This window comes from Bacillus sp. M13(2017) (genome assembly GCF_002218325.1).
Lineage (GTDB): Bacteria > Bacillota > Bacilli > Bacillales > Bacillaceae_G > Bacillus_A > Bacillus_A thuringiensis_K.
On sequence record NZ_KZ268506.1, the window covers coordinates 229,966 to 287,636 of the forward strand.

Consider the following 57,671-nt stretch of genomic DNA (forward strand, 5'->3'; position numbering starts at 1 on the left):
TTATCTTTAATGCCAGAAAATGCTAGATATAAATTAAAAGAAACGCTAGAAAGAATTATTAATGAAGGATCTGGCGGATTAATTGCGATTATACTATAATAAAAAATCCCTCTCATTGTAGAGGGATTTTTTATTTTTTTTGATTGTAAAATAGAAAAATAAACAGTCATTATCTAATACATTGTTGTAAATTGTCAAGTTTCATCAGATTTTCACATTTTCAGAGTAACAATTTCCTTAAAAATATTGAATTATAAAGGAGAATCGTATAATATAGGCGTTGATAATGATTTATCTACATCTTTGTAGTATAGAATTTGCAAAAATTGCCTACAAATGAAAGTAAGACTCATTTTATGATCATTATACAGTCTTATCTTTGGGAGGAGGTGAATGGCATGAACAAGACAGATTTAATCAATGCTGTTGCAGAAGCAAGTTCCCTTTCTAAAAAGGACGCAACAAAAGCAGTAGACGCTGTTTTTGATTCTATCTTAGAAGCTTTAAAACAAGGTGATAAAGTACAACTGATCGGATTCGGTAACTTCGAAGTTCGTGAGCGTGCGGCTCGTAAAGGTCGTAACCCACAAACAGGTGAGGAGATTGAAATCGCTGCAAGTAAAGTACCTGCATTCAAACCTGGTAAAGCGTTAAAAGATGCGGTTAAATAATCCTTACATATTAACAGGGAAGAAGAGTTTCCTTTTTGGGAACTCTTCTTTTTGCTTTTAAAAACATAAATATGCTAGAATGTGTTCGTATCACTTTTAGGTTTTCGGGAGGGCTAGCGGATGGCAAAAGTTAATTTAGAACAAATTGAACATGCAGTACGCCTTATTTTAGAGGCGATTGGGGATGACCCAAATCGTGAGGGAGTACTTGATACACCAAAGCGTGTTGCAAAAATGTACGCAGAAGTGTTCTCAGGTATGCATGAAGATCCGAAAGAGCATTTGCATAAAGTATTCGGAGAAGATCACGAAGAGCTTGTACTAGTAAAAGATATACCATTTTATTCGATGTGTGAGCATCATTTAGTTCCATTCTATGGAGTTGCTCACGTTGCATATATTCCGCAAGGTGGAAAGGTGACAGGGTTAAGTAAATTAGCTCGTACTGTAGATACAATTGCACGTCGTCCACAACTGCAAGAACGTATTACATCAACAGTAGCGAACTCTATTATGGAAGTACTAGAGCCTCATGGTGTAATGGTAGTAGTAGAAGCAGAACATATGTGTATGACGATGCGTGGTGTGAAAAAACCAGGTGCGAAAACAGTAACGACAGCAGTACGTGGTGTGCTTGAAAATGATGCTGCAGCACGCAGTGAAATTTTATCGTTTATTAAAACGAAGTAAAGAAAAGCGGGAAACTGCTTTTCTTTTTTTTTTTAGTAAATAAATGATATAGTTTTAACTAGACAGAGTGAGATTAGAAAGATTGCTTACATGAATGGTAGGTGTAGCCAAGTTTTGGTTATAGAAAATAGAGTGTATGTGTTATAATAAGTTTTATGAATTAGAAAACAAGGGTGATTTTTTGTGTGTGACATCTACGGAGGGTATGCGGGTATAAAAGAAAAATTGATGGAGAAATTACGCCATCCTTATTTTATAAACTATATTGAAGAACCATTTATTGATGAAGAAAAGATAGCATTGTTATATGGTGCTTTAAAGAGTGCAAACTTACATATAGAACAAATTGAGCATTACGTAGTAACAATTATGCTTGTACAAATTGCGCTTGATACACATGAAAGGGTATCAAATAAAGTAGGCGAGGAAGAAATTGAATCGCATAAATGTCGTCAATTAACAGTACTTGCAGGCGATTACTATAGTGGACTATATTATTATTTATTGTCTATGAACCGTGATATTGTTTTAATTCGTGCACTTGCTGAAGGAATTAAAGAGATAAATGAACACAAAATTATGTTATACCAAAAAGCGCATGAAACGATGAATGACATAATGAAAAGCATAGTAACGATTGAGTCTGCACTCCTTCAAAAAACATGTGATCATTTTCATTTATCACATTGGAAGCCATTTATCACATACGTATTAGGTGGAAATCGCCTTCAAAAAGAAATTCAATTGTATGCTGATAAACAACATTCACCTGTTTTTCAAGCTATGCAAGATGCTTTAGGGGATAAAGCAGAAGTAGTGATTAATGGTTGGATGAAGGACTTGAGAAAGAAAGAAAAACAATTTTTAGAAAATCACACAGATATAAATAAAATAAATTCTGTGTTAAGGAATAAATAGAAGACATAAGCAATTTTACATTGGAAGAAGGTACGAGCATGCAACAATCAAAAGAAGAAAGAGTACATGACGTATTTGAAAAGATTTCTGATAAATACGATGTGATGAATTCTGTAATTAGTTTTCAAAGACATAAAGCGTGGCGTAAAGAAACGATGCGAATTATGGATGTACAACCAGGCAGTCAAGCGCTTGATGTATGCTGTGGAACCGCGGATTGGACAATTGCGCTAGCTGGAGCCGTAGGTGAACAAGGAAAGGTTGTTGGCTTAGACTTCAGTGAAAATATGTTATCTGTCGGTAAGCAAAAGGTAGAGGCGTTACAATTAAAACAAGTAGAACTTCTACATGGGAATGCAATGGAACTTCCGTTTGAAGATAATACGTTTGATTATGTGACGATTGGGTTTGGTTTACGTAACGTGCCGGATTATATGCACGTATTAAAAGAAATGACGCGTGTAGTAAAACCAGGTGGAAAAGTAATCTGTTTAGAAACATCTCAACCAACAATGATTGGTTTTCGACAAGGGTATATTTTATACTTTAAATATATCATGCCGTTATTTGGAAAGATGTTTGCGAAAAGTTATAAAGAATATTCATGGCTTCAAGAATCTGCTAGTACGTTCCCAGGAATGAAAGAATTGGCTCAAATGTTTGAGCAAGCTGGACTTGAACGTGTGCAAGTGAAACCATTTACTTTTGGGGTAGCAGCGATGCATTTAGGTATTAAACCAGAATCAAAATAGAAAAAAGAAGTTTTAGGTTAAGGTGAACAATATGAAGTTACAACTTATGTACTCTTTTTTACGATCGGATATTAATGTGATAGAAAAAGAATTAAAAAAGACAGTCGCTTCTGAACAGCCATTAGTAGAAGAGGCAGCATTACAGCTTATTGAAGCTGGTGGGAAACGAATTCGTCCTGTATTTGTGTTGCTTGCAGGGAAATTTGGAGATTATAAGTTAGATGCGATTAAGCATGTTGCTGTTGCGTTAGAACTTATTCATATGGCTTCTCTTGTTCACGATGATGTTATTGATGCTGCATTTTTACGACGCGGCAGTGCGACTGTGAATGCGAAATGGGGAGATCGTATTGCGATGTATACAGGGGACTATCTGTTCGCTAAGTCTCTTGAATGTATAACAAATATCGAAATTCCAGAGGCGCATCAAGCGTTATCACATACTATTTTAGAAGTCTGTAAAGGTGAAATTGAACAAATTAAAGATAAATACAATTATGACCAAAATTTAAGAACGTATTTAAGAAGAATAAAGCGAAAAACAGCATTATTAATTGCCGCGAGTTGTCAATTGGGAGCGATTGCTGCTGGTGCTAATCGTGATACGGTAAATCGTCTATTTTGGTATGGGTATTTTGTAGGGATGTCTTATCAAATTATTGATGACATTTTAGACTTCGTTTCCACAGAAGAGAAACTTGGAAAACCTGCTGGCGGAGATTTACTACAAGGGAATATTACACTTCCTGCTTTATATGCGATGGAAGATCCAGTACTTCGTCAGAAAATCACATCTGTACATGAAAATTCAACAGCAAGTGAAATGCAAGAAATTATTGATGCTGTAAAAAATAGTACAGCAATTGATCAAGCATTTGCGTTTAGTGAACGTTATTTACATAAAGCTTTAGAAATAATAAAACCACTTCCACGTGGAAAAGCAAAGTACGCATTACAAAATGTTGCAAAGTATATTGGAAAACGAAAATTTTAATGTTTATTCTAAAAAATAAAATAATCTCTCTATTTCAAAACTATTGCACAATTGTGATAAGGGTGATAATATGTGTGTGGGGATATACAATTACATACATAATTCAGAAGTGGAGAGATTTTTTATGGAAAAAACATTTCTAATGGTAAAACCAGACGGTGTACAACGTGCCTTCATTGGGGAAATTGTAGCTCGTTTTGAGAAAAAAGGCTTTCAATTAGTTGGTGCAAAATTAATGCAAGTCACTCCGGAAATTGCTGGACAACACTACGCTGAGCATAAGGAAAAACCTTTCTTTGGTGAGTTAGTAGAGTTTATTACATCTGGACCTGTATTCGCAATGGTATGGCAAGGTGAAGGTGTAGTAGATACAGCGCGTAACATGATGGGGAAAACAAGACCACATGAAGCAGCTCCTGGAACAATTCGTGGAGATTTCGGTGTAACTGTTGCGAAAAACATTATCCATGGTTCTGATTCTTTAGAAAGCGCAGAGCGCGAGATTGCTATTTTCTTTAAAGAAGAAGAATTAGTTGACTACTCAAAATTAATGAATGAATGGATTTACTAATTATTTTGAAATAATTTGTAAACGCTTTAATCACTGTGATAATAGTAAAAAGTGCAAGGAGAATAGGGGTATTCTTCTTGCACTTTTTTTATTTTCAGTTAGTTACGAAGTTTGAGCTGTTATGATATGTTGATATTTAAATTAGGCCTATCGGAAATATAGAATAAGAAAATGGTCGATTTATGATATAATTTCTTTAATATTTTTAGAATGATAAAAGTTAATATAGTGAGATAAATACATATACGAAAAGAGGAATAACGTATGCGATATATTACAGCTGGTGAATCTCATGGTCCACAACTTACAACGATTATAGAAGGTGTTCCGGCAGGATTGTCTTTAGTAGCAGATGATATAAACGAAGAGTTAGCTAGAAGGCAAAAGGGATATGGGCGCGGTAGACGCATGCAAATTGAAACGGATCAAGTGCAAATTTTAAGTGGTGTTAGACATGGAGAAACATTAGGTTCCCCTATTGCACTTGTTGTTGAAAATCGTGATTTTGCACACTGGACAAAAATTATGGGGGCGGAGCCTTTAACTGAGCAAGAAGAAAAAGAGATGAAAAGGAAAGTGACAAAACCAAGGCCTGGGCATGCTGATTTAAATGGTGCGATTAAATATGGTCATAGAGATATGAGGAATGTACTGGAACGCTCGTCAGCGCGCGAAACGACGGTACGTGTTGCTGCTGGTGCGGTTGCTAAAAAGGTGTTAGCAGAACTTGGTATTAAAGTGGCGGGCCATGTAATTGAAATTGGCGGTGTACAAGCTAAGGAGATTACGTATAGTTCAATTGAAGAATTAAAGAGTATTACAGAAGCATCTTCTGTACGTTGCTTAGATGAAGAAGCTGGTAACCAAATGATGAAAGCGATTGATGATGCGAAAGCAAATGGTGATTCAATTGGTGGAATCGTTGAAGTAATTGTGGAAGGGATGCCAATTGGAGTAGGTAGCTACGTGCATTATGATCGAAAACTGGATGCGAAATTAGCAGCTGCAATTATGAGTATTAATGCTTTTAAAGGTATCGAGATTGGAATTGGTTTTGAAGCAGCGCATAGACCAGGAAGTGAAGTTCATGATGAAATTCTGTGGGATGAGGAGCATGGATATACACGAAGAACAAATAATGCAGGTGGACTAGAAGGCGGTATGACGACTGGAATGCCAATTGTTGTGCGCGGTGTGATGAAACCGATACCTACACTTTATAAACCTCTTCAAAGTGTAGATATTGATACGAAAGAGCCTTTTACAGCGAGTATTGAACGTTCAGATAGTTGTGCAGTGCCAGCAGCTAGTGTCGTTGCAGAAGCGGTTGTGGCTTGGGAATTAGCGACAGCTTTAATAGAACAATTCGGATTAGATCGTATGGAACTAATTCGTGAAAATATTGAGAAACATAATGAATATGCGAGGGGATTTTAATGGGAAACATACATATTCAAACGAAATCAAAAGAATATGATGTACATGTTGGTAAAGAAGCGTTGTCAAACTTAACAATGATCGTTCAAAATATGCAGCCAGCGGTATCTAACGTAATGATCATTTCAGATGAAGCTGTTGCATCACTACATTTACAGACAGTTATCGATGCATTACAAGTAGAGCAGCACGTGTTTTCGTTTGTTGTACCAAGTGGCGAAAAAGAGAAGTCTTTCGAAAATTTCTATGCGGCTCATACGTCAGCTCTTGAAAATAAATTAGATAGAAATTCTTTAATTCTTGCACTTGGAGGCGGAATGATTGGAGATTTAGCTGGTTTTGTTGCTGCATCGTTTATGCGTGGTATTCGCTTTGTGCAGGTTCCGACAACTTTATTAGCGCACGATAGCGCAGTGGGTGGGAAAGTAGCGATTAACCATCCGTTAGGTAAAAATATGATTGGTGCATTCCATCAGCCAGAAGCAGTTGTATATCATACACCGTTTTTACAGTCTCTTCCTGAAAAAGAGTGGCGTTCAGGTTATGCAGAGGTGATAAAGCATGCTCTTATCGGTGATGTGGAGCTATACCATTGGTTAAAAGAAGAAGTGCAAACATTAGCGGATCTTCATGATGAGAAGTTAATCCATATATTAACGAAGGCGATTCCTGTAAAGGCAAATGTTGTGTCACAAGATGAAACAGAGAAGGGTATACGTGCTCATTTGAACTTTGGACATACGTTAGGACATGCTCTTGAAAAAGAGCTAGGGTATGGAAATATTACTCACGGTGACGGTGTAGCGGTTGGAATGTTATTCGCCATATTTTTAAGTGAGCAAGTGTACAAGGTTGATCTTGCTTATGAAGATATGAAGCAGTGGTTCTTGAAATACGGCTATCCAAAAATGCCAAGAGATTTGAATGTAGAGCGCCTCGTTCAATTGATGAAACAAGATAAGAAAGCAAATGCAGGAGCAATTCATATGGTGCTTATGCAGGAATATGGGGTAGTGAATGTCGTATCTATTTCAGATGAGACTGTTCATATTGCGTTAGAGGCATTTCAAAAAGATATGGTTTAAAATGATAGCGAAGTGCTGTGAAGTGCTCATTTAGAGGTATTCTCGTAATAGTGACGGTTATGACAAAAGATTACAGTAAGGGGCTATAACCGTATTGTAATCAAATTGAATGAAATGACTGGGGGAAGAAAAATGAGAGTGAAAGAGCAATTGTTAACTTTGAGAGCGTATGTGCCTGGGAAAAACATTGAAGAAGTAAAAAGGGAATATGGTTTATCAAAAATTGTGAAATTAGCATCCAACGAAAATCCATTCGGTTGTTCAGCACGTGTGACAGAAGCATTAACTTCTTTAGCGAGCCAATATGCCCTTTATCCAGATGGATATGCCTTTGAACTTCGGACAAAAGTAGCGGAACATTTAGGTGTAAAAGCAGAACAACTACTATTTGGTAGTGGATTAGATGAAGTCATTCAAATGATTAGCCGAGCGTTACTACATGAAGGAACAAACGTTGTAATGGCGAATCCTACGTTTTCACAATATCATCACCATGCTGTTATTGAAGGAGCAGAAGTTCGTGAAGTATCACTTAAAGATGGTATTCACGATTTAGATGCAATGCTAGAGCAAGTAGATGAGAAAACGAAAATTGTATGGATTTGTAATCCGAATAATCCAACAGGTACATATGTTGAGAAACAAAAATTACTTTCATTTTTAGAATCAGTTCCTAAGTCGGCTCTCGTTATTATGGACGAAGCATATTATGAATACGCGGAAGCAGAAGACTATCCGCAAACATTACCACTTCTTGAAAAGTATGAAAATCTTATGGTTTTACGCACGTTTTCAAAAGCATATGGTTTAGCTGCTTTTCGTATCGGATATGCGATTGGGGATGCGAAGTTAATCGGACAGCTAGAAGTAGCTAGGTTACCATTCAATACATCAACTGTAGCCCAATCTGTAGCACTCGCTGCATTAAAAGATCAAGCCTTTTTACAAGATTGTGTGCAAAAGAATGCTGAAGGTTTAAATCAGTATTATGCATTTTGTAAAGAATATAACGTATTCTATTATCCATCTCAAACAAATTTCATTTTCTTAAAACTTGGTATACCGGGTAATGAAGCTTTCGAACGATTAATGAAAAAAGGATATATCGTTCGTTCTGGTGCTGCATTTGGTATCGATGATGGTATTCGTATTACTGTCGGTTTGAAGGAAGAAAATGATGAAATTATAGAGTTGCTGAAAGAGCTTGTAAATGAGCAAGTACAGAAAGAAGAAACATATTCTTAAGAGATTGTGAAGGCTCCTAGTATAGGAGCCTTTTTTATCGCATTAAAAATAAAGGTTGAAGACTGCTAATTAAGTTGTTCTGTAAACCATAGTTTGTATGGCTCGATAATTAGTGAGAGAAGTTATTTGCACGGTCATAAAAGAAAGCGGTACAATAGAAGATGAGGATAAGGTATCGGTGTCATATTCGAACCGTTTGAACAATTACCTACTCTGTAAGAAGAAGTATAAGAAGATGCATGCTCATTCTAAAGGTTGCGTTCTAACAGTGAGTTGCTTATGATAAAGTGAAACTTTAATCAGTGGGGGGATGTTTATCCCCCGCTGATTATTAGTTGAACCAATCGGGCTTTTACGGGCAGTTGATCCCAAAACTAACTTCTTTGCCTTAGCTGAATTTTGAGGTGGGGGTCTTACTGCCCGTTAATAGCGGGGTAAATGAACAGAAGAGAATATTTTTTAGAATTAAAGGAGACGTTTATGCAAAAGTTTGAACAAGCTGTTTCATATATTGAAAATGGTGAAGCGGAAAAAGGATTACAATTATTAAAAGAACAATTAAAACTTGCGAATGATGAAGAGAAGTATGATATCGCTCGTTACTATCATACGCTTGGATTTACAGATGAGGCATTAGCAATTACTGAAGACTTACGTTTACTGTATCCAGAAGAAAGTGAATTCACTGTATTTTTAGCAGAATTATATATTGATCTAGATAAAGAAGATGAAGCGATTGAAGTGCTTCATGATATTCCAGAAAATGACGATTTATATGTTCAATCGTTATTACTTGTTGCAGATTTATTCCAAATGCAAGGTTTTGATGATGTAGCAGAGCAAAAACTATTAAAGGCGAAAGAAATGATGCCTGATGAACCTGTTATTACGTTTGGGTTAGCAGAATTATATAGTAGTAAAGGTGAAGAACAAAAGGCAATTACTTATTATGAATCGCTATTAGCGGAACATAAAGTAATGGGTGGTGTTGTGATTGCACTTCGCCTCGCAGAAACGTTAAGCGCGATCGGAAACTGGGAAGAAGCGATTTCTTATTATGAAGCAGGCCTAGAGGAACAAAAAGATATTCACTCATTATTTGGATATGCCTTTACATTATACCAAGGTGAAGAATATCAGAGAGCAATTGGTGCTTGGCAAGAACTAAAAGAATTAGACCCTGAGTACGCATCACTGTACATGTATTTAGCGAAAAGCTATGAAAAAGAAGGAATGCTTCAAGAAAGCTATGAAACGCTTCATGAAGGAATTAAAGTAGATGAGCTTTCAGTTCCATTTTATGTAGAGTTAGCGAACATTGCGGCGAAATTAGGAAAAATAGTAGAAGCAGAGGAAGTTCTTCAAAAAGCGCTTGAGTTAGATCCAGGGCATTTAGGTGCAACATTAAAATATGCATATATCTTAAAAGAACAAGAAAAGTACGAAGAGTTAATTGCAATTGTAGAGCGTGCTATTGATAGTGGAGAACCAGATACACAACTACTTTGGGATCTTGCGTATGCAAAAAAACAATTAGAAATGTATTCGGATGCATTAAAACACTATGAAAGTGCATATACTTCTTTTAAGAATCATCCAGACTTCTTAGAAGAGTACGGTTATTTCTTATTGGAAGAAGGAAAACGAAAAGAGGCGAAAGAAGTATTTACCCAGTTATTACAACTAGACCCGACACAAATTCATATTGAAGAGTTGTTATATAATTTAGAGGATTTTTCATAAGTTGGAAGGAAACTGAATGCCGCTTCTTGAATCTAAAAAGAAAAGAGAAAGACAGAGGAGGGACTTAATTGCTATGAATACCCCTGTTTCTGTAAACGAGAAGAAGGATTTTGTAAAATGGTTTTTGAATAATTACCAACTGAAACAGCGTGAATGTGTATGGATTCTGAATTATTTAATGAGTCACGACCAATTGATGCATAAAGTCCACTTCGTAGAGCATGCAAAATATTGTCCGCGTGGCTTAGTAATGTCAGCGAATTGTGTGAAAGACACACCGTTTCACTTTTTTAAACAAAATGTTATGACAACAGATGCTGAAAAATCGTTTCATGATATTCGTTTAAATCGAGATGAGGATATTTATATTCAACTCAACTTTAAATCATCGTTTCAAAATGCGAATTATGTAGCTGTATTAGAAGAAAATCCATATCTACCAAAGCATATTGAAGTAAATGAAAAAGATCGTTTACTTGCAGAAAGATTTTTGGAAGAAAGTGTATTTTCGTTTAGGAGAGAACGCCTTTTGAAACAAATTGATGAAGCGTTAGATAAGCAAGATAAGGAAGCGTTTCATAGATTAACGGCAGAGTTAAAGACTTTATAGAATTTATTTGGATTAATTAATTTTTACAAATTTCAGACTTTTATTAAGAAAAACTACCTATATTGGGTAGTTTTTCTTTTTTTACCTCTTTTAGTGTGGTTTAATATATATAAAGTGAAAGTTCTGTCATTTGTAAGTGAAGGAGGGAAGGGATTTGAAGTGGATTGTAAAAGATGTAGAACAGTTTGAGCAAGCAAGAGAGTATGTTGATACAGGAGTAATACCGCTGTTATCAATTTCAGCAGCAAAAGAAATGAAAATGATTGTAGAACAAGGTGAATTTATCGAATTATTGAGCACGGAATTGGAAAGAGAGTATAAAGGAAGAGTGCTTTTACTGCCTGCGTTTACGTATTTGGTAGAAAGTCAAAAGAATGAAAAAGGTCGTTTGCAAGAATGGACAAATCATTTACGAAGTGAAGGTTTTAAGCATATTGCTTATGTTACAAGTGATTTTTCATGGAAAGAGGATATGCAAGAGTTACAGGGAGATTTATTTTGGTTTCCTTCATTAGCGTTAGAACAATTTAGTGATCAAGCAAAAAGAGAAGTTATTCATGCGCATATAAAAAATATAATGGTGATGTTGGAAGAGAAATGGGGAAACTCGCAATAAACAGAAAGTTCTTATTATTATGAGTGGTATGATATTGACCTGTGCATGAGCGTATTATATCATGATAGTGTCCTAGTTTTTATTTTTTATATAATTTATCACGAGGGGACAATTTCTGATAGAGGGGGGAAATTTTCGTGAGCGACAAAGAACATCGCGTGTCAAGAAGACAATTTTTAAATTACACACTCACAGGGGTAGGAGGCTTTATGGCTGCCGGTATTTTAATGCCGATGACGCGATTTGCGCTTGATCCGGTGTTAAGAAAAGAAGCGGGAACAGATATGGTTGCTGTTGCACAAGTAAAGGATATTACAACAGAGCCGAAGCGTTTCGATTTTAAAGTGAAGCAGGTTGATGGTTGGTACAAGTCTGAAGAACCAAAATCGGCTTGGGTTCATAAAGATGAAAGCGGAGACATTGTTGCGTTCTCTCCAGTATGTAAACATTTAGGATGTACAGTTAACTGGAATTCGGACAAAGCACATCCGAATCAATTCTTTTGCCCATGTCACGGGGGGCGTTATACAAAAGATGGGATTAACATTAAAGGTACGCCACCCCTTGCTCCGCTTGATGTGTACGAGTCTAAAGTGAAAGATGGAACGCTGTATCTAGGAAAAGCGAAGCCAAGAGGGGGTGCAAAGTAGATGTTAAATAAAATTTATGATTGGGTGGATGAAAGATTGGATATTACACCAATATGGCGTGATATCGCTGATCATGAAGTACCTGAACATGTAAACCCGGCACATCACTTTTCTGCATTCGTCTATTGCTTTGGAGGACTTACCTTTTTCGTTACTGTAATTCAAATTTTATCTGGAATGTTTTTGACGATGTATTATGTGCCTGATATTAAAAATGCTTGGGAATCAGTTTACTATTTACAAAATGAAGTTGCTTATGGGCAAATTGTTCGTGGTATGCACCACTGGGGTGCTAGTCTCGTAATTGTAATGATGTTTTTACATACACTCAGAGTTTTCTTCCAAGGTGCGTATAAAAAGCCCCGTGAGTTAAACTGGATTGTTGGTGTTCTTATTTTCTTTGTTATGTTAGGTCTTGGTTTTACCGGATATTTATTGCCGTGGGATATGAAAGCTTTATTTGCTACAAAAGTAGGGATTCAAATTGCAGAGCAAACACCGCTCATTGGTCCTTATATTAAAACATTACTCGCTGGTCATTCCGAAATTGTTGGCGCTCAAACATTAACTCGCTTCTTTGCTATTCACGTCTTCTTCTTACCAGCAGCACTTCTAGGTTTAATGGCCTTCCACTTCATCATGATTCGCAAACAAGGTATTTCCGGTCCACTATAAGAGATTGCTAAATTAAAGGGGAAAGAACTAAAGGAGGGAGATTATGCATCGCGGCAAAGGGATGAAGTTTGTAGGAGATTCTCGGGTACCAGTAGCTCGGAAACCAAATATTCCAAAAGACTATTCTGAATACCCAGGGAAAACAGAAGCATTTTGGCCGAACTTCTTGTTAAAAGAATGGATGGTTGGTGCAGTTTTTTTAATCGGTTATTTATGTTTAACAGTGGCGCATCCGTCGCCGCTTGAGAGAATGGCGGACCCAACTGATGCTGGATATATACCACTTCCAGATTGGTATTTCTTATTCTTGTATCAGTTATTAAAGTATTCTTATGCTTCCGGTTCATTTACTGTAATTGGAGCATTTATTATGCCAGGGATTGCGTTTGGAGCATTACTGTTAGCTCCATTTCTTGATCGAGGTCCAGAAAGACGTCCATTGAAGCGTCCTGTGGCAACTGGATTTATGCTTTTAGCAATTGCATCGATTATTTTTTTAACTTGGGAATCTGTAGCACACCACGACTGGGAAGCTGCAAAAAAACAAGGAGCAATTGTAAAAACAGCGCCAGTTGATAAAAATGATGATGGCTATAAATTAATGCAAAAAAATACTTGTTTAACATGTCATGGTGACAATTTACAGGGCGGGGCAGCAGCACCGGCACTGCAAAACTTAACTTTAAAGCCAGAAGAAATTGCTAAAATTGCGAAAGAGGGAAAAGGTTCAATGCCTAAAGGTGTATTTAAAGGTACGGATGAGGAACTGAAGAAGCTTTCGGAATTCATTGCAAAGTATAATAAAAAATAATAAAAAGCTGACTACAAAATTTGTAGTCAGCTTTTCTATTTAGTTGGATGAAGTTTGTTATAATAGAGTAGGATTTAATGAATGAATTACTTTGCTTGAAAGGTGTTGGACATACGGATTGGTGTACTTGTATGCAATGTTAAGACAACGCTCGGTATTATTATTTTTATTAATTGTTAACATATTAGGTACAATTTACGGATTTATATGGTACGGAAATCAATTGAAAGAAACGTCACCTATATTTTGGCCGTTTGTACCAGATAGTCCTATGGCGAGTCTCTTTTTTGTCTTTGTTTTAATTGCTTTTTTGGCAAAGAGAAACTGGGGATTAATAGAAGCGTTAGCGATTGTAACTTTAATAAAATATGGTATTTGGGCTGTTGTTGTAAACGGGATTATGATTTACGTAAAAGGGCCTATTGGCCTTATGGGCTACATGTTAATGCTTTCGCACTTTGCGATGGCAGTACAAGGATTTTTATATGCCCCATTTTATCGTATAAAAAAATGGCATTTTATAGTAGCAGCTGTGTGGACGTTGCATAACGATGCAATTGATTATTTATTTTGGCAAATGCCGCGATATGGAATTATGCATTTGTTTGTAGAGGAAATTGGTTATTTTACGTTTTGGTTAAGCATTGCTGTATTATGTATTACATATTATTGTTGTTTAAGTGAGCAAAGGAAACAATTTTCTTTATGATGGTTAGAACATTTTAGGGGGGAGAACATGGAGAAAAATAAGAGTGGTACAAAAATATTGGATCGATTGATTACTTTAGTTGTTTCATATAGCATAGCATTTTCTATTTTTGCACTCTCAACAATGGCAGTTGTATATGGAAAATGGCTGTATTATTTTGAAATTGATTTTTTAAATATTCCTGATTTAGCGGATATGACGAAGGATGAAATTAAAAGAAATTACGATGTGCTTATTACATATTTATCCCCGTTTTATGACGGAGCATTACATTTGCCAACATTAGGTATGTCTACAAATGGCCGTATTCATTTTGTAGATGTTAAAAATATTTTAGTAAACATTCAATATGTGATGTATGCGACAATTATGATTGCAGTGATAGGCGGAATTTATTTATTAAAAAAGAAAAATGAAAAGTTTTTACTGCACGGATCGATTTTAACAATCATTTTTCCGATAGCGCTTATGTTACCAATTGCTATTAATTTTGAAAAGAGTTTTGTATTATTCCATAAGCTTTTATTTAGTAATGATTATTGGGTTTTTGATCCTGAAAAGGATCCAATTATATTAATGTTACCAGAAGAGTTCTTTATGCATGCTGCATGTGCTATTTTATTATTCATTTTAGGTGGTAGTATACTTTGTTACAGTTTATATAGATGTTTCGTAAAAAAGAAAAGGATGTCACAGAAAAAATTCTCTGCTTAAAGAGAATTTTTTTCTTTGTAAAATGATAATATATTTTTCGGTCTAGTTCTGTTCTATTCTTGTCCAAATTAACATATTTTGTACTAGTAGTTATAGGGGGGACCGGGATGAAGAGAACATTAATTGGATTGATAGCATTTCTAATTATAATGTTTCCGTTACGTATATATGCTGAAGAGTGGAATGAGCTAACAGGGTTGTTAGACGACTCGTTACAGTTAGTGAAGCGTAATGAAGATGAAAAAGCGGTACAAGTATTACAACATTTCTCGGAGCAATTTTTAATAAAGGGGAATGAAAAGAAGCAGGAAGTAACACCAGATCAAGTTAGAGTTATTTCTTTAGCTTACGATAAGGCGCAACAATCGCTCTCTGAAGAAGGTTTAGGTAAGCAAGCTAAAATTAATAATGTACTGGCATTACAACTTGCTGTTGATGCACAAGTATCGAAATATCAACCACTTTGGATGGAAAGAGAAAGGAAAGTAATGGATGCCTTTTCTCAAATGGAAAAAGCGATGGAAAAAGAAGATGCTGGGCAGTTTCAACAAACGTTAAATACGTTTTTAAATGAATTCAATATTATTTATCCAAGCTTAATGATTGCTTTGCCAGAAAACGAGGTTCAGCGTGTAAATGTTCATTTATCTTATTTAGATGAATTTCGTAACGTTATGTTAAAAACGAAAGGCGGCCAAATGCAATTAGGGATTATTAAAGGGGATTTGCAAAAGATATTTCACACAGTAAAAAAAGATGAAATTGCACCCTCTCTCATTTGGTTTATGACAATTACTGGGGGACTTATTTTATTCACATTAACTTATGTTGGATGGAGAAAGTATAAAGGAGAGAGAGAAAAAAGAAAAAGTAATGTACATTCTAAAAATAGATAATGCAATAAATAAAGATATGGATTGTAAGGTTTATTCATTGACAATAGTGGCAGAAGAAAATAGAATGAGAAGTACTATAATTAAAACTTCAATGGAGGTTCATGATGTTTTATTTAATTTACTTCGCGATCATAATGATCATACCGTTGTATGCACAGTCAAGAGTACGTAGTGCCTATAGCAAGTATTCACAAGTTTATTCAACATCAGGTATGACAGGAGCGGAAGTGGCTCGAAAAATTTTAGATGAAAATGGATTATACAACGTAGCTGTAGAAGAAACACCAGGTCATTTATCAGACCATTATGATCCAACCGCTAAGACGGTTCGATTATCAACAGATAACTATTATGGACATTCAGTTGCTGGTACAGCAGTTGCAGCACACGAAGTAGGACACGCAATTCAAGATGCAAAAGATTATAAATTTATGCGCGTTCGTCATTCGTTAGTGCCAGTTGCAAACTTTGGTTCGAATATGTCTTGGATTTTCGTCCTAATCGGTATATTTGCACAAATGTCTGGTTTGTTGTTATTAGGTATCATTTTAATGGCAGCAGGTGTTGTGTTCCAGCTCGTTACATTGCCAGTTGAGTTTGATGCGTCAAAGCGCGCAATGCAACAAATTGAAGCGCTAGGTATTGTATCAACAGATGAATATGGGCAAGCTCGTAAAGTATTAAATGCGGCAGCATTAACATATGTAGCAGCTGCAGCTGTAGCGGTATTTGAATTATTACGTCTCGTATTAATGTATACTGGTATGCAGCGTAGCGACGACTAAAGACTATCAATTTTGATAGTCTTTTTTTGTTGTATGGATTGAATTATATAATGTATTGCAAATAGAAATAATAGAAGTAATGCGGAAAGGCGGTGGGGGGAAATGAAATATCCAGACCATTTAGTAAAACAAGTGCAAGAGCGCAGTGCTCCTTATCAACTAGAAGGTTTTTTAAGTGGACAAGGTCCTGAAAATCCCAAATTTATGTTATTAGGAGAAGCGCCTGGTGAAACAGAAATTCATAATGGGATTCCGTTTAGCGGGAGGGCGGGGAAACAATTAATGGATTTTTTAGAGCGTATTGATGTTACAAGGGAAGAAGTATATATTACGAGCGCTGTTCGGAGTAGACCTTATAAATGGCGAGAGAAAAAAGAACGAAATGGTGAAGTCATGCAAAAAAAATATAATAGAACGCCAAATCAGGGAGAAATAGTTGCCCATGCGCCTTTGTTAGATTATGAATTAGAGAAAATAAATCCGAAGCTTATCGTCACGCTTGGAAATATCGGTCTTCAACGTTTAACAGGAAAAAATAAAAAAATCACAGATGTACACGGGCAATTATTAAAACAGCCCATTCAAAAATTAAAGGATATGCAAAGTGCAGAGTTTACATGGTCAGAGAAAGAATACGAAGTTTTTCCGACTTTTCATCCAGCTTCCATTTTTTATAATCGGGGTTTATTGGAGCTTATTTATGAGAATTTAGAGAAGCTTAAAAGACTTGTAATAAAAAACTAGAAAAGCTAAGGCGCTTTTCTAGTTACATTTAATTATGTAAAGGGTTTTTATTTTCATCTAACGTAAATCCTTCACCAACTACATCATGTACATCACTTACAGCGACAAAAGCATGAGGATCTACAGAAGTAATGATATTTTTTAATTTCACGATTTCATTTTTAGCAACAACGCAATACAATACGTTACGTTCCACTTTTGTATACGATCCAACAGCTTTTAAAAAGGTTGCTCCGCGCTCCATTTCAGATAAAATTTTGGCAGCAATTTCATCGTTTTTCTCTGAGATAATAGTCGCTCCTTTGGCAGCATAAGCTCCTTCTTGCATAAAATCAATGACTTTAGCACCGATAAAAACAGCAACTAGCGTATACATGCCCTCGCGGTATGATAAATAGGTAAGAATAGAGACGACGATAACGACAGCATCAAACATAAACATTGTTTTCCCCATACTCCAGCCAACATATTTGTGAGCTAGTCGTGCGATAATATCTACACCGCCAGTAGTCCCGCCATATTTAAATATTATTCCAAGGCCGATACCGATAAATGCCCCGGCGAATAAAGCTGCGAGTGTCATATCATTTTGCAAGTTTAAATGTAAGTTGAGTACTTCGTAACGCTGGAAAATCCATAGAAATAAAGATACGCTAAAGGTGCCAATTAATGTATATAAAAATGTCGTTCTGCCAAGTAACCTCCAACCAATAAAAAATATAGGGATATTTAAAATTAAGTTTGAGTAGGAAGGATCAAACTTAAATAAAAAATACAATAATAGTGTAATACCAGTAAACCCACCCTCTGCAAGGTGGTTTTCAATATTAATATTGACAATACCGAAAGAAAATATAGCGGAACCAATTAAAATAAAAACAATATTTCGCATCTTCAATTTTGATGTCATATAGAAATCCCCCTAATTATGTAATGATTGCATTGCTCCGCTGAAACGGTAAAACATAATAATAAGTAATTTCTAGTTGCTAGTGAAAATAGTAAGAACCTGCACCAACGGCTGATAGGAGATGAAGCAAAGAAGAGGGGCAAACCAGCCGTAGGAACCCGATTGGTACGGGCTAATCTTTTGCAAAAAACGCAAAAGAAGTTTCACTTTACCCCGTACCAACGGCTGGTAGGAGATAAAGCTCTGAAGAAAGGCGAACCAGCCGTAGGAACCCGATTGGTACGGGCTAATCTTTTGCAAAAAAACGCAAAAGAAGTTTCACTTTACCCCGTACCAACGGCTGGTAGGAGATAAAGCTCTGAAGAAAGGCGAACCAGCCGTAGGAACCCGATTAGTTCAACTAATCTTTTGCAAAAAAACGCAAAAGAAGTTTCACTTTATTATAGTCTATCCAAAAATGGGTCGCAAATAGGTGTTTGGCGGGGAATAATATTTGTCAAATCGCGATGAATTGGCTAACATGAAAGAGGAAGGATTAGAGGTGAATAGTATGGAAGCAAAAACGATGAAAGATATGCAGAAAGAAGTAGATGCATATATTGGTCAGTTTAAAGAAGGTTATTTCAGTCCGCTTGCAATGATGGCTCGTTTAACGGAAGAAATGGGAGAGCTTGCAAGAGAGGTAAATCATTATTATGGTGAGAAACCGAAGAAAACAACTGAAAAAGAAAGAAGTATTGAAGAAGAGCTTGGAGATGTATTATTTGTTATGATTTGTATGGCAAATAGTTTAAATATTGATTTAGAGACAGCACATAACATTGTAATGAATAAATTTAATACACGTGATAAAGATCGCTGGACACGTATTGATGAGGGAGAGAAAGAATAATGAAAGAAATTAAAGTAATTATCGCCGGACCAAGAGGACGTATGGGACATGAAGCAGTTCTTCTTATGGAAAGAACGGAACATTTTAATTTAGTAGCAGCAGTGGATTATAAGCATGGTGGTGAGAAGATTTCTGATTTACCTGGCATGCCAGCATTACATGCACCGATTTACGCTGATTTACATACTTGTTTAGATGAAGTAGAAGCAGATGTGTTGTTAGATTTAACAACACCAGAAGTGGGGAAACAACACGTTACACTTGCAGTTGAGCGTGGACTTCGTTCGGTTATTGGTACAACTGGATTTACAGAAGAAGAATTGGCACGTTTAACAGAGAATGCAAAAGAAAAAGCAGTAGGAACAATTATTGCTCCAAACTTTGCAATTGGTGCAGTTCTTATGATGAAATTCTCACAAATGGCAGCGAAATATTTCCAAGATGTTGAGGTAATTGAATTACATCATGATCAAAAATTAGACGCACCATCTGGTACAGCTGTAAAAACGGTAGAGTTAATTCGTCAAAATCGTGAATCAAAGCAGCAAGGTCATCCAAATGAAGTAGAGCAACTAGCAGGTGCACGTGGTGCAAATGTAGACGGTATTCACATTCATAGTGTACGTTTGCCAGGGCTTATTGCACACCAAGAAGTAATGTTCGGTGGAGATGGACAAATGTTAACAGTTCGTCATGATTCATTCAATCGTGCATCATTTATGTCAGGTGTAAAACTATCAATTGAGACAGTAATGAACCTTGATCATCTTGTGTACGGTTTAGAAAATATTATCGACTAAAGGGGAGACAACGGATGAAAATTGCCTTAATCGCACATGACAAAAAGAAAAATGATATGGTTTCGTTTGCATACGCATATAAACCAATTTTTGAACAACATGAATTATTTGCAACAGGAACGACAGGGCTTCGTATTATGGAAGCGACTGGATTAGTTGTAACAAGATATCAATCTGGCCCTCTTGGTGGAGATCAAGAAATTGGTGCAATGATTGCAAAGAACGATTTAGATATGGTGATTTTCTTCCGCGATCCATTAACAGCACAGCCGCATGAACCGGATGTGAATGCATTGCTTCGTTTATGTGATGTATATGCGATTCCACTTGCAACGAATATGGCAAGTGCTGAAATGTTAATGCACGCATTAGAGCGAGGAGATTTAGATTATCGTAAGTTAAGAAAATGAGGGGAACAATTATGAGTGGATTACATATATTAGCGTTTGGTGCTCATGCCGATGATGTTGAAATCGGCATGGCTGGTACCATCGCTAAATATACAAAGCAAGGGTATGAAGTAGGTATTTGTGATTTAACAGAAGCTGATCTTTCTTCAAATGGAACGATAGAGTTGAGAAAAGAAGAAGCGAAGGTCGCAGCTCGTATAATGGGAGTAAAAACGAGGCTGAATTTAGCGATGCCAGACCGTGGTTTGTATATGAAAGAAGAGTATATACGTGAAATTGTCAAGGTGATCCGTACATATAAACCAAAACTAGTTTTTGCGCCGTACTATGAAGATCGCCATCCAGATCATGCAAATTGTGCAAAGCTTGTGGAAGAGGCTATTTTTTCAGCAGGAATCCGTAAATATATGCCGGAACTTTCACCACATCGTGTGGAGTCTTTTTATAATTATATGATTAATGGTTTTCATAAACCGAATTTTTGTATAGATATAAGTGAGTACCTCTCTATAAAGGTGGAAGCATTAGAAGCGTATGAAAGTCAGTTTTCAACAGGGAGCGATGGTGTTAAGACACCGTTAACAGAAGGTTACGTTGAAACTGTGATCGCTCGTGAGAAGATGTTTGGAAAAGAAGTTGGAGTCTTGTATGCCGAGGGATTTATGAGTAAGAAACCGGTTTTATTACATGCTGATTTATTAGGGGGATGTAAATGAAATTAAAAATAGGTATTACATGTTATCCTTCTGTAGGTGGTTCTGGAGTTGTTGGAACAGAATTAGGAAAGCAATTGGCGGAACGTGGGCATGAAATTCACTTTATTACATCGGGTTTACCATTCCGGTTAAATAAAGTATATCCAAACATTTATTTTCATGAAGTGACGGTAAATCAATACTCTGTATTTCAATATCCACCATACGATTTAGCGTTAGCAAGTAAAATGGCCGAGGTTGCACAAAGAGAAAACTTAGACATTTTACATGTGCATTACGCAATACCACATGCAATTTGTGCATATTTAGCAAAACAAATGATCGGAGAGCGTATTAAAATTGTTACAACCTTACATGGAACAGATATTACTGTGTTAGGTTCCGACCCTTCGTTAAATAATTTAATTCGTTTTGGTATTGAGCAATCAGATGTTGTCACTGCTGTCTCGCATTCATTAATTAATGAAACACATGAGCTTGTAAAACCAAGTAAAGAAATTCAAACGGTATATAACTTTATAGACGAACGTGTATATTTCAAGCGTAATATGTCTCAATTAAAGAAAGAATATGGTATAAGTGAGAGTGAAAAAGTACTTATTCATATTTCGAATTTCCGTAAAGTGAAACGTGTGCAGGATGTTGTTCAGGCATTTGCTAAAATTGTTAAAGAAGTAGATGCGAAGTTGCTTCTTGTTGGAGACGGACCAGAATTCTGTACGATTTTACAGATAGTGAAAAATTTACATATTGAAGATCGCGTTTTATTCTTAGGGAAGCAAGATAATGTTGCAGAACTACTCGCGATGAGTGATTTAATGTTGCTTCTATCAGAGAAGGAAAGTTTTGGTCTTGTTTTATTAGAAGCAATGGCGTGTGGTGTACCTTGTATCGGAACGCGGGTTGGAGGTATTCCAGAGGTTATTCAACACGGGGAAACAGGATATTTATGTGAAGTTGGCGATACAACAGGAGTGGCAAATCAAGCTATTCAGCTATTAAAGGACGAGGAACTTCACCGTAATATGGGAGAGCGAGCAAGAGAAAGTGTTTATGAGCAATTTCGCTCAGAAAAAATTGTTTCACAATATGAAACGATTTACTATGACGTACTAAGGGATGACAAAAATGGAAAGATTTAAAAAAGCTAGTTCTATTATTGAGACATTAAAGCAACAAGGACATGAGGCTTACTTTGTTGGTGGGAGCGTACGAGATCTTATTATCGATAGGCCGATTGGAGATATTGATATTGCGACATCTGCTCTACCAGAAGAAGTGATGGCTATATTCCCAAGAAATGTTCCTGTTGGTCTTGAGCATGGAACTGTAATTGTTGTAGAAAATGGTGAGCCTTATGAGGTAACTACTTTTCGAACAGAAAGCGAATATGAAGATTTTCGAAGACCTAGTAGTGTTCAATTTGTTCGTTCATTAGAAGAGGATTTAAAACGTCGTGATTTCACGATGAATGCAATTGCTATGACAGAAGAAGGCAAAATGGTTGATTTATTTGCTGGACAGGAAGCCATTCAACAGAGAGAAATTGTGACAGTTGGAAATGCTGCGGATCGTTTTCAAGAAGATGCCCTGCGAATGATGCGTGGTATTCGGTTTGTAAGCACGTTAGGTTTTTCATTAGAAATGAAAACGAAGCAAGCGATTGAAACGCATGGGCATTTGCTAGAACATATAGCAATTGAGCGTATTACAGTAGAGTTTGAGAAACTGTTAACTGGTACATATTGTGTGAAAGGTCTCAAAGAATTAGTAGAGACGAAGCTATTTTCTCATTTGCCATATTTACAAATGTCAGAAGAGAGACTGTTAAAAGCTACGCAGTATAAATGGGATTCTTTCGAAACGGATATTGAGGCGTGGGCATTTTTCTTATATTGTATCGGAGAAGAACATCCATCTGTCTTTTTACGTCAATGGAAGTTTTCGAATAAAAAAATAAAAGATATTGTTGCAGTTTTATTGGCAATTCGTACTAGAAAGGAGAAGGATTGGGATACAGTCCTTCTTTATAAAACGGGAATTCATATCGCTGAAATGGCAGAGAGAGTATATGAAGCGATGATTGAAAGCTATAATCCTACATCTGTTGAACGAGTACAATCAATGTTTCATGCATTGCCAATCCAGGAGCGTCAAGAAATGAATGTGACTGGTAATGATTTATTAAACTGGGCAAACAAAAAGCCTGGTCCGTGGGTTGCTGAAATGCTTCAGAAAATCGAAGAAGCAATCGTACAAGGAAACGTAGTTAATGAGAAAGAGCATATAAGGGAGTGGCTGCAAGGATGCAATCTACTATAAGAAAGCAGTTATTGCAAGTTTTTTCTGAAGCGGATGGCGAGTTTGTATCCGGCCAAACAATTAGTGATAAACTTGGTTGTTCAAGAACTGCTGTGTGGAAACATATGGAGGATCTCCGGAGTGAGGGATATGAACTTGAAGCTGTGCGCCGATTAGGTTACCGAATTGCAAGTAAGCCAGACAAAGTGACTGCTAATGAAATTCAGTTAGGGCTACAAACGAAGCGAATTGGTAGAACAGTGTATTTTGAAGAAACTGTTGAATCAACGCAGCACATTGCAGCAAAACTTGCTTATGAAGGTGCAGAAGAAGGAACTGTCGTTGTAGCAGAAGAACAAACAGCGGGAAGAGGTCGTTTAAGCAGAAAATGGCATTCACCAAAAGGAACAGGGATTTGGATGAGTATTATTTTACGCCCATCAATCCCAGTTCATCATGCACCGCAACTTACTTTGTTAGCGGCTGTTAGTGTTGCACAGGCAATTGAAAAATGTACAGGTGTAAACGTAGGAATAAAATGGCCAAATGATATTTTAATTCAAGGTAAAAAGGCTGTAGGTATATTAACAGAAATGCAAGCGGATCCTGATAAAATTAATGCTGTCATTATGGGTATCGGTATTAATGCGAATCAAAAGCAAGAACATTTTGATGAAGAAATTCAGCACATTGCTACTTCATTAGCGATTGAATCAGGTAAGCCGATTGTTCGTGCAGAACTTATGCAACAAATCTATTTACAACTAGAAAAATTATATGAAGAGTATTTACAAAATGGTTTCTCTGTCATTAAAATTCTTTGGGAAAGTTACGCTGTGAGCATCGGGAAAGAAATTACCGCTCGAACAATGAGAGAGACGATTACGGGTGTAGCAAAAGGAATTACAGAGGATGGTGTATTGCTTCTAGAAGACCATGAAGGAAAAGTACATCATATTCATTCTGCAGATATCGAAATTAAGTAAAAGAAGTTCCTCTTTTGGAACTTCTTTTTATTTCAATAGTTTTGAGGTGAATTTGTAACATGATAATAAATTCTTTTCATCTGCAATTCTCCTTTGTTAAGTGCTTTCTTCAATTAACCTGCATCATTAGTTTAAGGGTTATACTATACAGTTAAATGGATCACAGAAAAAATTAACTTGGACTTTTTTTAACATGCGTTGAAAAACATGTATCTTTTCAGGATTGAATTATCCATAAAAACTGTATAGCATATATACTCTCGTATTAAATTTCATATACCGTAATAAGAATAAAAAATTATTTTTTCAAAAAAATGTAGTAATTCCTTTTTGTAGTTTGCTATAATTAGTTCGAATGTGGGCAGTATCAGAGCGAACTGCACCATGATTCGAAGTCATACGAAAAATAATAACTTGGATTCTGCCTTGATCCAATAACGGACTGGGACAGAGGGATGAATAATGCCGACTAACACACAACCCTTCTGCCCTTTTATGGCCAGAGGGGTTTTTTATATGATTTCGGCCATCTCCTCTCTCCTGCATAAAGGAGGAGTAGTTTTTGAAAACAAAAACAGATTTTTTGAAGATGAAAGAGCAAGGTGAGCCGATTACAATGCTAACGGCGTATGATTATCCATCTGCTAAATTAGCAGAAGAAGCTGAAGTTGATATGATTCTAGTTGGAGATTCTCTTGGAATGGTTGTACTCGGATACGATTCAACAGTACCTGTAACAGTAGAGGATATGATTCATCATACGAAAGCTGTACGCCGTGGAGCGAAAGAGACGTTTATTGTAACTGATATGCCATTTATGTCGTATCACGTATCATTACAAGAAACGATGGTGAATGCACGCCGCATCGTTCAAGAGAGCGGGGCACACGCACTGAAGGTAGAAGGTGCTGGAGAAGTTATATCGACGATTCAATATTTGACGAACGCAGGAATTCCTGTTGTAGCGCATTTAGGTTTAACCCCTCAATCTGTAGGAGTGTTGGGTGGATATAAAGTGCAAGGAAAAGATGCGGAGAGTGCAAAAAAATTAATAGAAGATGCAAAGAAATGTGAAGAAGCTGGTGCAATAGCGCTTGTGTTAGAATGTGTACCAATGCAGCTAGCAGAACTTATTTCAGAGCAACTAACAATACCGACAATTGGGATTGGTGCAGGACAAAAAGTAGATGGGCAAGTGCTTGTTTATCATGATCTTATCTCATACGGCGTAAATCGTGTTCCGAAATTTGTGAAGCAATATACGTCTGTTCAAGAGGAGATTGTACGCGGGATTTCACAATATGTTACTGAAGTAAAGACAAGGAAATTTCCTGAAGAAAAACATTCGTTCACAATGAAAGAGGAAGAATGCTTAGCGTTATACGGAGGAAAACAATAATGAAAATCGTAACTACAGTGCAAGAGATGCAGCAAATTACAAACGAACTTCGTGCAAGTGGAAAGAGTATTGGTTTTGTTCCAACAATGGGTTATTTACATGAAGGCCATGCTACTTTATTACGTAAGGCAAGAGAAGAAAATGAAATTGTAGTTTTAAGTGTATTTGTAAACCCACTACAATTTGGCCCAAATGAAGATTTAGATCGATATCCTCGTGATATTGATAGAGATGAAAATGTAGCAAGAGAAAACGGTGTAGATTATTTATTTTATCCGAGTGTAGAAGAAATGTATCCAGCAGAACAAACGACAACAGTTGAAGTTGTAAAGCGTACCGATGTATTATGTGGCAAACAAAGACCTGGTCATTTTGCTGGTGTTGCAACTGTACTAATGAAACTATTTAATATTACGCTGCCAATGCGTGCTTATTTCGGTATGAAAGATGCTCAACAAGTTGCTGTCATTGAAGGATTTGTAACTGATTTCAATATTCCAGTTACAATCGTACCAGTTGATATTGTAAGGGAAGAAGATGGTTTAGCGAAAAGTTCTCGTAACGTGTACCTATCACAAGATGAACGTGAAGAAGCTCTTCATTTATACCGAAGCCTATGTATAGCGAAAGAAAGAATTGAGGCAGGTGAACGTAATCCGGAAATCATTACAAATCTTGTGAAAGAGTATATTGAGACGCATACGAAAGGCACTGTAGATTATGTGGATTTATATGCATATCCGTCATTAACAATGGTAGAGAAAGTCGAAGGAAGGATCATTTTAGCTATTGCAGTTAAGTTTGAAAATGTAAGATTAATTGACAATATAACAGTAACGGTTAAATAAGGGGGAGCATCTATGTTTCGCACAATGATGAGAGCAAAGTTACATCGTGCAACTGTAACGGAGGCAAATTTAAATTATGTAGGTAGTATTACAATTGATGAAGACTTAATGGATGCGGTAAATATTGTAGAAAACGAAAAAGTCCAAATTGTAAATAATAATAATGGTGCTCGCTTAGAGACATACGTTATTAAAGGGGAACGCGGTAGTGGTGTTGTTTGTTTAAACGGTGCTGCGGCAAGGCTTGTACAACCAGGGGACAAAGTAATTATTATTTGTTATGGGCTAGTTACGGAAGAAGAGATTCATAAACAAGAACCAAAAATTGCAGTACTAGACGATAATAATCAAATTATTGAAATGTTAGGTGCTGAAAAAGCGGGTACGATATTATAAGTAGAAAAGCTATCTCCATTGCGGAGATAGCTTTTTTGTGCATCTTTTCATTAAGATGAGATAAAACGTGGTATAGTAACATTATATAAATTATTGTTGTTTGAAAGGTAAGAAATTGAGGTGTTACATATATGAGTAAGCGTTATGTCGTTGTTGATTTAGAGACGACAGGGAACTCCTGGAAAGATGGGAAGGATAAAATTACCCAAATTGCAGCTGTTGTAGTAGAAGATGGAGAGATATTGGAGATTTTTTCGTCTTTTGTTAATCCAAAGAGAGAGATCCCACCATTTATTACAGAATTAACAGGGATTGATGAAAGTCTTGTAAAACAAGCCCCGTTATTTCAAGATGTAGCCCCGATGATTGTTGAGCTATTACAAGGTGCGGCTTTCGTTGCGCATAATGTTCACTTTGATTGGAATTTTTTAAATGAAGAATTAAGGCAAGCTGGATATACAGAAATACATTGTCCGAAAATCGACACGGTTGAATTGGCTCAAATTCTTTTGCCGACAGCCGATAGTTATAAATTACGTGATTTAGCTAAGAAGCATGAACTAGAGCACGATCAACCACATCGTGCGGATAGTGATGCTCTTGCAACAGCGGAATTATTTTTACAATTTTTAAATGAAATTGAAAAGTTACCACTTGTCACGTTGCAATCGCTTTATGAATTAAGCGATGTGTTCCAAAGTGATATAGCTGATGTGCTTTCTGAAAATATTTTAAAGAAAGTAATGCACGGTAAAGAAGATACAGCGGAGTATGAAATACATCGAAATATTGCGCTGAAAAAGCGGAACTATTCCTTAAACCTTGGAGAAACGTGTTCATCAAAGTTTGATGCTTTCTTGAATAAAACGATGGATAAATTGGAATCACATATGCCAAAGTTTGAAAGAAGAGAAAGTCAACAATTGATGATGAAAGAGATATATACGGCGTTAAGAGATTCTCGTTTTTCACTAATTGAAGCCGGTACAGGAACAGGAAAGACTCTTGCTTATTTGCTTCCTAGTCTTTATTTTGCAAAGAGAAAAGAAGAACCTGTCATTATAAGTACACAAACGGTACAACTCCAACAACAAATATTAGAAAAAGAAATTCCGTTATTACAAAAAATAATGCCATTTTCATTTGAGGTAGCTCTTCTAAAAGGAAGAAAGCATTATTTATGCTTACATAAATTTGAGTATGCTTTGCAAGAGGAAGAAAAAAATTATGATATGGCACTTACGAAGGCGAAGATTTTAGTTTGGCTATTGCAAACTGAAACAGGTGATCGAGACGAATTAAATATTCCTGAGGGTGGAAAGTTACTTTGGAATCGGATTTGTAGCGATGCGTATAGTCCAGGCGGTATGCAAAGTAATTGGTATAGTCGTTGTTTTTACCAGCGAGCGAAGAATAAAGCTTTATTTGCAGATATCGTTATTACAAATCATGCGTTATTATTTCAAGATTTTTCAAGTGAAGAACCGTTGTTTGCTTCATGCGAACATATTATTTTTGATGAAGCTCACCATATTGAAGAAGCTGCGAGTAGAACATTGGGTGAACAGTTCTCTTGTATGTATTTTCAATTGGTTATATCTCGTCTTGGGACGCTAGAAACAGAAGATGTACTCTCCAAAGTATATAAAATGATGAAAAAATCAGAGCAAGCATCTCGTTCAACTTTCCGTATGATAAGTTATAGTTTGAAGGAACTTAAGTTTGATGCGGATGAACTCTTCCAAATGTTACGTACTTTTATATTTAAACAAACAAAGCAAGAACAAGGAACGAATAATATGCCGCTCATCTATAGGTATAACCCAGAACTAGAAAAAGGTAAGTTGTGGGATAGTATTGTCGAATTAACAAATCGTTTTATATATGAATTAAGAAGGGTAGTAACTGCTCTTGAGAAGCAAGTGAATATATTGCAAAGTAAGTTAGAATGGGAGATGCATGTTGTAACAGGTGAATTTATGCATTTAATTGAGTTGCTGAGAAAGATGGCAGAATCATTACAATTACTCATATTAGAAAAGAATTCGTATGTAACTTGGATGGAGACTGAAACGAAAGGGACGATTCATTCAACAGTTCTATATGCACAGCCTGTTCATATTGGTGAAAGATTTGCGGATGAATTTTTAACAGAAAAAAAGAGTGTTATTTTTACATCTGCAACACTAACAATTAACGATACGTTTGATTATATAAAAGAGGAACTTGGTTTACATGATTTCGCTCCAAATACTTTAAAGGTTACGTCACCATTTCGTTATGATGAACAGATGAAATTAATGGTTTCAACGGATGTACCTTTTATTAAGCAAGTAAGTAATGAACGATTTATTGAATCTGTATCGGAACATATTGCAAAGATAGCGAAAACCACAAAAGGCAGAATGCTCGTTTTATTCACTTCGTATGAAATGTTAAAAGAAGCGTATGCGAATTTAAAAAATAATGATGAATTAGAGGGTTATTTATTACTCACACAAAGTGTGAATAATAGAAGTAGAAGCCGTTTAATTCGAAAGTTTCAAGAGTTCGACAAATCAATTTTATTAGGGACGAGCAGTTTCTGGGAAGGAATAGATATTCCAGGAGATGCCTTAAGTTGTCTTGTTATAGTCCGTCTACCATTTACACCTCCTCATCAGCCGATGATGGAAGCGAAAGGTGAGTGGCTAAAAAATCAAGGTGAAGATGTATTCGCTAAATTAGCGCTCCCACAAGCAATATTACGTTTCAAACAAGGATTTGGCCGTTTAATTCGAACGAATACAGACACAGGAACGGTAGTAGTGTTAGATCGTCGTTTGACGAGTTCTTCTTATGGAAAACGATTTCTACAATCGATCCCTAACGTACCTCTTTATGAAGGACCATTAGAAGAATTATTAGTACAATTAGAAGAATCACCAAATGAATAAAAATGGAAGAAAAATACGCCTGAAGTATTTATAAACTTCGGGCGTAAAAAATGTGGGTAGGAGGAATTTTATTTTTCTTACTTCTTGTATACAAAATGTGTTGGTTTTCGACTTGAAACCTTTTTTTGCTGTACATGTCCTGCTATAATAGATGGGTGATGAAGCAGGGGTTGTAAAGAATGTACTCTTATTGTAACCGCATTGCGTTCTTCTATAATTAGAAATTTTTGTGTAACGGAGGAGTTTTTTCATGGAGAAGAAAATCGAAGTACTATCAACGACACGTATTAAATATTCGTCTGATTTGTATAAAATTGTTGATAGTTTGAATCGTACGTTAAAAGAGCAGGACCTCATGTTCGGACTAGCATTAGACGAAAAAGATAAAGAAACAGCTGTATTTACGATTTACAGAACGTAGTGATACAATGAAAAAGTGGATCTTTGCAATCATTATTGTTATCGTTGCTAGCGGAATATATGGGGCGTATGTTTATAATAAAGCGATGGGAAAGAAAATTCCCAAAGAGTCGAAATTTGTAGAAATTGCTAAAGAAAAAGCAAAGCTTACAAAGGTCAAATCTGTTGATTATTACAATGGAAAATCTGCATATATAGTCGTGCAAGGTACAGATGAAAAGGGAGAACAACTTATCGTTTGGGTGCCTGAGAAAAAAGGGGATACTGTAGTAAGGAAAAAGAGCGAAGGTATTTCTGAAAAAGAGGCTATACAAAGAACAATAGAGCAAGTCGGCAATGAAAGTAAGGAATCAAAAAGTAAGCCGAAAGAGATTATGAAAGTGAAATTAGGCTTTGAAAATGATGTACCACTATGGGAAGTTACATATATTGATGATGACAATCGTTATAGCTATTACTATCTTGAATTTAAAGATGGAAAATTTTTAAGACGATATAGCATTGAAAAATAGATGTAGGGGGAACTACAAATGAAATTAGCAAAGCGAGTAGCTGCTTTAACACCGTCTTCAACTTTAGAAATTACAGCAAAGGCACAAGCATTAAAAGCAGAAGGTCATGATGTAATTGGATTAGGGGCAGGAGAACCTGACTTTAATACGCCAGAACATATTATGGATGCTGCACATAAAGCGATGTTAGAAGGACATACGAAGTATACACCAACAGGTGGATTACAAGCGTTAAAACAAGAGATTGTGAAGAAGTTTACTCGCGATCAAGGAATTGCGTATGATCCGTCCGAAATTATTGTATGTAACGGCGCAAAGCATGCATTATATACATTATTCCAAGTGTTACTTGATGAAGGAGATGAAGTTATCATCCCAACGCCTTACTGGGTAAGTTATCCTGAGCAAGTAAAGCTCGCTGGAGGTAAGCCAGTTTATGTAGAAGGTCTGGAAGGCAATGAGTACAAAATTACAGCAGAGCAGCTGCGTGAGGCAATTACAGAGAAAACGAAAGCAGTTATTATTAATTCACCGAGCAATCCAACAGGAATGATTTACAGCAAAGAAGAATTACAACAGCTTGGAGAAGTATGTTTAGAACACGATATTTTAATCGTTTCAGATGAAATTTATGAAAAGTTAATTTATGGTGGAGCAGAATATACTTCGGTTGCCCAGCTTTCTAATGCATTAAAAGAACAAACACTTATTATTAATGGTGTATCTAAATCTCATTCTATGACAGGATGGCGTATTGGATATGCAGCAGGGAATAAGCAGCTTATTAAAGCGATGACGAACTTAGCGAGTCATAGTACGTCAAACCCTACTTCAATCGCTCAATACGGCGCAATTGCGGCATATGCAGGCTCACAAGAACCTGTAGAAACAATGCGTCAAGCATTTGAAGAGAGATTAAACATTATTTATGATAAATTAATTCAAATCCCTGGCTTTACTTGCATTAAACCACAAGGTGCATTTTACTTATTCCCTAATGTAAAAGAAGCTGTAGCTTTATCTGGATACGAAAACGTTGATGATTGGGCAAAAGCTTTATTAGAAGAGGAAAAAGTGGCTCTTGTACCAGGTACAGGATTTGGTGCTCCGAATAACGTTCGCTTATCATATGCGACATCTCTTGAACAAGTAGAGAAAGCATTAGAACGCATTCATACGTTTATGAAAAGTAAAGTGCAAGCTTAATTTTATATTTCATTCATGTAATATAAAAAACCTCCCTATTAATGGGGAGGTTTTTTTGACGAATTGTGGCAAAAAGAAATAGCTAAAGGTGTGTTATACTAGAGAGCGAGGTGTTTGGTGATGAAAAAGAAAATAATGTTACAGTGGTTTGAGCAGGGAAGCATTGCAATTCCAAAATTGCTTATGATGCATTATAAAAAATTAGGTTTAAATGAGACGGAATTTATGGTGGTACTTCATGTACACACATTTTTAGAATCAGGTAATTCGTTTCCGACTCCTTCAGAGATTTCTGAACGGATGACGATAACGGAAATGAAATGTATGGAAGTAATTCAAGTATTGATTCAAAAAGGGTTTTTATCACTAGAAGGTGGACAAAGATCAGAAGCGATGATGTGCGAAAGTTATTCTTTACAACCGTTATGGGAAAAAATATTACATTTCTTAATGGATGAATCAATAGAGGAAGAGCAAAAAGAAAAAAAACAGCTGCAAGTAAATTTATATACAGTATTTGAAAAAGAATTTGGAAGACCACTTTCGCCGTTCGAATGTGAAACGTTAGGAATGTGGGAGGACCAAGATCAACATCATCCAAATTTAATTCAAGCGGCTCTTAGAGAAGCTGTAATGAGTGGAAAACTAAATTTCCGATATATTGATCGTATTTTATTTGAGTGGAAAAAGAATGGAATTAAAACGGTAGATCAGGCTCAAAATCAAGGTCAAAAATTTAGAGCGAATCAACAAAGAACACAACAAATGACAAAACAAGAGACGAAATTTACTGGAAAAGTGCCTTTTTATAATTGGTTGGAGCAGTAATATAGGAGGAAAAATATGCTTAACAAAACGCAAATCCGTTATTGTTTAGACACAATGGCGGATATGTATCCAGAAGCACATTGTGAATTGGTTCATGATAATCCATTTGAACTTGTAATCGCGGTGGCGTTATCTGCACAATGTACGGATGTACTTGTAAATAAAGTGACAAGAAATTTATTTCAAAAATATAAAACACCAGAAGATTATTTAAGTGTTTCTCTAGAAGAATTACAACAAGATATACGCTCTATCGGATTGTATAGAAATAAAGCAAAAAACATTCAAAAATTATGCCGAATGTTATTAGATGACTATAATGGAGAAGTACCGAGCGATCGAGATGAACTTACGAAATTACCAGGTGTAGGAAGGAAAACAGCGAATGTTGTAGTTTCCGTAGCGTTTGGAATTCCGGCAATTGCTGTTGATACACATGTGGAGCGAGTGAGTAAACGATTAGCTATGTGTAAATGGAAAGACTCTGTGTTAGAAGTAGAAAAAACATTAATGAAAAAAGTACCGATGGATGAGTGGGGAGTTACACATCATCGTATGATTTTCTTTGGACGTTATCACTGTAAAGCACAACGACCGCAATGTGAGGAGTGCAGACTGTTAGAAGTATGTCGTGAAGGAAAGAAGCGAATGAAGGTGAAATAAAGGATGGAGCGAGTTATAGAAATACCGAAAGAATTTCACTGTTTACCATTTTTTGAAGAAAGTGTAAATTTAATTAAGTATCATACAGACAATTCTTTTGAAGAGATAATACAAAATACTTACTTTATATTTGATATTGAAAGACAGTATGAGCCATGGAAGGAAATTGAAAACAGTATTCCAGCGATGTTGAATGTATGGAAAAATAAGCATGAAGACATTGCTATACTGTTTCGAAATAGAAATAAGCAAGAGGCTGAGGGACCAATGATTCTTTTTGCAGCTCACTTGTTATCGGTTGTCTATTGGCTAAATGAACAACCTGTTCATAGTTTGAATGAAATGCAAATAAATACGAATAAATTAAAAGTACAACCTGTTAATTTTATGGAAAGATATTCATTCATTATAAAGAAACCGAGTAATTATCATTCTTATATTCAATTAGCGCAGTTGTATATCGAAATAGAAAAGCTGTATGTAAAGAAAATGATAACAAAAAAGAAGTCCGCTTCTCGTTAAGAGAAACGGACTTCTTTTTTTGTATATTAGGACTCTGTTGTAACAACAGCACCGTCTGCGTGAGGTGTATCTCCTCCGGTATTTTGGTGTTGCTGTTCTTGTTGTTTCTTAGCTTCTTCTTCAGCTTTTTTCTTGGCCTCTTCTTCAGCTTTCTTCTTAGCTTCTTCTTCAGCTTTTTTCTTAGCTTCTTCTTCAGCTTTCCTTCTAGCTTCCTCATCAGCTTTCTTCTGAGCTTCTTCTTGCTGTTTACGTTGTTGTTCTTGTTGCTGTTCTTGTTGTTTTTTAGCCTCTTCTTCAGCCTTTTTCTTAGCTTCGTCTTGTTTTACTTTATCTTCATTAGCCTTTTTCTGGGCTTCTTCATCAGCTTTTTTCTTAGCTTCTTCATCGGCCTTTTTCTTAGCCTCTTCTTCAGCTTTTTTCGCATCTGGAGTTCCGCCAGGCGCAGTGAAGGATGCACCAACTGCTGGGCTTGTGCCAGTGCCTTTTTTCGCTACTATAGAGAAGCTATAAGTAACACCTGGTTTAATACCACCAAGAGTAGCTGTCGTACCACTTACTGATAGGCTGCCACTTGAACCGTCAGTTGCTTTATAGCTGGCTGCATATGCATCAACTTCTGCTGGTCCAGACCAGTTTAGTGTAACTGTGCTAGCGCCATCAAAAGTGACATTCAGACCACTAGGGGCATCTACTTTAATTTGTTTAATTGCATCTTTTTTCGCACCTTTTACATATAATTCTCCGTTTATTTCTTGAACAGAAGAAGGACGTTCAAAGCGTGATTTATCTGTAGCGAATTTGCTCATCATTACTTGGAACATTTGCTGTGCAATTTTAGTATAACGATCACTAATGTAGTTTTCTGGACCGTTCTTTACGTAACCCGTCCATACAGCCATCGTATATTGTGGTGTATATCCAGCGAACCAGCTATCTCTGTTTGCATCAGCTGGAATGCCGTATTTCTTTAAATCTTTTGCATCAAAGTTTTGCGTTCCAGTTTTACCCGCTACGTCAACACCTGAAACATATGCTGTTGGTCCTGTACCACCAGAACCAGGTTTTACTACGTCACGAAGAACGTCAGTTACCATGTAAGCTGTATAGTCTTGCATAGCACGTTGTTCTTTCGGTTTAAAGCTTTTCTTTTTCCCGTCCGGGAAGGTTACTTCTTTTACGAAGTGTGGTTTATTGTAGTTACCACTATTACCAAAGGTTGCATATGCACCTGCTACTGCTAAGGGAGAACTATCGTTACTACCAATTGCAGTAGATTCATGTACTCCATTTTCAAATGTCATGCCTAAACCTTCAGCAAACTCTTTTGATTTATTAAGTCCAACTGTTTGAGCTGTCTTTAAAGCCGGGATGTTTAATGACTTCTTCAATGCTTCACGAAGTGAAACGTCACCTTTAAAACTCCCTGTAGCATTTTTAATCTTTGTGCCATCAGAATAAGTATATTCAGAGTCATTTAATTGATGATAAGTAGACCACTGAAGATTCTCAATCGCTGGACCGTAGTCGAAAATTGGTTTCATTGTTGAACCAACTTGGCGTTTTAAATCAGTTGCCATATTATGACCTTTGAAAGTGGACTTATTTTCTTTACGTCCAGCACCAATTGCTCGAACTTCTCCAGATTGTGTATCCATAAATACGAATGATCCTTGGAATTGATCGTTTGGATACTTAATAAGATTGCCATCCATAATTTTTTCAGCATAATCTTGAGCATCTTGATCAAGTGTTGTATGAATCGTTAAACCATCTGAACCGATATTTACATCAGGATATTCTTTTTCAACTTCTTTTACAACTGCATCTAAAAATGCTTGATACTTCATCTCAGTTATTTCTGAAGACGGTTGAAGGCCCTCTGTTACTGGGATTTTAACTGCATTATTCATTTCTTCTTTTGTTATATAACCATGTCGATTCATTAATGACAATACGACATTACGACGATTTGTTGCTCGTTCAACATTTTCCTTTTTGGTTGGATCATAAATGTTTGGACCTTGGGGTAAACCAGCGAGCATAGCAGCTTCATGTAATTGCAAGTCTTTTAAATCTTTACCATAATATTTTTGCGCTGCTGTCGCAATACCGTATGAACGGTTACCTAAATTAATCTTATTTAAGTACATTTCTAAAATCTCATGTTTAGAGTATTGTTGCTCTAATTTGTAAGATAAGTACCATTCTTGTACTTTTCTCTTAGCGGTTTTATCCATCGTTAGAAAGTAGTTTTTAACGACTTGCTGTGTAATCGTACTACCACCTTGGGAACCGAAACCACCAGTGACATTTTCCATAACTGCTTTTGTAGTTCGTTTAAAATCAATTCCATTATGATCATAGAAACGCGAATCCTCAGTTGCAAGGAATGCATTTTCAACTACTTTTGGAATTTGATCATAAGTAACATGTGTTCGTTTTTCAGCACCGTATTCATAGAAGAAATTTCCGTTTTTATCAAGAAACTTTGTTGATAAAGGATTAACAAGTTTGGATTTGTCTAATTTTGGAGCGTCCTTTACCATAACAAAGAAAGCGGAAACGCCGGCTACAAGACCAACGATACCAAGAAGTAGACAACCTATAAGGAATTTCTTGAAAAAGGAGCCTTTTTTCTTTGGTTTTTCTTCTTTATGTGTTTTTTTCTCTTGATTTTTCACATGATTTCGTTCTGTACGAGAACGATAATTATCTGACATTATACTTTCTCCTACCTTTCATTCTCTCCCCCAAAAGTCGAAAAAAGAGCCTTAGTGATGACTCTATCACGAAAAATAAACCATGTCTAGTACACGGATATAGTCAATCCGAGGGTGATAACCGCATGATAATAAGGATCCATGCTCTTCTATTTCTTCTTTCGTAATCGACTTGCGTCCACCAGTATTTTGACGATTCCAAAATGCAATAATATGTTTTGCATCTAGTAAATAAAATTCATCAAAAAGTGTAAATTTAATAATAACAAATGCAATTCCATTATGAGCAACCACTTGCTTCATATGTTCAATTTGATGAAGGTGGAAGTTTTGAAGTGGGAAACTAGTTTTATTTTTTGTTTCCTTTGCTTCAAAATCGATGTATTTCCCTTTGTATACACCGTTGTAATCTGTTGTAGAAGGTTGTTTAAAATACGCTTCTTTTACCACTGCAGCACTTCGAGCGGGGTAATCTACTTTTACAATTTGAAGAGGTGTAGGCTTTTTATGTACACATGCAATATTATGGGTTAAGTAATATTGATTTGTTTCATTCAATTCCTCTTCAAGGGACATACCTCTATTACTATAAGTATGTGTTTTTATAGGTGTTTTTTGAGGTTGTGAAGCTTGATTATACCTTTTTCCATTTGGGTAACGAATGGTCATAGTGTGTCCACTCCCAACTTGCTAAGAATTACTTACAAAGGTGATTATATCAAAAAATGAAAAAAGATGTGACCTTTTTGATGAAAGGTATGATGACTTATTTATGTTTACATGGAATGATTATATGAAAATGAAACAAAATCGAGAAAAAAAGTTTTGTACAGAGGAAGAAAGAGCAATCATTCGCAATATTAAAAAGAAAACAGAAATAGCTAATGTGGACAATATTTCTCGAACACAATCTTATCAAGAATATTATTTAAGAAATAGTGAAATCAGGTGGGCCTTTTTAGCGAGTATGGTTTCGAGAAATGCGGGCTGGAATATGACTGATTTAGAAGGGAGATATTATGCTACTGTTTTACCTAAAACGGTAAAAAAACATTTATTTATTCTGTACGAACAGGCTAATTGGATTATTTTTTTAGATGCATTTCCACAGCTATTATTGTATGAGGAAAGTAAGAAGAGACGTGCACCTCTCTTTCATTTGTTGCAATATTTCAGCGTATCAATTTTTATGGAAAAAGAATGGCTATTTTTCTGGGAAAGAAGAGATATAAATAGGCTTATGACAGCACTTATTATAAATGAACAAAATAAAATTCAAAAACCAGTCATTGAGAACACATATTTTAAAAAACATGTATTCCATACTGCACTTTTTAAAGTACAAGAAAGATTTCATATTAGTGCAGTTATCTTCCCAACAATTGAAGGGAGAATGTATGGATTTTCGGTTTATCAATTTGAAACGTTACAACAGCGTATAGAACTAGGAAAAAAATTAGCATGGTTATTGTTTCATCCAATTTATAATGGTTCGTTTTATAAGTTTGCATTGCAAACTACACATACTGGGTCTAGAGAAGATTATGAAGTTTACGCAAAGGAAACTCGAAAGTCTTATACGCCAACACTTAGAGATATTTATCCTGTTATTTTACATGAAGAAATAAAAATGAGAGATTGGTTTTGTGCAAATATGAAAATGAATGTGCTATTTGTACCTGAAGAACCTAAAGGGGAAGTTAATATAACAGAATGGTATAGAAGAAAGAGAGAACAAATCTATAGGCTATCTATCGTAAATCGTTTTGCTAAAAGGATGGATGAGTTCATGATATAATAAAAAAGAAGTCCCGTCTTCCATTTTGAAGACGGGACTTCTTAATTTGAAACAATCCTGCTATGTGTGCTACAACTTTAATCTCAAAACGTAATGCTAGTAGGAGATTAAGGGTGACTTGAAATTTAACTGTTCGTAATAAAGTCTCGCTTTATGTAGCAGGGAAGTTTGGACCATCTAGCTTTGGATTGCCAGTCTCGGGTTTATTTTGTTGTTTGTTTTGGTTTTTCTTTTTTTCATTTTTGTTCTTTGCCATTGTAATACACCTCCTTTTTGTATTGTTACCATTTCTATAAATGACATACGAAATGATTTCTTTGACGAATAACAACTAGTTTTGTCATGTGGGCAGGAGTGGTGAATCATTCGGCGAAAATACATGACAAAGGAAAAGCAAAGAAGGAGGCGTTTTGTATATGGCGATGGTTCAAAAGGAAGATGTAATGAAAAAAATGGATCAAATGTTAAGTTCTCTCGATTTGCTGGAAATGAATATAGGGATTAGAATGAATCATGCATTAAAGGATGCGAGTGAAAAAATATGCAATAAGATAGAAATAACAGAAATGCATATTGAACATATGGAAAATAAATTAGTGCATCACGAAGAGAAAGGGAATTGGGTAAAGACATTTCAAAACGTCGTAGTGAGTGCATAATAAGGTGGGAAAGTAATGAAGAATGAAGCGTTAATACAGTCTTCAGAAAAACTCATGCAGTATAATAATGAAGCGAATGTAAAAAAGAGAGAACTAACCGAATACGACTTTTATAAGGATATGAAACCGTTTGTAGATATGGTAGATGAGGAATTAAAGAAGTGGAAAGAATTAGCTTATACGTGGATTAAAGAAGAAAAGCCAAAATATATACATGTACAGCAAATTGATCAAGTATACGATAATTTACAAACGAATGTGTTACAATGCTTTGTAAATAAAGGTAAAGGTAAACGATTCTTTGAAACACACCAAGCCATTTCGTATACTTTGCAAAATATAGTTGAGCAATGTAAATAACAAGAGGGAGAGCCCTCTTGTTATTTTTATGCTTCTGTCATTGTTGTGGGTTTTGTTGCGCCGTTTATTTCTAATTCTTTTATTAATGTTCGATAATCTGATATGCATATTTTTCCTTCGAGATACCAATGTCTCGCAAAGTCTAATAATTCATTTACATTCTCTGTGCAATACCCCTTTTTTTGAGAAAACGCTTGTTTTAAATCCCCTAATACCATGTTGATTCCTCCCCCATGAGAATCTTCTTCTTCATTATCATAGCATGGAAGGGTTTTCTTTTTTAATTTTTTAAAAATTTAAACTTCCGACAAAAATAGACAGATACTCCATCACACATATTATTTTATAGGTACATATTATATATGTAGAAACTTATGTGAAGGAGGAGAGAATGCATGTTTCAACAACCTAACGTATATCAGCAAACGAATCCATATGTACAGCAAAATATGTACCAATATAATACGGATACATATTTACGGTATAATATGTATCCTTTCGAGCCTTATTATGGAAATCAAAATTATTATCAACCGTTTGAAGTGTCCTTTATGAATCAAGCTCAACAACCACAACAGCAGCAACCTTATGTGAATCAAGCTCAACAACCACAAGCTCAGCAACCATACATGAATCAACAACAGCAGCAGCCTTATATGAATTCGCAATATTATATGCCACCACCACCATCGCCGTATGCTAATCAACAAGCGATGTTTTATCCACCAAAACAACCGTATCCGACGCAGGGTAAGCAAAAGCAACAACAGCCAAGTCAGTTTTCTAGTTTTGTTTCTCAATTTAAAACATCAGATGGTAACTATGATGTAAATAAAATGATGAATACAGCTGGACAAATGATGAATGCGATGAATCAAGTGACAGGTATTGTAAAGCAAGTTGGAGGCTTTTTTGGTAAGTAATGTTGAAGGATTGTCTATAAAAACAATGTAGATGAAATAAAGGACTAGACAAATTTCCTTGTAATAAATGGGTATATATAACAAACGGCTTTCTCTCTTTTCTCATACTGTAAAGTGTAATCAGATTTTTTTTAACGAGAGAGGAGAGAAAAAACTATGCATCATTGTCATCCTTGCTTTGGAGGGCATAAGCCTACAGGACCTATTTGTACGACTGCTCCTGTCATTCATCCGACGAAACAATGCGTAACACACTCTTTTTCAACAACGGTGGTGCCACACATTTTCCCAACACATACAACACATGTACATCATCAACAAATTAAAAACCAAAACTTCTTCCCACAAACAAATTCAAATGTAAATGTTGTGGACCCAATCGACCCAGGATTCGGCGGCGGATGTGGACCGTGTGGTCATGGTCATCATCATCATCATCACCACGGTCATCAAATATCTCCATTTGGGCCGGGACCGAATGTATCACCGTTTGGACCAGGACCAAATGTATCACCGTTTTTACCAAACAATGTATCACCAGTAGGTCCAAATATCGGACCAAACGTTGGTGGAATATTTAAAAAGTAAATGATATGTTAGAACTAGCGAAATGCTAGTTCTTTTTTTGTAATTGGAGTGTTGATATGAAAGTTATTTCAGTAACAGGATATAAGCCATTTGAACTTGGAATATTTAAAAATGATCATCCAGGAGTGGAGTGTATAAAGAAAGCATTACACCGTAAATTACTCACTTTTGTAGAAGATGGTTTAGAGTGGGTTATAATAAGCGGCCAATTAGGTGTAGAATTATGGGCTGCTGAAGTTGTTTTTGAAATGCAAGTAGAATATCCAGATTTAAAATTAGGGGTATTCACTCCGTTTTTAGAACAAGAAGAAAATTGGAAAGAAGATAATCGTGAATATTACGAATTTATTCTTTCTCAAGCAGACCATGTTGATAGTATCACGAAACGGAAGTATGAAAGCCCAGAGCAATTTAAATTAAAAAATCAATTTTTTATTGAAAAAAGTGATGCGCTTTTAGCGGTATACGATGAAGAAAAACCAGGAAGTCCCAAATATATTGTAGAATCAGCAAAGAAAAAAGGGGAAATAGAAAATTATCACAGTTATTTCATTCTTTTTTCTGATTTACAAGATATAATAGAAGAGGAACAGTGGAATAATGCAGAGTAATATGTAATATAGTACTCGTATATATGATTGACAAAAAGCATTGTTTCTGAAAAAATTTAGTTAATGAAAGTTTTGGTAAAAATTTGAGGTGAAGAAAATGATTTCGGATAAAATTAAATTAACAGCGAAAGATATTTTAGAAAAAGAATTTAAAACAGGTATGAGAGGTTATCAGCAAGAAGAAGTAGACAAGTTTCTTGATATGATCATTAAAGACTATGAAGCTTTCCACAAAGAGTTTGAGCAATTAAAGCAACAAAATGCTCGTTTAAAGCGTGAATTAGAGGAACAAAAACTAGCTGTAACGCAAGTTCCACAACAACCTGTACAAACACCAGTTGCACAACCAGTTTATAACAACACGAATACGGATATTTTAAAACGCTTATCTAACTTAGAAAAAGCTGTATTTGGAAGTAAGTTATACGAATGATGTAAGGTGGGAAAAGGTTTAAGCATTTTACATAGAAAAAAACGTTGCAAAATCTTTTTGTTTCCACTATACTAATGGATGTCATAACGTTTGGGTAATCGCTGCAACGCCAACGTTGTAGAGGAAAGTCCATGCTCGCACGGCCTGAGATGGCTGTAGTGTTCGTGCCTAGCCAATTCATAAGCTAGGGTATTCTGGCTGTAAGGCTGGTTTAACGGCAGGGAAAAAACCTAAGTCCTTTCGGATATGGTTTGACTACCTTTAAAGTGCCACAGTGACGAAGTCCTTGAAGAAATGATAGGAGTGGAACGAGGTAAACCCCACGAGCGAGAAACCCAAATAATGGTAGGGGAATCTTTTCCAAGGAAATGAACGATGGGAAAGGACAGGTTTTATAACCTGTAGATAGATGATTGCCACCGGAGTACGAGGCGTGGGCCGTTTGTAGTACAAAGGAACAGAACATGGCTTACAGAACGTTATGAACCAACTATGAAATAACTCAGCTCTCCTTTGTTAGAGGAGGGCTTTTTATTTGTATGAAGTTATAAAGTATGAGTTAAAATGGTTAATGAGAAAAATTTTCGTAAAATGTAATGATTAATAGGACCAATTGCTATTAATTATTGTTTGAATATACATAAGAGGTGAATGCAAATGGGAAAAGTTACTTTAATTGCAACAGCGGCAATGGGTATTGAAGCGTTAGTTGCCCGAGAAGTTCGCGATCTTGGTTATGAATGTCAAGTAGAAAACAGCAAAGTAACATTTGAAGCAGATGAAAAGGCGATTTGTCGCACGAATTTATGGTTACGTACTGCGGACCGTGTAAAAATTAAAGTTGGCGAATTTAAAGCAACAACATTTGATGAGCTATTTGAAAAAACGAAAGCATTAAACTGGGGAGATTATATTCCAGAGAATGGCGAATTCCCTGTTATCGGTAAATCTTTAAAATCTGAATTATTCAGTGTTTCGGATTGCCAACGTATCGTTAAAAAAGCTGTCGTTGAAAAATTAAAAACAACATATAAACGTACAACTTGGTTTGAAGAAGATGGTCCATTATTCCGTATCGAGATTGCAATGCTCAAGGATATTGCAACATTAACAATTGATGCGAGTGGTGTTGGACTTCATAAACGTGGATACCGTATGGATCAAGGGGAAGCTCCGTTAAAAGAAACATTAGCTGCGTCTTTAATTAAATTAACAAACTGGAAGCCAGATCGTCCATTTGTTGATCCATTCTGTGGATCAGGTACAATTCCGATTGAAGCAGCATTAATTGGACAAAACATTGCGCCAGGATTTAACCGTGGTTTCGCATCTGACGAGTGGGGCTGGGTAGGTAAACAAAACTGGCGTGAAGCTCGTCAAGAAGCTGAAGATTTAGCGAACTATGATCAACGATTACAAATCATTGGATCAGATATTGATCATCGTATGATTCGAGTTGCTCAAGATAACGCAGAAGAAGTAGGCTTAGGCGATTTAATTACATTTAAACAAATGCAAGTAAAAGATTTCACAACAAAAGAGGATTATGGCTACGTTGTAACGAATCCTCCATACGGAGAACGTTTAAGTGAAAAAGCACTTGTTGAACAATTGTACAAAGAAATGGGACAAGTATTCCGTCCGTTAGATACATGGTCAGCATATGTATTAACAAGTTACGAAGCATTTGAGAAGTGTTACGGAAAAGATGCATCGAAGAAACGTAAACTATTTAACGGATTTATCCGTACAGATTACTACCAATACTTCGGAAAACGTCCACCGCGTAATTCATAGTATAAAACTCCTCTAGCACGCATATACTGGCTATTATGTAATGCGTAAAGGAGGAACTAATATGGATAGTTTCCAATTATCAATGATTCAAAAAGCTATTCACCGTACGTATGATGAGCTCGGAAAAGAAGTGGATAGCCAAGGTGTGATTGTAGATGAAATACAAAAAGCACAAGAAGAATATTTGTCAGCTCTTTCACATGAAACAGCGATTGATAAACGGTATTTAAAGTCATTAATATAGAAGAAAATTTTCCTTTTTCGAAAGGAAAATTTTTTTTCGTGCATTTCTATGTATTGTAACAGGGGAAAGTGACTGCATACAAATGAGTAGCGGTTGCTATATCTTTTTATAGAAAAACTTTTTGGTTGGAGGCTAAGGATGTTTACTGAGAAGAGATTACCATTTGAAGTAGGAAAACAAGATAATTTTTATGATAAGTTGAATGAGTGGATTGGAGATGTGTTTTACGACATCCTTCCAGAAAAAGGATTTGAAGAGCGTGATGAACAAATTTTTATGGCGTTTCAATTAGAGCGTGCTTTCCAAGAAAAGAAAGTAATGTTCGCAGAAGCGGGTGTAGGAACAGGGAAAACAATTGTATATCTTCTATATGCAATTTGTTATGCGCGTTATACTGGGAAACCAGCTATTATTGCTTGTGCAGATGAAACGTTAATTGAGCAGCTTGTGAAAGAAGAAGGGGACATTGCTAAGTTATCTGAAGCATTAGGGCTATCTGTTGATGTAAGGCTTGCAAAATCAATGGATAATTATTTATGCTTACGTAAACTTGAAGATGTTATGAGTGGACGAGCTCCAGAAGTAATTGAAGACGTATATTACGAGTTACCACAGTTTGTATTCGATCATGGTACGATGCAAAACTTTACGCACTATGGTGACAGAAAAGAATTTCCACTTTTAAATGACGAAGAATGGTCAAAAGTAAATTGGGATTACTTCCAAGATTGCTTTACTTGTGATTCTCGTCATCGTTGTGGACAAACTCTTTCTCGTGAACATTATCGTAAAGCAGCAGATTTAATTATTTGTTCTCAAGATTTCTATATGGATCATATTTGGACGTACGATGCTCGTAAGCGTGAAGGGCAAATTCCGTTATTACCAGAAAGTAGCTGCGTTGTATTCGATGAAGGACATCTTGTAGAATATGCAGCTCAAAAAGCTTTAACATACCGTTTAAAGCAAACGATGATGGAGCAACTATTAACGAGATTATTACAAAATGATATTCGTGAAGAGTTTGCACATTTAGTAGAAGAAACAATTTGGCAAACAGAGCGATTCTTTGATGTGTTACAAGAAAATAAAAAGGAAATTGCCGGTTCGGATCGTTTAGAAATTACTGTGACAGAAAAAGTAACAGCTGAAGCAAAACGACTTTATGCGAAAATTGGTGAAGTCGGTGATGCATTAGTATTTGAAAGTGAAATGCATACAGTAAATACGTATGATTTAAATATCGTTGATGAACATTTAGATGTGTTAGAACATTCACTTCGTCTGTTCATGCACGAGAAAAATGTAATTACCTGGGGCGAAGAAGGTGATGGAGCCTTCACGTTAGTCATTATGCCACGTGCAGTTGAAGAAGTGTTACAAGAGAAAGTATTCTCGAAGAAAATCCCGTATATCTTCTCGTCTGCTACATTATCTAATAACGATTCATTCGCGTTTACAGCAAATAGCTTAGGGGTAAAAGATTACTTATCATTCTCAGTTGCCTCACCGTTTGATTATGAGGAGCAAATGGCAGTAAACTTACTATCGCATACGAAAGAAAATGAATGGGAAAGAAAGTGTCAATATACACTTGAAAATATACAAAAAACAAATGGACGTACACTTGTATTATTCCGTACAACGCAAGAGCTTGCAGCGTTTAAAGAATATGTAAGTAAAGAACAAATGTCAGTTCAGTTCCTATATGAAGGGGATCAAGAAATTAGTCAGCTCGTTTCTCGCTTCCAAAATGAAGAAGAGACTGTACTTTGTGCCGTTCATTTATGGGAAGGTTTAGACATTCCTGGTTCATCATTATCACATGTTATCATTTGGTCATTACCATTCCCTCCAAACGATCCGGTGTTTGAAGCGAAGCGTAAACATGTTAATGATCCGTTCTGGGATGTAGATGTACCATATATGATTTTACGTCTTCGTCAAGGCATCGGTCGTTTAATTCGTACGAGTGACGATAAAGGTGCTATTTCAATCTTCTTATCTGATACAGAAGATGAGAAAGTGATAGAAGCGGTGAAAAACGTACTACCGGTAGAAGGTAAAGAATTATAAGGAGAAAGCTTGGCGCTTGCCAAGCTTTTTTTCTATTATAAAAGGAATTTAGATTTTCATGTCGAATTAAGTTTGAGGTAGAAAAGGGAGGTTTTTATACGATGACAGTAGCTACATATGAAGTAGAAAAACAATTTTTAACATATGTGAAGAAGATACAAAATTACGGAGAAGCATTAAGCTTAATGTTTTGGGACTTAAGAACAGGTGCGCCTAAAAAAGGTGTGGACCAGCGTTCAGAAGTAATTGGTATGCTTTCATCAGAAGTGTTTGCTATGTCGACTTCAGATGAGATGGGAAATTATTTAACAGAGCTTGAAGCTTTAATAAGTGAAGACAAACTTTCTGAAACGACGAAGAAAATGGTTGAAGAGTGTCGTAAAGAATATGATAGAAATAAAAAAATTCCACAAGCTGAATATGAAGCGTATGTGAAATTAGAAGCGAAAGCGGAAAGTGTGTGGGAAGAAGCCCGCGAAAAATCTGATTTCGAAATGTTCCGTCCGTATTTAGAACAAATAGTTGAATTTAAAAAGAAATTTATTACATATTGGGGTTACGAAACATACAAATATAATACATTATTAGATATGTATGAGCCGGGTATTACAGTAGAAGTGTTAGATCACGTATTTGGTCAACTTCGTGAGCGTATCGTTCCGCTTGTAAAAGAAATATCGGAGTCACAAAAGAAATTAAAGACAAGTGCTTTATCAGAACATTTTTCAAAAGAAAAACAAAAGAACTTTACATTAGAGCTATTAAAGCAGTTGAATTATGACTTTGAAGCAGGTCGTCTTGATGAAACGGTGCATCCTTTCGAGATTACATTAAATAGAGGGGATGTTCGTATTACGACACGCTATGACGAAAAGGATTTCCGTATGGCTGTGTTTGGAACAATTCATGAATGTGGTCATGCTGTATATGAACAAAATATTGCAGAAAAATTTGAAGGTACACCGCTATGTAGTGGAACATCTATGGGTATTCATGAGTCACAATCGTTATTCTTTGAGAACTTTATCGGTCGTAATAAATCATTCTGGAAGAAAAATTATGATTTATTAAAAGAGTATAGCAATGGTCAATTCAATGATATATCAGTAGATGAGTTTTATGATGCGATTAACGAATCGAAGCCATCGTTCATTCGTATAGAAGCAGATGAGCTCACATATCCGCTTCACGTTATGGTTCGTTATGAGCTTGAGAAAGAATTATTTGATGGTACATTACAAGTGAAAGATTTGCCAGCGGCTTGGAATGATAAGATGGAAGCATATTTAGGAATTCGTCCGGAAAACAATGCACAAGGTGTATTGCAAGATGTTCACTGGGCTGGTGGTTCATTTGGATACTTCCCATCTTATGCGCTTGGTTATATGTACGCAGCGCAGTTTAAGCAAAGAATGTTAAAAGATATTCCGAACTTTGATGCATTATTAGAAGAAGGAAACGTAACGCCAATTCGTGAATGGCTAACTGAACATATTCACCAATATGGTAAAACGAAAAAGCCACTTGAAATTTTAGAAGATGTAACAGGCGAAGGGTTAAATGCAAATTACTTAGCAGATTATTTAGAAGCGAAGTATAAAGAAATTTATGAGTTATAAAAAAAGAGCTGCTTAATTGCAGCTCTTTTTTTAGGGGGATAGAAGAATGGTTTATACATATACAGTAATGATGCAAGAAGAAGCAGAAGAAATTGCATATAACTGGCATTATGAAGGGGAATATTCCTTTTACGATATAGAGGCAGATGAAGAAGATTTAGCTGAGTTTTTACATGATGAGAGTAGAGGGGATTATACATTTTCTGTAAATGAAGATGGCATTCTCATTGGATTTTTTACTGTTTGTAAAATAAGTGATGGAACGGTTGATATAGGTCTTGGAATGAAACCTGATATAACTGGAAATGGATTTGGTTTACAGTTCGTAAATGCTGGACTAGCTTTTATTAAAGAAAAATACGGATGCAATTATATAACGTTATCAGTAGCGACATTTAATAAAAGAGCTATTAAAGTATATAAAAGGGCAGGATTTGAAGCGGTTGGAACGTTTATACAGAAGACGAATGGTAGTTGTTTTGAGTTTTTGAAAATGAATTATATATGTAAAAATGATTAAAAACAGAAGAATATCCTTCCGTTTTTTTGATGTAGAAATAAATCATACTTTTTGTAATTGGAAGTTTTGAAATTTTGGAAGAGGATGTGTATGATTGAAGTTTAATAGTAAATAGCAAGTTTAGTAAGGAGAGACAGCATGAGTATAATTAAAACGAAAAATGAAATAGATGTAATGCATGAATCTGGAAAGTTACTTGCTTCATGTCATAGAGAAATTGCGAAAATAATGAAACCAGGTATTACAACAAAAGAAATTAATACGTTTGTGGAAGCATATTTAGAACGGCATGGTGCAACGTCTGAGCAGAAAGGGTACAACGGGTATCCATATGCGATATGTGCATCTATAAACGATGAAATGTGCCATGGGTTTCCGGTGGATGTACCTTTAACTGAGGGCGATATTGTAACAATTGACACGGTAGTAAACTTAAATGGTGGTCTTTCAGATTCTGCTTGGACGTATAGAGTTGGAAATGTTTCTGATGAAGCAGAAAAGTTGTTGTTAGTAGCTGAGAATGCTTTGTATAAAGGGATTGATCAGGCGGTAATTGGTAATCATGTAGGAGACATTGGCTATGCGATTGAAAATTATGTAACAAATGAAGGTTTTTCTGTCGCAAGAGACTTTACGGGACATGGAATCGGTAAAGAGATTCATGAAGAACCAGCAATTTTTCATTTTGGGAAACAAGGACAAGGGCCTGAGCTGCAAGAAGGAATGGTAATTACAATTGAGCCAATTGTAAATGTAGGTATGCGATATTCGAAAGTAGATTTAAATGGATGGGCTGCAAGAACGATGGACGGGAAATTATCAGCGCAATATGAGCATACAATTGCGATTACAAAAGATGGGCCAATCGTTTTAACGGCGCTTTGAAATAATATGTAAGAGTTTACAAAACTCGAACGAAAATGATATTTTGATAAAATTTGTACGTGTTTTGTTAATAAATACTTTTCAAAGTATAAAAAGTGCGTTATAATCCATCTATAAAATAAATAGTTAGCTACACTCATATAATCGCGGGGATATGGCCTGCAAGTTTCTACCGAAGTACCGTAAATACTTTGACTATGAGTGAGGACGAATATATTTGCTTGTTTAGCATTCTTTTTTGCGAAACTCCAAAAGCGCGTCTCTCACTTGTAACGAGTGGTGGCGGCTTTTGGAGTTTTTTTATTGCATAAGAGGGGGAACAAACATGAAAGTATTACAAGAAAAGATTTTGAACGAAGGAAAGGTTTTATCTGGTGACGTATTAAAGGTAGATGCTTTTTTAAACCATCAAATTGACCCAGTACTTATGCAAGAAATCGGAAAAGAATTTGCTAAACGTTTTAAAGAAGAGAACATTACAAAGATCGTGACGATTGAATCTTCAGGCATTGCACCAGCTGTTATGGCTGCATTAGAGCTTGGTGTAAAAGTAATTTTTGCAAGAAAACGTAAATCGTTAACGTTACAAGATAATATGTACGTTGCAAACGTATATTCATTTACGAAACAAGAAACGAATGAAATTTCATTATCTCGAAATCATATTGATGAAAGTGATCGCGTTTTAATTATCGATGACTTTTTAGCAAACGGTCAGGCTGCTTTAGGGTTAATGAGTTTAGTAGAGCAAGCAGGAGCCAGTATTGCAGGAATTGGGATTGTTATTGAAAAAGCATTTCAAGATGGAGGAAAGAAGCTTCGTGAACAAGGAGTTCGTGTTGAATCACTAGCAGAAATTGCATCATTTGATAACGGCACAGTTACATTTGTACAGCAAGAAACTGCGGAGGTGAAATAAACGATGAAGCAGCATCCATTTAAAATTGCATCGCTTGGTATGCAGCATATGCTTGCAATGTATGCTGGAGCAATTATCGTTCCGCTTATTGTGGGCGGCGGACTTGGTTTAAATCAAAAAGAGTTAACATATTTAGTCTCAATTGATTTATTAATGTGCGGCGTTGCGACAATTTTACAAGCATTATCAAATCGCTTTTTTGGTATAGGACTTCCCGTTGTACTTGGTTGTACATTTACAGCGGTTGGACCGATGATTGCGATTGGAAAACAATACGGTGTGTCTTCAATTTATGGAGCAATTATTGCTGCTGGGTTATTTGTTGTTATTTTTGCGAAATTATTTGGAAAACTTGTAAAACTGTTTCCACCTGTTGTAACAGGATCTGTAGTTACAGTAATTGGAGTTACACTTGTTCCAGCTGCTATTAATGATATGGCTGGTGGAGTAGGAAGCAAAGATTTCGGAAGTCTTGAAAACTTAGCGTTAGCATTTGGAGTGTTATTATTTATCATCGTTATGTATCGTTTCTTTGATGGATTTATCCGTTCCATTTCTATTCTATTAGGTTTGTTGTTCGGTACTATCGTTGCAGCGTTTATGGGGAAAGTAAGTTTGCAAGCGGTTGGAGAGGCTGATTGGTTCCACGGTATTCAACCATTTTACTTTGGTACACCAACCTTTGAATTAACACCAATTATTACGATGATTCTTGTTGCTTGTGTAGGGATTGTAGAAGCAACGGGTGTATACTTTGCATTATCTGATATTTGCAATAAAAAAATCGGTGAAAAAGAATTAACAAAAGGCTATCGTGCAGAAGGATTAGCGATGGTGTTAGGTGGCATTTTCAACGCATTCCCATATACAACATACTCTCAAAACGTAGGACTTGTTCAATTAACTGGAGTAAGAAATCGCGTTATTATTTACACGTGTGGTGGTATGTTAATCGTTCTTGGTTTCATTCCTAAAATCGCAGCTATTACAACAATTATTCCGAAATCAGTACTGGGTGGTGCGATGTTAGCGATGTTCGGTATGGTTATGGCATATGGTATTAAAATGTTAAGTAGCGTTGATTTTGGTAAACAAGAAAACTTATTAATCGTTGCATGTTCTGTTGGAATTGGGCTTGGCGTAACAGTCGTTCCTACATTATTTTCACAACTTCCAGAAAGCATTCGTATTTTAACAGATAACGGAATTGTACTTGGAAGTGCGTCAGCAGTACTTTTAAATATCGTATTTAATATGGTGCCGCAGCGCAAAGTGAAAGTAGAAGAAGAGCCAGTATCTATGCAAAATGCAGTAAGAGAAGCGTAAAAAAGCAAGGTCTCGTTATGAGACCTTGCTTTTCTTTTTAAGTGGCATCATTTTCCCGTAAGTACCAAGACGCCAAATGTACTCAAGTGGCCCGTATTGGTAATGTGAAAGCCACCAGCGGCTAATAAAGATTTGTAACGTGTAGAAACTAATGCAGAATATTGGTCCAACCCATAATGGAGAAGGATAATCATTTTTAAATAATAGCCCGAATACAAGCAATATAACAATTGTATGCGAGATGTAATTTGTTAATGCCATTCGTCCAACGTATTGGAATGGACGTAATACTGTTTGCCATTTTTCTTTTTGTAATAAACGCATTAACGTGACAATGTAGAAGATGAACAATGTCTTTCCGCTAAACATTGTAAAGACCTGCATATAAATTGGTTCATAAAATGGTTTTGATAAGAAGTAACGGACCATGAAGAACCACATTGGTAATGTTAAAATGAACATAATAATTTGCCATTTTTTAAGCTTTGGATCTAACTCTTTCGCGCGGCGGAAAATATCCTTTTTGCCGGCGTATAAACCAAGTAAAAACAGCCCAACTGTTTCTGGGAGCATGAATACGTTGAGTCCAATTCCATCAGCATAAAATGCATGGAAACGATTTTGGATTTGTGACACCCAGTCTTCAAGTGGCATGATAGGTAAGGAGAATCCTAATTCTGCCTTTGGAACGAATGCAATCATAATACCTACGATTAGCATGAAAAACTGAAAAATACTCAATAAAACGATAGCCCATATTAAAATAGTACGAGGTTCTCTCTTATAAAATAAAAATAAGAAAAATCCAGCAATCGCATAAGTATGTAAAATGTCTCCGTCCCATAAAAGAACGTAATGTAAGAAACCGAATAATAATAAAATAAGTAAGCGGCGAACAAATAAAATTTTCGGATGATCTGTTTTCGCTTCAGCACGACTCATAAAAATATAAAAACCTAATCCGAATAAAAACGAAAAAATTGTATAAAATTTCGTTTGAATAAACATATCGTAAAATAGGCGAATGTAGCTGTCTATCCCTTCGTAAATTCCTGAAAGATCACGTGAGTCAACCCCGGCGATAACAGGCCAATTCACAAGAAAAATACCTAGTACAGCTATTCCTCTAATAATATCAATGGAGTGTATCCTCTCGCCTTGTGTGAGATTTTGTGTCATTTTTTTCCTCCTTGTTAAGTAATTCCCTTTTATTATACAAAATGTAAGATGGAGGGGATAGGGGATATTTCCATTTTTTTAAACTGTTAAGTTATGTAGGATGAGATATAATAAGATTGCACAACAAGTTTTAACCTTCTTCAAAACAGGCGGTAAAGCTCCTTCTTATAAGGAGCTTTCTTTATGAAAAGTGTTGATAATGATTCTCTTTAATGATACACTGTATTCAAAAGTGATAATCATTATCAAAAAAAGGTTGGTGCGTAAGTATGGTATATGCATTAGTAGCAGGTACAGTCGCTGTATATGCAGTTATTGCGAAGTATGTTTTAAATGGAGTAGGAACAGCAAAATGAGTGATATGACATAAAATCCCTTTCATTTGTAAAAAGAATGAAAGGGATTTTTTATTTTTAATGAGAATATGCTGAAAATTTAGTATGATAGTAAAGTGAAACTGTAATCATTGGGTAGGTGTAACTCTCACTGGTTATGGGCTCGCAAATAGCGGGGAAAAGTATATACATCTTGGATAAAGGGGAACAAGGGGATGATAAACATAGTACAGACAAACGGTATGAAAAAACTTGTTTGTTTTTATGAAGATTGGCAAAAACACGGCGATGCAGAGAATAGTTTAAAGTTGTTTGAGGTAATTCAAAAATATAAACAAGAACAGCTTATGATAGCGTTCTGCGGTCACTTCTCTGCAGGGAAATCAACGATGATGAATCATCTATATAAAGCGCAGTTGTTACCGACAAGTCCAATTCCGACAAGCGCTAACGTTGTCAAAATTGAAAAAGGAATGGATCGTGTTGTTGTAACGGTTAAATCTGGAGAGCAGTACGAATATGACGGTGCATATTCAGCAGAAGAATTAAAACAAATTTGTAAAGACGGCGATGAAGTAATTGGTGTTCATATTTATCGAAACGACGCGCCAATTCCTGAAGGGGTTATGTTAGTTGATACACCAGGGATCGATTCAACAGATGATGCCCATCAATTAGCGACAGAATCGACACTTCATCTGGCAGATGTCATTTTTTATATGATGGATTATAATCACGTCCAATCGGAAGTGAATTTACAATTTGTTAAAGAATTGAAACAACGTAATAAAACGGTTTATCTCGTTGTAAATCAAATAGATAAACATAAAGAAAATGAATTATCGTTTGAGAATTATAAAGATAGTGTAAAACAATCATTCTCTAACTGGGATATTGAAGTAGATGGTGTTTATTATACGTCATTACGAATGATGAACCATCCACATAATGAAATTAGAAGCTTAGAAGCGTTAATTACTTCTATTATGAAGGAAAAAGAGCAGTGTGTAAGGACTGGAATGGAGCGAGAAACAGAATATTTAATGGGGGAACATTTCTCGTTTATTGTTTCTGAAAATGAAAAAGCTCTTTTGAAATATGAGGAAGAGTTAGCATCACCACTTTCTATTTCAGAGGTAGTTGAAAAGAAGGAAGAGCTAACGGAAGCGAAAAATCGTGAGGCAAGTAAAGAATCTCATGTGAGAAACGAATTTATAAAAGGTTTACAAGCTATATTAGATAACGCTTATTTAATGCCATTTGAAATGAGAGAATTGGCAAATGCATATTTAGAAACGAAATTAACAAAATTTAAGGTCGGTTTGCTATTTTCGAAAGGAAAGACGGAGCAAGAAAAACAAAGACGTGTAGAGGCGTTTTATTCTGCCCTTCAAAAAACTGTTGAAACGCAACTTGATTTTCATGTGAAGGAATTTATTGTAGCCTTCTTAAAAGAAGAAGGATTGTTCACGGAGGAAATTGGGAAAGACATATATGGGTTAGAAATTGCTTTCGGACCAGAAATGTTGGCCGAAGTAATTAAACAAGGTGCAGGTTTCACAGGTGATTACTTACTTCTTTATACAGCGGATGTAGCGAATGAACTGAAGAAACGTTATTTTATAAAAGCACAGCAAATTTTTGATAAAAGTGCGGTCGTTTTGAAGCAAAAGGTGAGGGAAGCAGTTGCTCGTATTGAAGAAGAGATTGAAACATATACGATGTTGCAAACGGCGAAAGAAACACAATTACAATACAGTAACAATTTGGAGGCATATGAAGACTATTTACGAAATGTTTGGCACGATCATGTTGCTACGCCTGAAGGGTTGCAAATAGATGAGATATTGCAAAGGGAGACACAAATTGTTAGTGAGAAATTTACACTACAAGAACAGGAAATCGTAAACGATAACGTAGCGGTTCATGAGGAAGAGCTAAAAGGAACGGCAGCTTTAAATATTCAACGTATATTAGAGAAAGTGAAAAAAGCCGAAACGATATTAGAGCCATTACCAGCGTTGAAACATGTACAGCAAGAGGTAATAGAGAAAAGAAGACGTGTGGAAACAAAACAATTTACAGTAGCGTTATTCGGGGCATTTAGTGCTGGGAAATCATCATTTGCCAATGCCTTACTCGGTGACAAAGTACTTCCTGTATCACCAAACCCGACGACGGCAACGATTAATCAAATTTTGCCGGTTACAGAGGAAAAACCACATGGAACAGTAATTGTTCAGTTTAAATCAAAGCAAGCGTTATTAGAAGATATGAAAGCTGTTTATAAGCTGTTTCATTATGAGATTGCTACGTTAGATGAAGCGTTAGCACAAATTGATAAAGTTATGAAATATCCTTCACCAACTGGGAAGCAAAAAACAACATTTAGCTTTTTACGAGCGGTACAAAAAGGGTATGATGCAGTTTCTACTTATTTAGGAGAACAAGTACAAGTTACATTAGAAGAGTTCTCTGATTATGTAGCGAATGAAGAGAAATCATGCTTCGTTGAGTATATGGAACTTTATTATGATTGTGCTTTAACAAGGCAGGGAGTAGCGCTTGTAGACACACCTGGAGCGGATTCTATTAATGCTCGCCATACGGATGTTGCATTCCAGTATATTAAAAACGCAGATGCTATTTTATTTGTTACATATTATAACCATGTATTCTCTCGTGCTGACCGTGAATTTTTAATTCAACTTGGTCGTGTAAAGGATACTTTTGCCCTTGATAAAATGTTCTTCTTAATTAATGCGGCGGATTTAGCAGAGTCTGAAGAAGAACTTGAAATGGTAAAAGGTTATATCGCAGATCAGCTACTGCAATACGGTATTAGAAATCCGCGTTTATTTGCAATTTCAAGTTTATGTGCGCTTGAAGAGAAACAAGGAAAGAATGTTGAAAAAGAGAAGTATGGTATTTTACAAAACTCTGGGATTACTAAGTTTGAGGAATCATTTACGTCCTTTATGATGAGAGATTTAATGCTTGTTTCTGTGCATGCTCTATACGGTGCTTTGCAAGGGGCAGATCAGCTTTTAGTAAACATGATAAAGGGTGCAAAGCAGGGGAATGAAGAGAAAGAGAAGCAAACGAAAAAATATGAAGCAGAGCGTGATCAACTACTTCATATCATTTCATCATATAGTGTACTTGCTGAAGAACAGGCGATGCAAAATGAAGTGAAAGAGTTGCTTTATTACGTGCAACAGCGCCTATTCCTACGCTATAACGATGTGTTTACTGAATTTATTAATCCGGCTTCACTTCGAACGGATGGAAATGTGAAAACACAATTGCAACAGTGTGTTATGGAATTAGTAGCATTTATTCAGCATGATTTATTGCAAGAAATGCGTGCGACATCATTACGCCTTGAAAAATGGATAGACGAAGCGATGAAGCGTGCAAAGGACGAAATTGTAGTGAACTGTAAAGTGGAAAATGAATCAATTTCTATGAATGGAACAGTGGAGTATGAATATAAAGATATTACACATAAAGAACCGTTCCCTTCAGTTGAAATAAAAGATTTCAAAAAAGCACTGGCACATTTTAAAAATGAGAAAAGCTTTTTTGAAAAGAATGACAAAGCTTTTATGCAAGAAGACGCTAAATCTGTATTAGAACCGCTCGTATCAAACTATGTAGCTGATGAAAAAGATTTATTTGTTCATCATTATAAGCAAGAGTGGGATATGAAGTGGAACTTATTCCAAAAAGTGATGCAGCAAGATGTGATGAACTATTATGAAAGTATATTGTTTGCATTGGCTGAAACGATCGATGTATCTCTATATGAACAAAGTAAAGAACAATTGCAAAAGCAGTTAGTAGAGATTGAAAAAGAAATTTATGTTATATAGTCGTTATGAGAAAAAGATTCGTTCAATTTTCTTTTGCAGTACAGTATCTAAAGATTTTACAAATCCAGCAAATTCATCGGTAGAAATCATATGAGTAAGAACGAGTCGTCTGCCATCTGGTGTTTCACCGCATAAGACGAATGAAGAAAATTCATATGTTTTGTTTTCAACTACTAATTTTGGATAGGAATACGTGTCGCTTTTCTTCTTCTTTCCATCAATAGAGATGACGTTGCATTTTTTCTCATTGTTGTCCATGGTGAATCCCTCCTTTCTATTACTTATGGTAGACAAGGAGGGTTTAGAACAATAGAGAAGGGGGAATTTTTTATGTCTGTTGTAATAGAACGTATTCCAAAAGAGGCTATACCGAAGTCTTTATTGCTACTTGCTGATCCAAGTGAACGGCAAATAGCTACATATGTACAAAGAGGATTAACATACGTAGCTAAGCAGGGGGGGAGCGTTATCGGTGTATATGTTCTTTTGGAAACAAGGCCAAAGACGATGGAAATCATGAATATTGCGGTTGCAGAGCATTTACAAGGAAAAGGGATTGGGAAGAAGCTATTAAGGCATGCTGTAGAAACTGCTAAAGGATATGGTATGTCAAAACTTGAAGTTGGTACAGGCAATTCTAGTGTTTCACAACTTGCTTTATATCAAAAATGTGGATTTCGTATTTTTTCTCTTGATTTTGATTACTTTTCGAAGCATTATGAAGAAGAGATTATTGAAAATGG

62 protein-coding genes, 1 other RNA gene and 1 riboswitch (2 of these 64 only partly in view) are annotated in these 57,671 nt (G+C 35.9%); of the genes, 56 read left to right on the plus strand and 7 right to left on the minus strand.

The genetic code is table 11. From position 1 onward, the window contains the following. The 21 genes from spoIVA to CGQ22_RS18050 form a co-directional block, all read left to right on the plus strand. Positions 1 to 99 carry the end of a stage IV sporulation protein A gene (spoIVA, locus tag CGQ22_RS17945; protein ID WP_000416519.1) on the plus strand. Its footprint begins 1,380 nt before the window's first position, so the window shows 99 of its 1,479 coding nt (coding positions 1,381–1,479); the start codon falls outside the window, past its left edge; it ends in the stop codon at positions 97 to 99. Between the two features lie 299 nt (positions 100 to 398). Further along, positions 399 to 671 (plus strand): HU family DNA-binding protein, encoded by a 273-nt coding sequence (locus tag CGQ22_RS17950; RefSeq protein WP_001043860.1) that lies wholly within the window; start codon positions 399 to 401, stop codon positions 669 to 671. Between the two features lie 120 nt (positions 672 to 791). Next, complete coding sequence (gene folE / locus CGQ22_RS17955) at positions 792 to 1,361, plus strand: GTP cyclohydrolase I FolE (RefSeq protein WP_001151482.1); 570 nt, start codon at positions 792 to 794, stop codon at positions 1,359 to 1,361. A 183-nt stretch (positions 1,362 to 1,544) separates the two neighbouring features. Next, complete coding sequence (locus tag CGQ22_RS17960) at positions 1,545 to 2,279, plus strand: heptaprenyl diphosphate synthase component 1 (RefSeq protein WP_000332856.1); 735 nt, start codon at positions 1,545 to 1,547, stop codon at positions 2,277 to 2,279. Between the two features lie 38 nt (positions 2,280 to 2,317). Next, entirely contained in the window at positions 2,318 to 3,031 is a 714-nt protein-coding gene (gene menG / locus CGQ22_RS17965; protein WP_001187674.1) for a 2-heptaprenyl-1,4-naphthoquinone methyltransferase, read from the plus strand. Positions 3,032 to 3,062: 31 nt separating this feature from the next. Further along, positions 3,063 to 4,025 carry a heptaprenyl diphosphate synthase component II gene (gene hepT, locus CGQ22_RS17970; RefSeq protein ID WP_000776077.1) on the plus strand — a complete coding sequence of 321 codons (963 nt, stop codon included), beginning with the start codon at positions 3,063 to 3,065 and terminating at the stop codon, positions 4,023 to 4,025. A 124-nt stretch (positions 4,026 to 4,149) separates the two neighbouring features. Next, positions 4,150 to 4,596 carry a nucleoside-diphosphate kinase gene (gene ndk, locus CGQ22_RS17975; RefSeq protein WP_000415884.1) on the plus strand — a complete coding sequence of 149 codons (447 nt, stop codon included), beginning with the start codon at positions 4,150 to 4,152 and terminating at the stop codon, positions 4,594 to 4,596. Positions 4,597 to 4,860: 264 nt separating this feature from the next. Then, positions 4,861 to 6,033 carry a chorismate synthase gene (gene aroC, locus CGQ22_RS17980; protein WP_089149047.1) on the plus strand — a complete coding sequence of 391 codons (1,173 nt, stop codon included), beginning with the start codon at positions 4,861 to 4,863 and terminating at the stop codon, positions 6,031 to 6,033. Then, positions 6,033 to 7,118: a 3-dehydroquinate synthase gene (gene aroB, locus CGQ22_RS17985; protein ID WP_000526810.1), complete on the plus strand. Its 1,086-nt coding sequence runs from the start codon at positions 6,033 to 6,035 to the stop codon at positions 7,116 to 7,118. Before aroC ends, aroB begins: the two co-directional genes overlap by 1 nt. Positions 7,119 to 7,250: 132 nt before the next feature. Beyond that, complete coding sequence (gene hisC / locus CGQ22_RS17990) at positions 7,251 to 8,363, plus strand: histidinol-phosphate transaminase (protein ID WP_089149048.1); 1,113 nt, start codon at positions 7,251 to 7,253, stop codon at positions 8,361 to 8,363. Between the two features lie 480 nt (positions 8,364 to 8,843). Next, positions 8,844 to 10,106 carry a tetratricopeptide repeat protein gene (locus tag CGQ22_RS18000; protein ID WP_089149049.1) on the plus strand — a complete coding sequence of 421 codons (1,263 nt, stop codon included), beginning with the start codon at positions 8,844 to 8,846 and terminating at the stop codon, positions 10,104 to 10,106. 73 nt (positions 10,107 to 10,179) lie between these two features. Then, complete coding sequence (locus CGQ22_RS18005) at positions 10,180 to 10,716, plus strand: ReoY family proteolytic degradation factor (protein WP_001095925.1); 537 nt, start codon at positions 10,180 to 10,182, stop codon at positions 10,714 to 10,716. A gap of 154 nt (positions 10,717 to 10,870) precedes the next feature. After that, entirely contained in the window at positions 10,871 to 11,332 is a 462-nt protein-coding gene (locus CGQ22_RS18010; protein ID WP_000871305.1) for a YpiF family protein, read from the plus strand. 137 nt (positions 11,333 to 11,469) lie between these two features. Continuing rightward, on the plus strand, positions 11,470 to 11,982 hold the full coding sequence (qcrA, locus tag CGQ22_RS18015) for a menaquinol-cytochrome c reductase iron-sulfur subunit (RefSeq protein WP_001280593.1): 513 nt from the start codon (positions 11,470 to 11,472) through the stop codon (positions 11,980 to 11,982). After that, positions 11,983 to 12,657 (plus strand): menaquinol-cytochrome c reductase cytochrome b subunit, encoded by a 675-nt coding sequence (gene qcrB / locus CGQ22_RS18020; RefSeq protein WP_000932700.1) that lies wholly within the window; start codon positions 11,983 to 11,985, stop codon positions 12,655 to 12,657. A gap of 43 nt (positions 12,658 to 12,700) precedes the next feature. Then, a complete protein-coding gene (gene qcrC, locus CGQ22_RS18025; RefSeq protein WP_000554602.1) occupies positions 12,701 to 13,468 on the plus strand; it encodes a menaquinol-cytochrome c reductase cytochrome b/c subunit in 768 nt (255 codons plus the stop codon). A 118-nt stretch (positions 13,469 to 13,586) separates the two neighbouring features. Beyond that, on the plus strand, positions 13,587 to 14,177 hold the full coding sequence (gene lhaT / locus CGQ22_RS18030) for a lipoprotein heptaprenylglyceryl N-acetyltransferase LhaT (RefSeq protein WP_116777454.1): 591 nt from the start codon (positions 13,587 to 13,589) through the stop codon (positions 14,175 to 14,177). Positions 14,178 to 14,204: 27 nt separating this feature from the next. Next, a complete protein-coding gene (gene lit / locus CGQ22_RS18035; RefSeq protein WP_046945517.1) occupies positions 14,205 to 14,891 on the plus strand; it encodes a lipoprotein intramolecular transacylase Lit in 687 nt (228 codons plus the stop codon). 107 nt (positions 14,892 to 14,998) lie between these two features. Beyond that, positions 14,999 to 15,787 (plus strand): sporulation protein YpjB, encoded by a 789-nt coding sequence (gene ypjB / locus CGQ22_RS18040; protein ID WP_046945516.1) that lies wholly within the window; start codon positions 14,999 to 15,001, stop codon positions 15,785 to 15,787. A 101-nt stretch (positions 15,788 to 15,888) separates the two neighbouring features. Further along, a complete protein-coding gene (locus CGQ22_RS18045; protein WP_058839490.1) occupies positions 15,889 to 16,572 on the plus strand; it encodes a zinc metallopeptidase in 684 nt (227 codons plus the stop codon). 102 nt (positions 16,573 to 16,674) lie between these two features. Beyond that, positions 16,675 to 17,316: a uracil-DNA glycosylase gene (locus CGQ22_RS18050; protein WP_089149050.1), complete on the plus strand. Its 642-nt coding sequence runs from the start codon at positions 16,675 to 16,677 to the stop codon at positions 17,314 to 17,316. Between the two features lie 28 nt (positions 17,317 to 17,344). Here CGQ22_RS18050 and CGQ22_RS18055 read toward each other — a convergent pair whose 3' ends face one another. Then, entirely contained in the window at positions 17,345 to 18,226 is an 882-nt protein-coding gene (locus CGQ22_RS18055; RefSeq protein ID WP_089149051.1) for a YitT family protein, read from the minus strand. A 550-nt stretch (positions 18,227 to 18,776) separates the two neighbouring features. On the opposite strand from CGQ22_RS18055, the gene CGQ22_RS18070 reads away from it, so the two are divergent. The 17 genes from CGQ22_RS18070 to CGQ22_RS18155 all read left to right on the plus strand — a co-directional run bounded on the left by CGQ22_RS18070 (position 18,777) and on the right by CGQ22_RS18155 (position 34,061). Then, positions 18,777 to 19,118, plus strand: a complete 342-nt coding sequence (locus CGQ22_RS18070; RefSeq protein ID WP_002108639.1) for a nucleotide pyrophosphohydrolase — start codon at positions 18,777 to 18,779, stop codon at positions 19,116 to 19,118. Continuing rightward, positions 19,118 to 19,918, plus strand: a complete 801-nt coding sequence (gene dapB / locus CGQ22_RS18075) for a dihydrodipicolinate reductase (RefSeq protein WP_000658810.1) — start codon at positions 19,118 to 19,120, stop codon at positions 19,916 to 19,918. The genes CGQ22_RS18070 and dapB overlap by 1 nt, the downstream gene beginning before the upstream one ends. 14 nt (positions 19,919 to 19,932) lie before the next feature. After that, on the plus strand, positions 19,933 to 20,328 hold the full coding sequence (gene mgsA / locus CGQ22_RS18080; RefSeq protein WP_000684765.1) for a methylglyoxal synthase: 396 nt from the start codon (positions 19,933 to 19,935) through the stop codon (positions 20,326 to 20,328). Positions 20,329 to 20,339: 11 nt separating this feature from the next. Further along, positions 20,340 to 21,044 carry a bacillithiol biosynthesis deacetylase BshB1 gene (gene bshB1 / locus CGQ22_RS18085; RefSeq protein ID WP_000015673.1) on the plus strand — a complete coding sequence of 235 codons (705 nt, stop codon included), beginning with the start codon at positions 20,340 to 20,342 and terminating at the stop codon, positions 21,042 to 21,044. Then, positions 21,041 to 22,186, plus strand: coding sequence for an N-acetyl-alpha-D-glucosaminyl L-malate synthase BshA (bshA, locus tag CGQ22_RS18090; RefSeq protein WP_000768305.1), 1,146 nt, complete (start codon positions 21,041 to 21,043; stop codon positions 22,184 to 22,186). The genes bshB1 and bshA overlap by 4 nt, the downstream gene beginning before the upstream one ends. Beyond that, entirely contained in the window at positions 22,173 to 23,366 is a 1,194-nt protein-coding gene (locus CGQ22_RS18095; RefSeq protein ID WP_089149053.1) for a CCA tRNA nucleotidyltransferase, read from the plus strand. Before bshA ends, CGQ22_RS18095 begins: the two co-directional genes overlap by 14 nt. After that, the gene (locus CGQ22_RS18100) at positions 23,351 to 24,331 is read left to right on the plus strand and encodes a biotin--[acetyl-CoA-carboxylase] ligase (RefSeq protein WP_001192064.1); all 981 of its coding nucleotides are present in this window, start codon (positions 23,351 to 23,353) and stop codon (positions 24,329 to 24,331) included. The genes CGQ22_RS18095 and CGQ22_RS18100 overlap by 16 nt, the downstream gene beginning before the upstream one ends. 562 nt (positions 24,332 to 24,893) lie before the next feature. Beyond that, a complete protein-coding gene (gene panB, locus CGQ22_RS18110) occupies positions 24,894 to 25,730 on the plus strand; it encodes a 3-methyl-2-oxobutanoate hydroxymethyltransferase (protein ID WP_000851107.1) in 837 nt (278 codons plus the stop codon). Continuing rightward, positions 25,730 to 26,578 (plus strand): pantoate--beta-alanine ligase, encoded by an 849-nt coding sequence (gene panC / locus CGQ22_RS18115; protein ID WP_089149054.1) that lies wholly within the window; start codon positions 25,730 to 25,732, stop codon positions 26,576 to 26,578. Before panB ends, panC begins: the two co-directional genes overlap by 1 nt. A 12-nt stretch (positions 26,579 to 26,590) precedes the next feature. Continuing rightward, positions 26,591 to 26,974, plus strand: a complete 384-nt coding sequence (gene panD / locus CGQ22_RS18120) for an aspartate 1-decarboxylase (RefSeq protein ID WP_000490182.1) — start codon at positions 26,591 to 26,593, stop codon at positions 26,972 to 26,974. Between the two features lie 131 nt (positions 26,975 to 27,105). Beyond that, positions 27,106 to 29,910, plus strand: coding sequence for an ATP-dependent DNA helicase DinG (dinG, locus tag CGQ22_RS18125; RefSeq protein WP_089149055.1), 2,805 nt, complete (start codon positions 27,106 to 27,108; stop codon positions 29,908 to 29,910). A gap of 250 nt (positions 29,911 to 30,160) precedes the next feature. Beyond that, positions 30,161 to 30,331 (plus strand): YpmA family protein, encoded by a 171-nt coding sequence (locus CGQ22_RS18130; protein ID WP_000412179.1) that lies wholly within the window; start codon positions 30,161 to 30,163, stop codon positions 30,329 to 30,331. 7 nt (positions 30,332 to 30,338) lie between these two features. Beyond that, positions 30,339 to 30,842, plus strand: coding sequence for a cell wall elongation regulator TseB-like domain-containing protein (locus tag CGQ22_RS18135; RefSeq protein ID WP_000758739.1), 504 nt, complete (start codon positions 30,339 to 30,341; stop codon positions 30,840 to 30,842). Positions 30,843 to 30,860: 18 nt separating this feature from the next. Then, on the plus strand, positions 30,861 to 32,048 hold the full coding sequence (aspB, locus tag CGQ22_RS18140) for an aspartate transaminase AspB (RefSeq protein ID WP_000761568.1): 1,188 nt from the start codon (positions 30,861 to 30,863) through the stop codon (positions 32,046 to 32,048). 120 nt (positions 32,049 to 32,168) lie between these two features. Beyond that, on the plus strand, positions 32,169 to 32,876 hold the full coding sequence (gene dnaD / locus CGQ22_RS18145) for a DNA replication protein DnaD (protein ID WP_000727172.1): 708 nt from the start codon (positions 32,169 to 32,171) through the stop codon (positions 32,874 to 32,876). Between the two features lie 15 nt (positions 32,877 to 32,891). Further along, positions 32,892 to 33,539 (plus strand): endonuclease III, encoded by a 648-nt coding sequence (gene nth, locus CGQ22_RS18150; protein ID WP_000933036.1) that lies wholly within the window; start codon positions 32,892 to 32,894, stop codon positions 33,537 to 33,539. A gap of 3 nt (positions 33,540 to 33,542) precedes the next feature. Then, positions 33,543 to 34,061 (plus strand): YpoC family protein, encoded by a 519-nt coding sequence (locus CGQ22_RS18155; protein ID WP_000442648.1) that lies wholly within the window; start codon positions 33,543 to 33,545, stop codon positions 34,059 to 34,061. Positions 34,062 to 34,087: 26 nt separating this feature from the next. Here the strand turns inward: CGQ22_RS18155 and CGQ22_RS18160 are convergent, their stop codons facing one another. After that, positions 34,088 to 36,781 (minus strand): PBP1A family penicillin-binding protein, encoded by a 2,694-nt coding sequence (locus CGQ22_RS18160; RefSeq protein WP_089149056.1) that lies wholly within the window; start codon positions 36,779 to 36,781, stop codon positions 34,088 to 34,090. Between the two features lie 66 nt (positions 36,782 to 36,847). Beyond that, positions 36,848 to 37,450: a Holliday junction resolvase RecU gene (recU, locus tag CGQ22_RS18165; RefSeq protein ID WP_000155598.1), complete on the minus strand. Its 603-nt coding sequence runs from the start codon at positions 37,448 to 37,450 to the stop codon at positions 36,848 to 36,850. A gap of 103 nt (positions 37,451 to 37,553) precedes the next feature. On the opposite strand from recU, the gene CGQ22_RS18170 reads away from it, so the two are divergent. Continuing rightward, positions 37,554 to 38,579 (plus strand): DUF2515 domain-containing protein, encoded by a 1,026-nt coding sequence (locus CGQ22_RS18170; RefSeq protein ID WP_089149057.1) that lies wholly within the window; start codon positions 37,554 to 37,556, stop codon positions 38,577 to 38,579. A 151-nt stretch (positions 38,580 to 38,730) separates the two neighbouring features. Here CGQ22_RS18170 and CGQ22_RS32755 read toward each other — a convergent pair whose 3' ends face one another. After that, a complete protein-coding gene (locus CGQ22_RS32755; RefSeq protein ID WP_001987054.1) occupies positions 38,731 to 38,910 on the minus strand; it encodes a hypothetical protein in 180 nt (59 codons plus the stop codon). Positions 38,911 to 38,995: 85 nt separating this feature from the next. Between CGQ22_RS32755 and CGQ22_RS18180 the strand changes: the two genes are divergently transcribed. Next, positions 38,996 to 39,238 carry a hypothetical protein gene (locus CGQ22_RS18180; protein ID WP_001252036.1) on the plus strand — a complete coding sequence of 81 codons (243 nt, stop codon included), beginning with the start codon at positions 38,996 to 38,998 and terminating at the stop codon, positions 39,236 to 39,238. Positions 39,239 to 39,253: 15 nt separating this feature from the next. After that, positions 39,254 to 39,598: a YppE family protein gene (locus CGQ22_RS18185; protein WP_000786940.1), complete on the plus strand. Its 345-nt coding sequence runs from the start codon at positions 39,254 to 39,256 to the stop codon at positions 39,596 to 39,598. A 26-nt stretch (positions 39,599 to 39,624) separates the two neighbouring features. On the opposite strand, the gene CGQ22_RS18190 is transcribed toward CGQ22_RS18185, so the two are convergent. Next, positions 39,625 to 39,816, minus strand: a complete 192-nt coding sequence (locus CGQ22_RS18190) for a YppF family protein (protein WP_000242653.1) — start codon at positions 39,814 to 39,816, stop codon at positions 39,625 to 39,627. Between the two features lie 177 nt (positions 39,817 to 39,993). Here CGQ22_RS18190 and CGQ22_RS18195 point away from each other — a divergent pair, with 177 nt between their 5' ends. The 13 genes from CGQ22_RS18195 (at position 39,994) to pbuX (ending at position 51,539) form a co-directional block, all read left to right on the plus strand. Further along, a complete protein-coding gene (locus CGQ22_RS18195) occupies positions 39,994 to 40,521 on the plus strand; it encodes a YppG family protein (RefSeq protein ID WP_000487630.1) in 528 nt (175 codons plus the stop codon). A 156-nt stretch (positions 40,522 to 40,677) separates the two neighbouring features. Then, positions 40,678 to 41,109, plus strand: coding sequence for a CotD family spore coat protein (locus CGQ22_RS18200; RefSeq protein ID WP_000546272.1), 432 nt, complete (start codon positions 40,678 to 40,680; stop codon positions 41,107 to 41,109). Between the two features lie 56 nt (positions 41,110 to 41,165). Beyond that, positions 41,166 to 41,720 carry an SLOG family protein gene (locus CGQ22_RS18205; protein ID WP_000864832.1) on the plus strand — a complete coding sequence of 185 codons (555 nt, stop codon included), beginning with the start codon at positions 41,166 to 41,168 and terminating at the stop codon, positions 41,718 to 41,720. Positions 41,721 to 41,817: 97 nt separating this feature from the next. Further along, on the plus strand, positions 41,818 to 42,153 hold the full coding sequence (gene gpsB / locus CGQ22_RS18210) for a cell division regulator GpsB (RefSeq protein WP_000622431.1): 336 nt from the start codon (positions 41,818 to 41,820) through the stop codon (positions 42,151 to 42,153). A gap of 86 nt (positions 42,154 to 42,239) precedes the next feature. Next, positions 42,240 to 42,630: RNase P RNA component class B (gene rnpB, locus CGQ22_RS18215), an RNA gene on the plus strand. 180 nt (positions 42,631 to 42,810) lie between these two features. Beyond that, the gene (locus CGQ22_RS18220; RefSeq protein ID WP_000521224.1) at positions 42,811 to 43,950 is read left to right on the plus strand and encodes a THUMP domain-containing class I SAM-dependent RNA methyltransferase; all 1,140 of its coding nucleotides are present in this window, start codon (positions 42,811 to 42,813) and stop codon (positions 43,948 to 43,950) included. Positions 43,951 to 44,011: 61 nt separating this feature from the next. After that, positions 44,012 to 44,194 (plus strand): DUF3921 domain-containing protein, encoded by a 183-nt coding sequence (locus tag CGQ22_RS18225; RefSeq protein WP_000376898.1) that lies wholly within the window; start codon positions 44,012 to 44,014, stop codon positions 44,192 to 44,194. 138 nt (positions 44,195 to 44,332) lie between these two features. Further along, the gene (locus tag CGQ22_RS18230; RefSeq protein WP_089149058.1) at positions 44,333 to 46,270 is read left to right on the plus strand and encodes an ATP-dependent DNA helicase; all 1,938 of its coding nucleotides are present in this window, start codon (positions 44,333 to 44,335) and stop codon (positions 46,268 to 46,270) included. 101 nt (positions 46,271 to 46,371) lie between these two features. Beyond that, positions 46,372 to 47,889: a carboxypeptidase gene (gene ypwA, locus CGQ22_RS18235; RefSeq protein WP_089149059.1), complete on the plus strand. Its 1,518-nt coding sequence runs from the start codon at positions 46,372 to 46,374 to the stop codon at positions 47,887 to 47,889. Between the two features lie 46 nt (positions 47,890 to 47,935). Next, entirely contained in the window at positions 47,936 to 48,409 is a 474-nt protein-coding gene (locus CGQ22_RS18240; RefSeq protein ID WP_061883938.1) for a GNAT family N-acetyltransferase, read from the plus strand. 138 nt (positions 48,410 to 48,547) lie between these two features. Continuing rightward, a complete protein-coding gene (locus CGQ22_RS18245; protein WP_061883939.1) occupies positions 48,548 to 49,294 on the plus strand; it encodes a type I methionyl aminopeptidase in 747 nt (248 codons plus the stop codon). A 116-nt stretch (positions 49,295 to 49,410) separates the two neighbouring features. Next, a riboswitch (purine riboswitch) is annotated at positions 49,411 to 49,512 on the plus strand. A gap of 107 nt (positions 49,513 to 49,619) precedes the next feature. Then, positions 49,620 to 50,213, plus strand: a complete 594-nt coding sequence (locus tag CGQ22_RS18250; RefSeq protein WP_000866486.1) for a xanthine phosphoribosyltransferase — start codon at positions 49,620 to 49,622, stop codon at positions 50,211 to 50,213. Between the two features lie 3 nt (positions 50,214 to 50,216). Continuing rightward, the gene (gene pbuX, locus CGQ22_RS18255; protein ID WP_000809234.1) at positions 50,217 to 51,539 is read left to right on the plus strand and encodes a xanthine permease PbuX; all 1,323 of its coding nucleotides are present in this window, start codon (positions 50,217 to 50,219) and stop codon (positions 51,537 to 51,539) included. A gap of 15 nt (positions 51,540 to 51,554) precedes the next feature. On the opposite strand, the gene CGQ22_RS18260 is transcribed toward pbuX, so the two are convergent. Then, positions 51,555 to 52,718, minus strand: a complete 1,164-nt coding sequence (locus CGQ22_RS18260; RefSeq protein ID WP_000193187.1) for a DUF418 domain-containing protein — start codon at positions 52,716 to 52,718, stop codon at positions 51,555 to 51,557. A 550-nt stretch (positions 52,719 to 53,268) separates the two neighbouring features. Here CGQ22_RS18260 and CGQ22_RS18270 point away from each other — a divergent pair. Beyond that, positions 53,269 to 56,928 carry a dynamin family protein gene (locus CGQ22_RS18270; RefSeq protein WP_089149060.1) on the plus strand — a complete coding sequence of 1,220 codons (3,660 nt, stop codon included), beginning with the start codon at positions 53,269 to 53,271 and terminating at the stop codon, positions 56,926 to 56,928. A gap of 3 nt (positions 56,929 to 56,931) precedes the next feature. Here CGQ22_RS18270 and CGQ22_RS18275 read toward each other — a convergent pair whose 3' ends face one another. Continuing rightward, complete coding sequence (locus tag CGQ22_RS18275; RefSeq protein ID WP_000369740.1) at positions 56,932 to 57,186, minus strand: DUF3931 domain-containing protein; 255 nt, start codon at positions 57,184 to 57,186, stop codon at positions 56,932 to 56,934. 72 nt (positions 57,187 to 57,258) lie between these two features. Here CGQ22_RS18275 and CGQ22_RS18280 point away from each other — a divergent pair, with 72 nt between their 5' ends. Continuing rightward, on the plus strand, positions 57,259 to 57,671 hold the 5' portion of the coding sequence (locus CGQ22_RS18280; protein WP_089149061.1) for a GNAT family N-acetyltransferase. The gene runs 55 nt beyond the window's last position; the window shows 413 of its 468 coding nt (coding positions 1–413); its start codon is at positions 57,259 to 57,261; its stop codon lies off the right edge, out of view.

Bases quoted from the DNA above. Each gene is read 5' to 3' on its own strand.
- CGQ22_RS18220 (WP_000521224.1), top strand. From the start codon at position 42,811: ATGGGAAAAGTTACTTTAATTGCAACAGCGGCAATGGGTATTGAAGCG.
- menG (WP_001187674.1), top strand. From the start codon at position 2,318: ATGCAACAATCAAAAGAAGAAAGAGTACATGACGTATTTGAAAAGATT.
- CGQ22_RS18195 (WP_000487630.1), top strand. From the start codon at position 39,994: ATGTTTCAACAACCTAACGTATATCAGCAAACGAATCCATATGTACAG.
- ndk (WP_000415884.1), top strand. From the start codon at position 4,150: ATGGAAAAAACATTTCTAATGGTAAAACCAGACGGTGTACAACGTGCC.
- CGQ22_RS18190 (WP_000242653.1), bottom strand. From the start codon at position 39,816: ATGGTATTAGGGGATTTAAAACAAGCGTTTTCTCAAAAAAAGGGGTAT.
- CGQ22_RS18170 (WP_089149057.1), top strand. From the start codon at position 37,554: ATGTTTACATGGAATGATTATATGAAAATGAAACAAAATCGAGAAAAA.
- CGQ22_RS18230 (WP_089149058.1), top strand. From the start codon at position 44,333: ATGTTTACTGAGAAGAGATTACCATTTGAAGTAGGAAAACAAGATAAT.
- CGQ22_RS18005 (WP_001095925.1), top strand. From the start codon at position 10,180: ATGAATACCCCTGTTTCTGTAAACGAGAAGAAGGATTTTGTAAAATGG.
- nth (WP_000933036.1), top strand. From the start codon at position 32,892: ATGCTTAACAAAACGCAAATCCGTTATTGTTTAGACACAATGGCGGAT.
- hepT (WP_000776077.1), top strand. From the start codon at position 3,063: ATGAAGTTACAACTTATGTACTCTTTTTTACGATCGGATATTAATGTG.
- panC (WP_089149054.1), top strand. From the start codon at position 25,730: ATGAAAATCGTAACTACAGTGCAAGAGATGCAGCAAATTACAAACGAA.
- CGQ22_RS18160 (WP_089149056.1), bottom strand. From the start codon at position 36,781: ATGTCAGATAATTATCGTTCTCGTACAGAACGAAATCATGTGAAAAAT.
- CGQ22_RS18135 (WP_000758739.1), top strand. From the start codon at position 30,339: ATGAAAAAGTGGATCTTTGCAATCATTATTGTTATCGTTGCTAGCGGA.
- dnaD (WP_000727172.1), top strand. From the start codon at position 32,169: ATGAAAAAGAAAATAATGTTACAGTGGTTTGAGCAGGGAAGCATTGCA.
- CGQ22_RS18130 (WP_000412179.1), top strand. From the start codon at position 30,161: ATGGAGAAGAAAATCGAAGTACTATCAACGACACGTATTAAATATTCG.
- CGQ22_RS18270 (WP_089149060.1), top strand. From the start codon at position 53,269: ATGATAAACATAGTACAGACAAACGGTATGAAAAAACTTGTTTGTTTT.
- dapB (WP_000658810.1), top strand. From the start codon at position 19,118: ATGAAAGAAATTAAAGTAATTATCGCCGGACCAAGAGGACGTATGGGA.
- CGQ22_RS18275 (WP_000369740.1), bottom strand. From the start codon at position 57,186: ATGGACAACAATGAGAAAAAATGCAACGTCATCTCTATTGATGGAAAG.
- CGQ22_RS18045 (WP_058839490.1), top strand. From the start codon at position 15,889: ATGATGTTTTATTTAATTTACTTCGCGATCATAATGATCATACCGTTG.
- CGQ22_RS18095 (WP_089149053.1), top strand. From the start codon at position 22,173: ATGGAAAGATTTAAAAAAGCTAGTTCTATTATTGAGACATTAAAGCAA.
- CGQ22_RS18205 (WP_000864832.1), top strand. From the start codon at position 41,166: ATGAAAGTTATTTCAGTAACAGGATATAAGCCATTTGAACTTGGAATA.
- CGQ22_RS18155 (WP_000442648.1), top strand. From the start codon at position 33,543: ATGGAGCGAGTTATAGAAATACCGAAAGAATTTCACTGTTTACCATTT.
- CGQ22_RS18000 (WP_089149049.1), top strand. From the start codon at position 8,844: ATGCAAAAGTTTGAACAAGCTGTTTCATATATTGAAAATGGTGAAGCG.
- ypwA (WP_089149059.1), top strand. From the start codon at position 46,372: ATGACAGTAGCTACATATGAAGTAGAAAAACAATTTTTAACATATGTG.
- CGQ22_RS18070 (WP_002108639.1), top strand. From the start codon at position 18,777: ATGGAAGCAAAAACGATGAAAGATATGCAGAAAGAAGTAGATGCATAT.
- folE (WP_001151482.1), top strand. From the start codon at position 792: ATGGCAAAAGTTAATTTAGAACAAATTGAACATGCAGTACGCCTTATT.
- aroB (WP_000526810.1), top strand. From the start codon at position 6,033: ATGGGAAACATACATATTCAAACGAAATCAAAAGAATATGATGTACAT.
- CGQ22_RS18250 (WP_000866486.1), top strand. From the start codon at position 49,620: ATGAAAGTATTACAAGAAAAGATTTTGAACGAAGGAAAGGTTTTATCT.
- CGQ22_RS18050 (WP_089149050.1), top strand. From the start codon at position 16,675: ATGAAATATCCAGACCATTTAGTAAAACAAGTGCAAGAGCGCAGTGCT.
- aspB (WP_000761568.1), top strand. From the start codon at position 30,861: ATGAAATTAGCAAAGCGAGTAGCTGCTTTAACACCGTCTTCAACTTTA.
- CGQ22_RS18100 (WP_001192064.1), top strand. From the start codon at position 23,351: ATGCAATCTACTATAAGAAAGCAGTTATTGCAAGTTTTTTCTGAAGCG.
- qcrB (WP_000932700.1), top strand. From the start codon at position 11,983: ATGTTAAATAAAATTTATGATTGGGTGGATGAAAGATTGGATATTACA.
- gpsB (WP_000622431.1), top strand. From the start codon at position 41,818: ATGATTTCGGATAAAATTAAATTAACAGCGAAAGATATTTTAGAAAAA.
- CGQ22_RS18200 (WP_000546272.1), top strand. From the start codon at position 40,678: ATGCATCATTGTCATCCTTGCTTTGGAGGGCATAAGCCTACAGGACCT.
- bshA (WP_000768305.1), top strand. From the start codon at position 21,041: ATGAAATTAAAAATAGGTATTACATGTTATCCTTCTGTAGGTGGTTCT.
- CGQ22_RS18245 (WP_061883939.1), top strand. From the start codon at position 48,548: ATGAGTATAATTAAAACGAAAAATGAAATAGATGTAATGCATGAATCT.
- CGQ22_RS18180 (WP_001252036.1), top strand. From the start codon at position 38,996: ATGGCGATGGTTCAAAAGGAAGATGTAATGAAAAAAATGGATCAAATG.
- recU (WP_000155598.1), bottom strand. From the start codon at position 37,450: ATGACCATTCGTTACCCAAATGGAAAAAGGTATAATCAAGCTTCACAA.
- bshB1 (WP_000015673.1), top strand. From the start codon at position 20,340: ATGAGTGGATTACATATATTAGCGTTTGGTGCTCATGCCGATGATGTT.
- pbuX (WP_000809234.1), top strand. From the start codon at position 50,217: ATGAAGCAGCATCCATTTAAAATTGCATCGCTTGGTATGCAGCATATG.
- CGQ22_RS17950 (WP_001043860.1), top strand. From the start codon at position 399: ATGAACAAGACAGATTTAATCAATGCTGTTGCAGAAGCAAGTTCCCTT.
- CGQ22_RS18260 (WP_000193187.1), bottom strand. From the start codon at position 52,718: ATGACACAAAATCTCACACAAGGCGAGAGGATACACTCCATTGATATT.
- dinG (WP_089149055.1), top strand. From the start codon at position 27,106: ATGAGTAAGCGTTATGTCGTTGTTGATTTAGAGACGACAGGGAACTCC.
- qcrC (WP_000554602.1), top strand. From the start codon at position 12,701: ATGCATCGCGGCAAAGGGATGAAGTTTGTAGGAGATTCTCGGGTACCA.
- mgsA (WP_000684765.1), top strand. From the start codon at position 19,933: ATGAAAATTGCCTTAATCGCACATGACAAAAAGAAAAATGATATGGTT.
- panD (WP_000490182.1), top strand. From the start codon at position 26,591: ATGTTTCGCACAATGATGAGAGCAAAGTTACATCGTGCAACTGTAACG.
- CGQ22_RS18055 (WP_089149051.1), bottom strand. From the start codon at position 18,226: ATGACATCAAAATTGAAGATGCGAAATATTGTTTTTATTTTAATTGGT.
- aroC (WP_089149047.1), top strand. From the start codon at position 4,861: ATGCGATATATTACAGCTGGTGAATCTCATGGTCCACAACTTACAACG.
- CGQ22_RS18240 (WP_061883938.1), top strand. From the start codon at position 47,936: ATGGTTTATACATATACAGTAATGATGCAAGAAGAAGCAGAAGAAATT.
- ypjB (WP_046945516.1), top strand. From the start codon at position 14,999: ATGAAGAGAACATTAATTGGATTGATAGCATTTCTAATTATAATGTTT.
- CGQ22_RS18185 (WP_000786940.1), top strand. From the start codon at position 39,254: ATGAAGAATGAAGCGTTAATACAGTCTTCAGAAAAACTCATGCAGTAT.
- hisC (WP_089149048.1), top strand. From the start codon at position 7,251: ATGAGAGTGAAAGAGCAATTGTTAACTTTGAGAGCGTATGTGCCTGGG.
- lit (WP_046945517.1), top strand. From the start codon at position 14,205: ATGGAGAAAAATAAGAGTGGTACAAAAATATTGGATCGATTGATTACT.
- CGQ22_RS18225 (WP_000376898.1), top strand. From the start codon at position 44,012: ATGGATAGTTTCCAATTATCAATGATTCAAAAAGCTATTCACCGTACG.